The sequence below is a fragment of the Stenotrophomonas sp. YJH_SMC_29 genome, from assembly GCF_059371235.1.
The window spans coordinates 1-56727 of the sequence record NZ_JCAFUK010000003.1 but is presented as its reverse complement, the minus strand read 5'-3'; the positions used below and the strand labels follow the sequence as shown (position 1 = coordinate 56727).

Below are 56727 nucleotides of genomic sequence, written 5' to 3'. Positions count from 1 at the left end.
AGCACGATTGAACGAAGATCGCGCCTATTCACGCGCGCAAGAATCCTGGTGCCAATCAGTCCCCATTTATCGTTAAGGGAAGGGGATCGGTAGTCCGCATACAAGTAGGTGACATGGGGCAACTCCCCATTATCCTTGTTGCCTTTTACGGGCAGGCTTACGATTGTCGAAGCCATATCTGCAGCATCCAGGCCACAGGTTTCCGGCGCAAACGCAAACGCTGACTCTTTGCGATTCGTGAGATACGCTAGCGGCGTCATCTGTCCGAGTGCGGAGTGAGGCGTCGCGTTGTAGTTGGCTATGATGACGTCCAGGAGCTCCTCGAGAAGGTGCATCTGGATGGGATGGGCATCCGGAGAGAAGTTGCTGATCCTGATCTTGTTTTCCCCCAGCCGTTTGGCGGGCTCAAAACCGCCGGGGATCTTACGCAGCGCACCACGTTCCAAGCGCGAGAAGAATTGCTCTACAATGGGTCGTGAGCGCGGTGTGTGCGACTTTCCGAAGATCATCACACCTCCCCGAGCCCTGCAGAATGCTGCTTCGAGTGCATGGGCCGAGTGCGCAAGGAAGTTGTCCAGTGCGACAGCGGCCGAGCGCGTGACTATCGGCGTTGCTGCCTGATAGACGGGCATTCCAGCGCCAGGTGCGTAGAAGAGGTCCGGGATCGTCAGGTCCCTGGGAGCCCAGGGTTCCATTGACTTGGACAAGCAGAGCGCTACATCAAGATTGTCATAGCTCTGGCCGACACAGAGAAGCCATCCCGTTACCGCCCTGGATTCAGTCTCTATTTCGATGAGAAGCCATAGCCGTGACACTTTGCGCGTAACACGCGCGCCATTGGGCATATCGATGGAGATCTTGCATTCAACATCGATTTGGTGCGCGTCAAACTCCGTTCTGGCGAACAGGCCCATCCGTACTGCTTGCTCCAAAGCGACAGGAGCGTTCGATGCCGATTGAGGTTCATAAAGGTCCACGTCGGCTACTGCCGACTGCCGCCGCTTGAGCAAAGCAAGCAGCGAGCGCTTCCCCTTGCCAGGATCGTTCAGGGGGAATTTGTCCTCCAGGTTGTGCTGCTTCAGCTCCGCAAGGACTCGTTGGTGCAATTTTACGAACGCGCTTGGAGGGCGGCCCGGCGGCAGATGGGTTGCAAAGCCATCGATCAAGGCTTTAACACTTGGCACAGCTTCGGAGACTTTGTGCCACGCAAATCTTCCTGGAACCAGCGGCAATTCCGCGGGTTCGAAGGAAAGCTCAGTCGAGTAACTGCCCCATGGAATGCATACGCGAAATCCGTGCGGCATGCCATCGTGGGCTATCGTGGGCGCTTTCATTGCCATGCGCTTCAGGCGTTTGTGGCAGATTCCATATCTCCGGGATATAGCGGTGATGGTGGAACGGCCCAGAAGCAAGGCGGTGAGTGCTTCCTTGGCCACGCGGAACTTGGAGAGATGATCTGGTGCAATATCAACCGGATGTGGGGAGTACCACTCGTCGAGTGTCGCCTGATCATAGATTTCGTACCTAGCCATGACGCACCTCCACGAGGGCATCCGGATCCCCTGGGCGATAGTCCACGAGTTGTACGCGGCCGGTGTAGACGAGGCTTGCCACTGCGCAAGCCACTGCGAACCGGGCCTGGCCCGTCTGCAGTTGTAATGCGCTCATGGTGAGGCGCTCAACGTTCTGGAGCATGTCCTCAATCCTCACTTCCAACTGCCTGGCCCCCGCGATCTTTGCATTGGCCCAGACAAGCGGAAGTAGTTCGTAGGCAACAGCGACCTCGCTGGCGCGAGATGCCAGAGAGTTTTCGTGGACAAGTCGCAATACGAGCCCTTGATTCAAGGCCATGTGGATGAGCTCGTCATCTACGGGAAGCTTGACTAAGCCAACGCTCAGTGAAGCCACCCGTTTTGTAGGGATTACAAACTGGTAGTGCTGGGTGCCATCCCTCCGCCCGACCCAGAAGCTCAACTCAAGGTTGCGCTTCTCGCCTACCGTGATTCGACGCGGCCTCTCAACATACATCTCCACCTGGGGGTCAAATTCGAGCATCAGCGCCTGGCAAAAGTTGACCAGGTCGGCCACCGTTACGGTCCGCCCATTCTTCGGGGACTGAAATACAAAGATTTCGCGGCGGTCGCGCTTGCCGCGTGCTAGCTCGAGAGGGGAATGGGGCAGATGCCCCTCACGGCGGTCTTCGTCCGTCGGTTTGGCGGTCGCGCTTTTTCCTGCGGTCATCATCCTGCTCCTCAGCCGTCGGCTTGCGAACGTCTGCCCGGTCTCGAGATTGGAACAAGGTGCCCATTCAGGTTCGCCTCCGCCATATGAGATGGGGAGGAAATGGGCGCACCCCTCCGCGCGAACGGGAAGTCGCTTGACTTTGTCAAGGAAAAGGGTGAGCCTCAGGGTACAGGCTGAGTTTCACCACCATCTGCTCCAACAGATGTCACTTGCCCCCGCGCCAACGGGGGCAAGTCATTTCCAGGGTTCGGAGATGTTAGTTTCCGGCTCTTGGTACTCTCCTCGGCGCTCGGCGAGCGCATCTTCGGGGACGTCTTGAGTCTGTTCTTGAAACGCTACAAGCCCGGCCCCTTGAGTTTGGGTTGTGGGGCGTCATTCCTGGTTGGGCTTCAGAGCAGCCGCTTCATCTTGCGGGGTGCCAGATATTGCCGGCGGACTGATTGCGGCCCTCAGCCCAACCATCCAGTCGGCGATGTCCATCGCAAAGGCAAATTTGCCGCGGCGGCCGGGCACTTTGAATATCTTCACGGGCAAGGTTCCGCGTGCCTCTGCTTGGCGGAGCGCGTGGCTGGAGCGATAGCCAAGAGCTCGCGGCAAGTTTTCATAGCCGATGAGAGGCCCGAAATGAAAGGTCAATTCTCTTTCGATCTCACGGCGTTCCGGGGCCAGGATTGATTCGTTGGTCCGCTCCGTCATGGCGTGGTCACACCCCGTCGCTTGTGTCCTCCTGATTCTGCCCCTCTAATACGGATGGTGGAAGGAGTAACAAACTCGCGTTTCGTTACCCATCAAAGGTGAATGGGGAGGGGCACGGCCATGGCGCTCAAAGAGATACCCTTTTACGGCGAGGCGCGACTTGCCCGCATGCGTGCAAGCACGAGCATACTTCCCGCCAACCGAGCCGTGCCGTACTGCCTGCGATCACTCAGTGTCGGATTGTGGTTTGAATGCTTGCGAAGCCGAATGGGCCTATCCAGCGCATACGCGCTCGGACAGTCGATATCCCCGGAGCGTCCCGGCTGCCACTCCAATGTGTGGGTGAAATATGCCCATGCGGAACACGTCCCGTCCCAGGCGACGCAGGCAGCAGCCGAGGCGCGCTATCCCGGCTCCCGCATGGTTCTATGTTCACCGGTCTGGGCCGCTCTGAATGTCCACGAGGCACTTGGCGGTTGTGGAGAATCAATACTCATGTCGCTCAGTGCACCTGTGCAACTGGAAGTGTTCAGCGGAGCGAGCTTGCGAGCCGGCATGTTTGTCCGCCGAGACCGTCGGTTACGAGAGATCACCGAGGGCTTGTGCGGGCTGGGCACTCTGGATAGCCTGGCGGCACTAGTGGTGATGTTGAGGGTCGCCCATGAGCAGGGCAGACGGCATGACTGCTTTGCCTTGGGGCGTGCACTGCACGATTGCCTGCTACTGGTGGGGCAGGATAGTCCCATCCAGCTTATTGCCGAAGAGCTGTTCTGGTACTTCAGCCATTTCGTGCTTCCTTTCACAGGGTGCCGGGGTGTTCGGATTGCATCGTCGCGACGCCGCTTGCTCCTGCAGCATGAGGTTCTCTCCCGCCTCGTACTTGAGCTTGAAGACAGCGGGTTCGACTATCTCCCAGGCATGCGTCACCCGCTCTTGCGGGTAGTCCGCAATCAGCAGCATGCTCCGTCTTCGCGCTTCTTCTCGCCCGGCGTCGGACCCTGCAGCGCAACATCGCGGCAGATGGCGCGGTAGCGCTATCAATACAGAGTCTTGTTGAGACGAGGAGGCACCCAGGATGGTGAGCGCAGAGACTAAAGGCTCGACCGATTACGAAATGAGCCGCTTGTGGTGGGCGGCACGGCTGTCGCAGTCGAGTAGAGGCTCAAGATGATTGCCTATCTTGGTTGGGGGTCGCTGGTATGGCAACCCGACGGTCTACCGGTTCGTGGACAGTGGCTGGCAGACGGGCCAACGGTTTGCGTAGAGTTTTTAAGGCAATCCGGCAATGGACGGCTTACGTTGGTCATGCATGCGGCCGCGTCTGCTGTCACCTCCTTCTGGGTTGAGGCTGGTACCGACGACGAGGGCGACGCCAAGCGAGCCTTGCGTGAGCGGGAAGCCATTCCCTCAAAGAACATGGAGCGACACTTGGGGGTCTGGACACATGGCTGTCCAGCACCGGCGAGTATTCCTGGGCTCGCTGACTGGGCCGCTGCTCGCGGGATTACCACTGTGCTATGGACGGCGCTGCCACCGAAGTTCAACGGGGAAAATCAACGCGTCCCATCAGTGGAAGAAGCAGTTGCCTACCTCGCAAGCCTCTCAGGGCAAACTGCGACGCTCGCAGAAGAGTACGTCCGGCGAGCCCCGCCCCAGATTGACACCGTCTATCGTCGTGAGTTTGCTGCACGTCTAGGCTGGCATCCCCTTCCGAAAGGGAGCTAACTGCGACGTGCGTGTGATAGCCGATGGCCAAACTCCGGCAATGGCCAGCACCGTTTCTCACCTTGGGCCGACTTGGGCCGGAAGGCCCGGCCCTGTCAGCGCTGCCCGGGGCTCCGGCTCAACAACTGGATGAGCAGAAGCCACTTGTGTGTCACTTTGCCGGCGGAGGCAGCACAACGATGAGTGCCATCCATGGGGCGATTGCCAGAACAGTGGCAATGTACGCGTACTTCAAACAGCTGAATTTTGACGAGAGAATCTTGGAATTGCGCCAACATTGACCCAGGAGGTCTTCCTCGAACTCCATCAGCGTACGCTCCGCGCACTTCTGCAAGAACTCGTGCTCGGCCATGCTCGACACCCGTTCAAAGAAGATGAGCGAATTTGACCCGCCTCGCAGTTCCGGAAAATATCCGTACCACAGGTGCCAGAAGCTAACAGTAAGCGGTGTAAGGAACAAAACGCCCACAACCGAGATCAGGGCCGTTAGTTCATCAAGTTTCGGCAGCCGCGTCGCGATCATGGCAAGCATGCCCAGGTTGATACCCAGGCCGACCGAGAGTTTTGTGTCTACACGGGAGAAGAAGCCCAAGACCAAATTCAGCTGCTGCCAAGCGGCACTAACGCGGTCGCTTTGATTTGGCGGGTGGCCGCCAGAATTTTGAGGTTCTTGCACGGGGTGAGTTCTCTGTCTTGAGGGATACGGTTTGTGTTCGTTTGATGGCAGATCGAAGACCGCAGATGTCCAGCGTTCCGCAGCAGCGCGCTCCTGCAGCCGCACAATCCTCAAGGAAAGCTGTGTCGGCCAGCGCACATCGGTGCTGTTCCAAGATGAAAGTGACCAGGGCCGCAGCGTGGTCGCCACATGCAGTGATCGCACCGTCAGGATCGCGGCCACATGGGCAGACTGGGGGTCTCCCGACCAAGGTTTCAGTGCGCGTCGACACCCGAGCAAGGAGTAGTTTGCCGTGCCAGAGCTCGAGCCTCCGCTTCTGAGGGCGCGAATCCTTGCGGACCATGAACTGCCCCGCGAGCACATCTGCCTTGAATGCCGGACCCAGTCGTTCGGCTGCCTGCTCAGCATTGGCCTGATGCTGCGCAGCACGACCGTGCGCGCGGCCGTTCTCCGCTCCAGGAAAGACCCGGCGGGCGTTCGCGCCGATCTGGTAGGTCAGGTACTGGTAGACCGTGGCCCACCAATGCCTCGCTGCTGCTTCGTCTTGGATCCGGCTCGGATTGTCTTCTCCCCAGCCGAGGCAGAAGCTACGGTCACCGTTGATATGCCGATCGGGACAGAACCCCGGCAGCATGCCGGGGTCGGCGATCTCGCGCACTGAGACGTGCTCGCCTGCAACGGAGACGAGCAATCTAAATGCGTACTCGGCTCCGCCGGCCCGAACCACTGTGATCCCAACCAGCCCCCCGACAGGGTCTACGATCAACGTGGCACCGTAGTCCGGTGCCACGCGCTGCAGCAGCTCCAAAGGCCTTGGCGTCACGTCGCGGCCACATGAGGACGGATCGGCTGCGCGAGCGCAGGAGCCACTGCGGGTGCCACTTCAGCGTAGTGTGCCTCCAGTGTTGCCTTCGCCACGCGGTCCCCGGATGCGGCGAGTTCCTCCACCGCTGCGGCATAGTCTAGGTTCGCCGCCTTTCGCTTGTCGGTAAAGACGGTCCGTATCCCGGCGCTGGCGGCCTTGTAGGCATTTTCACCAATGGCCGTCTCCACACCGTCGCAGAGTCGTTGTTGGGCTTCAGATTCCAACACCGCTCGCCCCGTGGCACACCGCAGAAGGCTCCCCTTCATGCCCAGGCGGGAAATGGCAAGGGGGCCAAGTTCGAAGCCAATGGCCAATCCCAGCTCTGCCACTTCCGCGCCTTCGGCGCTCAGTTGCTCTAGGGCAGTGGAGAAACTGCTGCGCAATGCACCCGCGCACTGGGCAGCGGTGCTGACCGTGTCCTGCGCATCTGTCGTCTGTGACGTGCCCTCCAGCAGCACCCCATGAAGGCAGTCGCCAATAAAACGGACACGACGCCCTCCAAAATCCTCGTGTACGACCGCATCCAGCTCAGAGCGCAATACGTGCAGTGTTCGAACCAGATGTTCGGGATCCTCCTCTAAGTGCTTGTCCACGAAGTCGGTGAATCCGTCAATGTCGGCATAGATCGAAACGCCATCAAATCGCCTTGAGTTCGCCGCGCTCAGCAGGGAGAAGTCCAGATCAGAAAGCGGAGGCGTCGGTCGACTGAACTTGAATTCGCCGATAGGGAGCTCGGCCTGTTCATCTTTCCAGAGTTCGATGATGCGCGACTTGGAAATGCCGAGTGCAGCGGCCTCGACGCATGCGGAAATCTGAGCATCGGTCAGCGAAGTGGTGCGGTCCTTGTTGCCGGTCAAGGTAGGCAGTTCAAGCACGGCACGTGCGCCGTGCGTCAGGTAGATGCCTTCAGCCCCTCCATGCCCGGCACACTTGGCCGCCTGATTGGCTGGGGAGCCTAAGAAAAGAGGTTCTCGGCTGGCGCGACGACCATTGTTGACGGCCAACGCCATCCCGCTGTCAATGCCGACACGAACCTGGGCATTGGGGATGTGCGCGTCCGAGTCGCCCGTTTCAGCCAGCACATCGATGGCGAGCTGGGCGATCGCAACCGCGCGCTCGATCCGGGCGCGTTCGTTGGCATCGCCGTACGGCTTGGTCACAACCGCATGCAGCCGCTGGTTGTGAAAGTCCACACGGATGGCATCACTTTCAACGAGGATGCGATGGACGGCGCGGTAGTGCTGATTCAGGAATCGAAGGGCCCGCTTGTGGCAGGTTTCGCCTTCGATGTCAGTGCAGCTAAGCATGTCCGCCAGATTGACGATGTCGATGTAGACATGCGCCCCTTGGACGCGATAGGCGCGATTGACTGGAATATCCACCAGCGAGGTTTCCCGCTTGTAATCGCGGATGTCCACGTCGCGGACTTCGGCGTAACGGGTGGCAATGCGCTTCTTGGTGCGATCTTTTTTCCAGCTGTGTCCCATCGTGCTACTCCCTGCGCCCAAGAGGAGGCCAGGCCGGGCGGGTCGCGTCGCCTACGGCGTGGCTGGCAGCCGGATTCATTCCAGCTCCTTTGGGCGTATATTGGGACCCAGTTCACACTTTCAAGGGGGCAGTATGGGGACTGGGATCGTCGAGCGCCTCGCGGCGGATGATGGCAGGCGACTGATCGCCGCCTTGGCTGAGTTCCGCCTGCTGGCCGGCTTGGACGCGGCCGCAGCCCAGCTGGCACAGGCCGGGGAATTGCTCGACGTGGGGACAGGGCAGGCCTTTATCACTCAGGGCGCCCCAGAGACCGACGTTTTCTTCATTGTCTCCGGCTCCGTGGACGTGCTGGTCAACGGCAAAGTGGTTAATACCCGAAGGGCTGGGGACCACGTCGGCGAAATGGCAGCCATCGAACCGGCGCAACTGCGGGCGGCAACTGTTACTGCACGCGAGCCGACCGTAGTGCTAAAGGTGCCGGAAATCGATTTCAGCAGGATTGCGGATTCACACCCCGTCATCTGGCGGCGGCTGGCCGCGACCCTTTCGCGCCGTCTAAAAGAGCGCAATCACATGATTACCCAACCTCGCGGACAGGTCCGGGTCTTTGTGATGTCGTCGGTGGAGGCGCTCCCTGTCACGCGGTTGCTGGTACAGCACTTCGAGCACGACCCGTTCCTGACGGTGGTATGGGACCACGGGGTGTTCCGCGCCGCCAACTACACACTTGACGAGCTCGAGCGCCAGCTGGAACAGGCAGACTTTGCCATTGCCGTGGCCCACGCGGATGACATGGTCATCAGCCGCGGTGACGAGTGGCCTGTCATGCGCGACAACGTCGTCTTTGAACTGGGTATGTTCATTGGATTCCTGGGGCGTCGGCGCGCCTTCTTGATGGAGCCGCGCGAAGACAAGCTGAAGCTTCCCAGTGATCTCACGGGGCTCACGACCGTCCCCTACCGATACACCCCTGGCCCGGACGCCCGGGCTTTGATTGCACCGGCATGCGAACAAATTCGCTCCCGCATTCTCGAAGCTGGGCCGAGGGACTGACGGTGGCACTGCTGGAAGAGATGACGGCCGCCGTGCAGGCGATAGCACAAACCCGATGGTCTACACGGAGAGGTCAAGTTGTACCCGATCCAGAAGATCTGCGATTGGGCAATGACGCAGTGGAGTTTGATCGTGCCACTGTTTTGTACGCGGACCTGAACGGCTCAACGAATATGGTCGACACCGAAGCCTGGCAGTTGAGTGCAGAGATCTACAAAGCGTTCCTGCACTGTGCAGCGACGATCATCAGGAAAGAGGGCGGCAAGATCACCTCCTACGACGGAGATCGTGTCATGGGCATCTGGGTGGGTGACCGGCAAGCCACGCCGGCGGCTAAGGCCGGGTTGAAAATCAACTATGCGGTCAAGATGATCGTCATGCCAGCGTTGAAACAGCAGTACCCCGACTGGACAGGTACCGTGAGGCATGTCGTCGGAATCGACAGCAGCCCAATCCGAGCTGCTCGCACGGGTATTCGAGGCGGCAACGACATCGTCTGGGTTGGACGCGCGGCCAATCATGCGGCCAAGCTCACGGACCTGGACCTTGCCCCGTCAACCTGGATTACCGATGAGGTGTTCATCCGGTTGGCTGATGAGTTGAAGTACGGTGGAACGCCGCCGACTCTGATGTGGGAGGCGTTCCGCTGGAACCGGCAGGGTGGTCGCCGCATTCACGGATCAGACTGGGCTTGGCGCGTCTAAAGCGCCCTCTGCGGACCCGGCATTCGCAGGGCCAGCATGGCAGGGAAAGGGCGCACTGTTAGAGGCCGATTTCATGGCGCGGGAGTCAGGCAGCCGAGTCCTGCCCTCCGATGAGTGCGCGCCGGGAGAGGAACCCGCTGCCATTGCGGAGCTCTGGCAGAGGTTCATCTACGCACCGGCCCCTAGCGCCGCATTGATCTCAGCGAAGGCCTTCTCAAAGCGCTCCAGCGTTTCATTGATGGCCGTAGTTTCCGCGGCCAGCACGTGCTGATTCTGGATGAGCCAGTTGGCGGGAGTGAAATGATCCAGGGGCGGAACGGAAGCCCCCATGACATTAAACAGTGCTTCGGCCTGTTTGACCTGGCGCGTCAGGGCACCGTCTTGGCTGAACTGCCGGGCGGAAATTTGCCCTTTTCCCTTCAGACCGTAGGCACCGTTGAGGATGTCGGCGAAGACGGCGGGTGCGAAGAAGTCCTCAATGTCGCTCTCCGCCTTTCCGGTGAAATCCGTGGCTACCAAGACGCCGGAAGTCTTCATGATCTGAGACTCCCTCAGCCGCTGCACCTTGCCTTTATCGCCATTGCCGTAGTCACACAAGGCGACCATGTGGATGCCCTTGCCAGAGAAGAGCGAGGCGAACGATTGCACTTTGTCTATGCCGCCTGTGGGGCAGATCACCCACCGGCTGTCCAAGCCTTGGCGCTTGCGTTGCTTGAGCGCGTGCGATGCCGCCTGAAGATAGAGCACATCCGAAGGTCCTTCGACCAACAGGGTATGCGCTCCCACAAACAGGCTTTGGGTAACCTCGTAACCGAGATGGGCCTGAAGGGGGAACAGCGTGTCCTGATCGACGCTCAGGACGTCCGCGGAGACCTGTGTGCCCTTAACGGTGGGGCGGCGACGCTGGTCGTAGGTGACAACGTCCTCGACGACGCGAACGTCCGCAAGACGATCGGCCGGCACCATAAAGGGCGAGTGGGTGCTGTAGATGACCTGGTGGTCGGGGAGTAGACGCTCAATGATGTAGCGGAGCAGATCAGCTTGCGCCTTTCCATGTAGCGTCAATCCAGGCTCATCCAGAAGGATGATCGCACCGGGGTTCCTCTTTCGCATCTGCTTGAACTGCGACAGGAAGGAGAAGAACCAGACGAATCCGGCGCTGCGCTCAGACAGGGGCACCGAAACCTTGTGGTTGTCATTCCGAATGCGGATTTTGGCAACAGTCCCGCTATTGAAGGGGGCGGGATCCTCGGAGAGGCCTTGGGCAAGCGCTATCTCTACACTGAGCGCGTCGTTCTGACTCCAAAACTCGAAGATCTCATCGGTAATTTCATTGGAGGCGGCTTGGCAACGTGCGTTGAGCTCTTCCAGGCGTGTGCTGGACTGCAATTCGCTGACCGACGTCCCGGCGTACTCGAGGAAGTCGAGGAAAATCTGGTCACCCGGGGAGATCGTCGCGCCGCTTTGGGTGTCACGAGACAGCTTGTCCAGCGATATCTCCCCGGACATGCGATCAAAGTGAGAGGTATAGAAGAACGCCGGCATCCTTTTCTGCAGGATATCGATGGCCGCCAGCACTGGTTTCCCCTTGCGGAAGCCGCTGATGGACCGCTTGACCGCCTGCAATTGGTCAGACGGCTCGGGGTGCGCATCTATCTCGACCACGAGTCGATCCAGCAATATCTTGGAAAACTTCTCCCGCTCTTCGCCTGCCACACCGTGCTGGTCGAGCAGAAACGCGCGCACCACGTTGGGATCGACGTGAATGCTCCAAGTGCTGTGGCCACTGTAATCTGTCGTTACGTCAACGGTCGTACTACTTAACGCGCCGGCACCCAGGACGTCGGCGACCGCCTTTTGGTCTTCGTGGCTGAGCTCCCAGGTCAGGGTGGCAACCGGTGCGGGTTCGTCGTCGTGGCGTTCCTCATACCGCGTGAGGAAGCGGCGGGGGTAATCGCGCACCGTGTCGTAAGCAAACTGGTCGGCGATGGGACGGGTACCAAACAACGCCGTCAGAATTGCAGTCTTGCCCGCCTCGTTCTTACCGACCAAGCAGGTCAGCTCTCCGACATCGAACGTTCCGGAATCCTCTGCAGAACGGAAGTTTCGGATCCGTGCCTTGACTAGCTTCATGCTGCCCCCTGATTCCTGCCGTGGATGGTGCGCGTCTTGTGCAGGATAGGGCCCGAGCGGGGCACATTCAACGCGCACTGCTGGCCGCTCGGGCCGGAGGCTCAGTCCTCATCCATCAGGCGCGCGGCGGGGTTGCTGCCGACGCCGCCCTGCTGGAAATATCCGATCACGCTGGCCACGGAGCGGTGATCGGTCATCGCCATCAGCGCCGGCAGGGCCACCCCACGCCGCGCACCTTCGGTAACAAAGCCCGAGCGCAGGCTGTGGCCGGCAAAGTCCCCGTCCAGACCGGCCAACCGCGCCCGGTCCTTAACGATGGCGGCGACCGCCTTGCCGCTGAGCGCGCCGCCCAATGACCGTGGCCAGACGCGCCGGAACAGGGGGCCGTCGGTAATCTCGGCCACGTCCAGCCAGTCCTGCAGTGCGGTGGCTGCCTCTCCCAGGATGGGCTTGTCGGGGCTGCTGCCAACCACTGGCCCGGACTGCAAGGTTTTTCCGTGATCCAAGCGATAGGTGTAGCCGCCTTCGGGCAGTCGGGTGAGGTGATTCACCGTCGCCTCGGCGACTTCGCTGCGGCGGCGCCCGCCGCTAGCAAAGGCAAAGTAGAGCAGGGCGCGATCGCGCTTCCCCTTGAGCGAGGTGTCGCAGGTGGCCGCCATTGCGCGCAGATCTGCGGCTGACAGCGCGGTCTTCTTGGCCGGGCGCTCGCCTCGTTTGTGAGAAGCCCTGCGCCCCTTGGACAGTAGGGTCCTCACGGCGCGATCCTCGCAAGGGTTGTCTTGGCGGGCCTGCTTGTGGGCCGCCGACAAGACCGCCACCCGGTGGACCAGGCTGGAGAACGCCAGCGGCCCAGGCTTCTTCTTCAGGCCCGCATGCACCAAGGCACTATCCAAGTCTGCAGGCAGATCCCAACGAAGCCCCAAATCGCCTGAGCGCCCCATGTGATCCACGATGAACTGAACCACTGCCGCCGGGGGGACGGGTAGGGCGATGGGCCTGCCATAGCGCCCTTCGAACCAGCCCGCCCAATAGCGCAGGGCGCCGGCGTAGCTGCGAATGGTGTTAGGCGCTTCGGCCTCCTGCAGGATGTCTCGCACCGCTTCTGCGGCGGAAGTGGCCAGCCGCTCCGGAACCAGCCCCGAAACGAGTTCCCCTGACGCAGCAGTGATATTATTCATATGTACTATGTATTGTGCACTATGATTAGGTTGAGCTACATCTGATAAATATGCCTTATCAGACGTAGCATGCCAATTCCCACCGTTCCGCAGAAGGACACCCCATGGCCAAGGGCATCAGCGAACTGGATGTGAGGGTCGGCAGGGATTCATGTAAAAAACAGCCGTTCGCCTTTTAAGCTCTTGATGTTGCCGTGCTTTTGCTTCTGAGCCTACTGCGTTGCTGAGGCCACGAAGTGGCCTATTAGCCTCAAAAGAGTCGCCAAAATCATAAGCCGGCAGGTCCCCACTTCCGACCTAGCTCGCCAGGATCCGGCTCGAATAATCGAGCGGCGCGATCTTCCGGCTCAAGTCGAGTGTGTAGTCCCCAAAGCGATTGATGTGACTGGTCCGGTACGGGGACAGCCCGGCGAGCACCTCGGCGCTTATACCCATCCCCTCGTCCCGCAGCTCGGCCAGGATTCGGGTCATCCGCTCCACGTTGTGCAGGATGATCATGTTGGCCACGAGCTGGTTGTATTTCACGATCTTGCGCTGCTCGTGCAGGATGTTCTCGGCGATGATCCCTTCCCCGCCGAAGAACGACCACTTGATGAACCCGTTGAACTCCTCGCTCTTGTTGGTGGCGGCATGAATGGTTTTGCGTACATCGACATCATCGATGTAGCGCAGCAGGAACATGGTGCGGATGGCTTTGCCGAGTTCGCGGAAGGCGAAGTACAGCTTGTTCTTGCGGCTATAGGTGCCGAGCCGACGCAGGATCGTGGAGGCAGTGATCTTGCCGAGCTTGATCGAGACGGTCACGCGCAGCATGTCGTGCAGGTGGGTTTCGATCAGGACCCAGTCGATGCTCTCGCCGAATAACGCCTGGATGTTCTTGTAAGAGCGACCCGGCTCGGGTCGGAAGAACGTCAGATCCTTGATGCCGCGGATGCGCGGCATAAGCTGAATGCCCAACAGGTGCGCCAAGCCGAATACCGGATAGCTTTGGGCCTGCGTGTCGCCATGCACGATCTCCGGCTGGATATCGGAGGTATTGGCCAGCAGACCGTCGAGAATGTAGACCGCTTCATGCACGCCGCACGGAATGAAGTGGCTGAACAACGCAATGTACTTGTCCGAAACGTGGTAGTAGCCGATGCCGCCGTAGCCGCCATAGCGGATGTGGTATTCGGACAGCAGGTTCTGCTCGTACACGCTCCATTTCGTACCATCAGCGGAGGCGCTCTTGCCGCTGCCCCAGTATCCGGGCAACTCGAACTTGTTGTAGGTATTGATGACCTCGACGATGGCCTTGTCGAGGGTTTCCTCGGTGACGTATTTCAGGTTGAGCCAGGAGATCTGTCGCCGGCTGAAGCCTTTCACCGAGCGTGCCGTCTGGGTCGGGCCGAGGTTGCAGCCGTAGCAGAACAACGTCGTGACGACGCGGCGCAGCAACTCGTCCACGCGGCTGTCGGTACCGGCGATCGGCCGGAAGTGCTTATGCAGTTGCAGCCAGTGCGCGGCGTCGACCAGCACATCGACGATGCTGGTCGGCGGCAACCGCTCGGTAATCACCCCGTCGAGGGACACGATGGCACGGGACACTTCCGTGCGTTGCAGGCGCTTGAGGATCAGGCGACCGTCGACCAGTTCTGCATGGACGTTCTCCGGAAAGCGCTGGTCGACGGCATCGGCCAAGGCGGCGAGTTCCACCCGCAGTCCGCGCACGAAGACCGCGGCGTCGGTCGGCAACCCGGAGACTTCGCCGTAGGCCTCCAATTCCTGGGCGAAGGTCGCTTCGTCCACCAACTGTTCGCGGTAGTCGTCATAGCGTTCGCCATGCGGGATATACAGGTCGCCGGATTTCAGTTCGTCCTTGATCTGCGCCAGCACGGCCAGCTCGAAGTATTTGCGATGCAGCCAGCCGCGCCCGGCCAGCGTGGCGGACTTGCCGAACACGTGCCGGCGCCAGGCGCTCGACAACCAGGTGAAATCGCCCTCCGGATCCAGACCGAGGGCACTGGCCTCGATCAGCTCACGACGTTGACCGCGCAGCGCCTGCAGCGCCGCGATCATGCGCTCCATCGTGGCATCATGGCTAGTTGAGCGCAGGCCCATGATCTCCAGGCAATTGAGCAGCAACGGGCGCATCGTGGCGTACGGCTGCAACAGGAACGGCAGGTAATTCTTGCCGGCGTACGCCATGTGCTCCTCGCACTCGGCGAGCAGCACCGGCACCTCGGTGACGAGCGCGTTGCCGATCGCATCGACCCGTTGCGTGTCGGTTCCCTCGACCTGATAGGCCTGGAGGATGACCTTGAGCTGGCCGATCAGGAGATCGGCGCGCTTGCTGTGTTCCAGTTGATAGGCCACGAGCCGTTGCTGCGCCGAGCTTTCCAGCTTCTGGATGAGCCGGATGAAGACGTCGGCCGCATCGTCGAGGGTCTTGGCGTATTGAGCGCGAATGAAGATCGCCGCGAGCGCATAGCGCTTGGTCGGTTTGAGTTCGGCCAGTTCGCTGGCATCCAGAGCCCGCGCCATCGCCCGGTACTGCTTGAGCTTGGGGACCGGCACGTCGATCGCAGGCAACTGTTCGGCCAGGTGTTGCAACCGGCGGATGTGCTGCAGGTAGAAGCGGACCTCCTTGTTTGTCGGGCGCTTGGGCTCGCGCTTGAGTGCCTGCCAGCCGCTGAAGGCGTCGTCGGGCGACACCAGCAGGTCATCGATGAGCGCGCGGACCGCGGGCGTCAGCGCATCGGCAATGCGGCCGAAGTAGCGATCGTGTACTCGCTCGCGGGCCTGGATCGCCAGACGTTCCAGGGTGCTGAACGCCGGCAACTCGTAACGGTGATGGACCAGTTCCTCTAGCAGGACATTCACGATGTCGGGAATGATGTGCTTGGTCTCGGCCGCCGTTTCCGCAACCGTCGCCAGCCAGGTGCGGCCGTCGGGATCGAGCACGCGCACCCGCAGGTAGTCGCGCAGCTTCGCGATATGGCCACGCTTCGCGCCAGAGCTGTCGTAGCTGTGCAATTGCTCGATCGGCACCGAACGACGATCGCCGGCCGTCTGCGCGATGTGCTGGATGATGCGCTCGGGCACATCGGCCAAAAGCGTGAAGTAGCCGAGGCGCTGGAACAATTTCAGGTGGACCAGCACCGCCAGTTGGGCCGTGGGTCGCGTTGCGGTGGCCGCAACAAAGGCCAACTCGGCCTCGGTCGGCGTGTAGATGTCCTGCAGTTCCTTGAGGGTCGGGTCCGGTTTCAGGCGCGGATACGCGGTCTCGTGCAGGGTCGTCATCCGTCAACAAGGCTCCTCAACGTAAGAAGGTGGCGTGCCTAGTCCCAATGCCGCCCATCGCCAGCGCGCAACGAGGCCTCCAGGAAACAGCGATGGTTGTCGGCGATGCGATGCATGTCGTCGATCAAGGTCGCCATCGCTTCATCCAAGACGTCTGGCTCGACTGTCGGCACGGTCAACCGGTAACGGGTGCCATCTGCGTCGGAACGCTGGGCGCCGTAAGGCGCCAGGCAGATATCCTCGATCAAACGCCGTGCCCGGTGGGGCCCGCGGCCGCGAGGCGTAAACGGGGTGAGCACGAGACTCAGGTCCACGGAGAGTGTCGGCGGCTCGACTGCCACAGGCGCCGGCAACGCGAGTGGTGCCGGTGCCGGCAAGACCAGGCCTGCTTCGATCCGATCGCGCGCGCACGGATCGGCGCCATCGAGATAGCGCATCGCCGATTTGATGTCTTTCCAGCCGACATACTCCATCAGCGTCTTCACATCCCAGCCATTCGCATCGGCCCAGGCCGCGAAGCCGCGCCGCAGCGAGTGTCCGCTGTAGGCGTCAGATGCCGACAATCCGGCCGCGGCGAAGGCGCGACGCAGCAGCGGGATGAGGCTGTTCGCATGCAAAGCGTCTTCGGACACTTGGGCCCACCGACCAATCGCCCGAAACAGGGGCCCTTCGGTCAGGCCGGCCACGGCGATCCACTCGGCCGTCGCCGATACCGGGCAGCAGCGCGACAGCGCCGGGACCTTGAAGATCCGCCCTTCGTTGCGCCGATCGCTCTTGGTGCGGGGCAAAAAGCAGGTCATGCCTTGGCCGGGAACGATGCGCACGTGCTCGACCTGGAGATGGATCAGCTCGTCGCCGCGAAAGCCACGCCAGAATCCGAGCGAGATCAGCGCGCAATCCCGCAAATGCCGCAGCTGCGCCGCTCGGTCACCGCGACCTTCCGCGGTCGCCGCGGCCGTGTGCAGCCAGGTCATGACCTGCGCGAGCTGGGTCAGTTGCAGCGGTTCGGCCCGCTTCTCAACGGCCGGATGCAACGTCTGGATACCCTTGAGCACCTGGCGCACGCGCGGCGATCGCGTCGGATCGACGAAGCCATGCTCGCCGTGCCATTGCGCCAGTGCCGCCAGGCGCTGCTTGAGCGTATTGATCGCCAACTGCTCGGCGTAATCGGCCAAATACTGGGCCACGCTGTCGGCGGTGGCAGGCAGATGCCCACCCCATTCCACCTCGAAGTGGCGAACCGCCGACTCATAGCTGCGCCGTGTGTTGGCGCGGGTGGCGGCTTCTCGGTAGCGGTCGACGCTGCTCAAGGGATCACCGCGTGGAGAGCGCCTGGGCATAGGCATTGGTGATCGGATAGCGTCGTTCACGTCCAAACGCACGCCGCGAGATCTTCGGACCCGGCGCCGCCTGCTGCCGCTTCCATTCGTGGCGACGCACAAGGTCCAGCACCGGGTCCACCACGGCGGCGGCGAATCCGGCCGCCAGGAGTTCCTCGCGCGATTGTTCCTGGTCGATATGACGGAACAGGATCGCATCGAGCACGTCGTAGGGCGGCAGGGTGTCCTGGTCGGTCTGGTGCTCGCGCAGCTCCGCTGTCGGCGGCCGTGCGATCACCTCGGGCGGGATGACCGGCGCGCCGCCTACGGTATTGCGCCAGCGGGCCAACGCACTCACCTCGGTCTTGTAGACATCCTTGAGCGGGGCGTAACCGCCGCACATGTCGCCGTAGATCGTCGTGTAGCCGACCGCGTACTCGCTCTTGTTGCCGGTGGTCAGGAGCAATCCGCCGAGCTTGTTGCTCAGCGCCATCAGCACCGCACCGCGCGTGCGCGACTGCAGGTTTTCCTCGGTCGCATCAACCGTCGTACCCGCGAACAGCCCGCTCAGCGTGTCGAGAAAGCCCTGGAACGGGGCGTCGATCGGCACCGTCCGCATCGCCACGCCCAAGGTCGCGCACTGCGCCGCCGCCAGGTCGTTGCTCAACGCGCTGGTGAAGCGCGACGGCAACCGCACCGCGGTGACGCGGTCGCTCCCCAGCGCATCCACGGCCATCGCCAGCACCACCGCCGAATCCAGTCCTCCCGACAAGCCGACCCAAACCCGGTCGAAGCCGTTCTTGCGGCAGTAGTCGCGCAACCCGCACACGATCGCGCGCCAGGCCACAGCGTCGCGGCCGACGTCGGTGTCGATTGGCCAGGAGACCTGGGTGAACGTGCGTGAGGCCGGATCGAAATCGGCGACCAGCACATGTTCCTCGAAGGCGATGGCCGCCGGATGCACCTGGCCATCGGCATCGGCCAGCAAGGAGGCTCCGTCGAACACGACCGCATCCTGGCCGCCAACGAGGTTGACGTAAGCGAGTGCGACCTGATTGTCGCGGGCGCGCTCAGACAGCAGCGCGTCCCGCTCCGCGTGTTTATCGCGCTCGAAGGGCGAGGCGTTGGAGACGAGAATCAGCTGCGCGCCGGTTGCGGCGGTTTCAAACGTCGGTTCCAGCCCCCACAGGTCCTGGCAAATCAGCAAGCCCACGGTGACGCCCTGAAGCTCGAACACGCACGCCCCGCTGTCCGGATCGACCGCAAAGTACCGACGCTCATCGAAGACGGCGTAATTGGGTAAGTCGCGCTTGCGGTAAGTGGCCGCCACCGCGCCGTCGCGCAACATGCTGATCGCGTTGTAGACGACAGCGCCTGCCGCTTCCGGCCACCCCACGACCGCGACGATGCCGGTTGTTTCCTGGGCGATGCGCTGCACGGCATCGGCGCATTCGGCCAGGAACTGCCGCCGCAGCAGCAGATCCTCCGGCGGATAGCCGCTCAGCGTGAGTTCCGGAAACAGCACTAGGTCGGCGTGATAGCGATCGCGCGCCTCGGCGATCCGCTCGGCAATGCGCCCTGCGTTGCCGTCGATGTCCCCGACGGGAAAGTCCGCCTGGACCAATGCGATTCGCAGGCTCATGGGCAGTTCCCACCAAGGCATCGCATCACCAGACGGTTCATGCCGACCTCTTCCGACGCACGTCTGTCGTTTTGACCCGCGAGGTCGGCATCGGCTCCCGCAAGGTGGCCAGAATCGAGCACTGGCCCCGGGCGCCTCCGGAGCATGCGTTGATCGTGCGGTCCAATTCCCGGGCAATGCGATTGAGCTCGCGGAGCTTGCTGCGGATATCGGTCAAATGCTCGCGGGCAATCGCATCGATCTCGCCGCAGGAGAGCGTGCGGTCGCTTTCCAGCCGTAGCAGGCTGCGGATCTCATCCAGACTGAAGCCGAGGTCGCGGCTGCGGGTGATGAAACGCAGCAGGTCCACTTCGTCATCGCGGTACTCGCGGTAACCGCTGGCGGTTCGCCGCGGTTTGGGCATCAGCCCCACGCGCTCGTAGTAGCGAATGGTTTCCAGATGGCAGCCGCTGGATTCGGCCGCTTCGCTAATCTTCATCGACGCCTCTTGACCCTATAGCTGCTACGGACTTTACCCTTTGAGGCCTCCGGGGGCTATGGCGCACGGGAGAGGAGGTTGCCCTGTCGTGGAATCCTGCCCTTGACTCCGTAGCAGGTACGGGGTGTACGCTCACCGTTGCAACTGGTTCCCATTGCCGTTTATTGCCCTTCACCTAGGCGCTCTCCGTGACCAACTCCCTCTGTCGTTGCCTGCTGATCGCGTTATTGGCTTGGCTGTCCTTCCCAGCCTTCGCCACCGCGCCGTCCGCGGTCAACCCGCGCCAGACCTGGCAGCTGCTGGACTATGTGGCCGTCGACTATGGCACGGCCGTGAAATCCGGCAGCGTCGCGTCCGAGGCCGAGTACGCGGAGATGCGTGAATTTGCAGGGGCGGTGCGAACCCAATTGGCCGCACTGCCGTCGACGCCCGGCCAGGCCGGTCTGATCGCCCAAGCTGATCAGCTGGTAACCGCTGTCGAGTCTAAGTCCGACGCCAAGCACGTCGCCGATCTAGCGCATCGGCTGGCCGACGGCCTGCTGGCCAACTACCCGGTCGGTGCCGTGCCGGCGACGCCGCCCGATCCGGCCCGGGGGGCGCAGCTCTACGCCGCGCAATGCACTGCCTGCCACGGTCCGGCCGGCCACGGAGATGGGCCGGCTGCGGCGAGCTTGGACCCGCCGCCCATTGCCTTCACCGATGCCACCCGCGCCGCCCAGCGCAGTCCCTTCGCCTTGTACGAAGCGATTTCCCAAGGGATCCAGGGAACGGCCATGACCGGCTTCTCGTCCCTGCCGGAAGCCGATCGCTGGGCGCTGGCGTTCTACGTCGGCAGCTTGTCGCATTCGCCGCAGATGCGGGCCGAGGGCGAAGCGCTGTGGCGCGACGCGCCGGCCTGGCACCAGCGCCTTCCCACGCTGGAAGCGCTGACCCGCACCAGCGAGGCGGATCTGATCGCCGCCGGCAGTCAGGACGCGCAGGCGCGGGCCATCATCGCTTACCTGCGCGGGCAGCCGCAGGCCGTCCAGACCGCAGCTTCGGGCGTGGCAGCAGTCCAATCGCTCGCACTGGCCCGGCAACGGATGGCCGAGAGCCTCCGCGCCTATCAGGCGGGCGATGCCGGGCAGGCCAAGACGGCGGCTTTGTCGGCGTACCTGGATGGCGTCGAACCGGTCGAGCCCACACTCGCCGCGCGGGACAACGCGCTGATGCGTGGGCTCGAAACCACCATGGCGCGCTATCGCGATGCCATCGGCCGCCGCGTTCCTGCCTCCGATGCGACAGCGCAGGCGACGGAGGTGAGCGCGCTGTTCGATCGCGCCGAGGCGGTCTTGCGGGATGCGCACACCGATCGCACCACGGCGTTCCTGGGCAGCTTTACCATCCTGCTCCGCGAAGGGATCGAGGCGTTGTTGATCGTGATCGGCATGATTGCCTTCCTGCGCAAGGCCGAACGTCGCGAGGTCCTGCCGGCGGTGCACGCCGGTTGGGTCGGGGCGTTGCTGGCGGGTGTGGCAACCTGGGCCATCGCGACCCATCTGGTCGATGTGAGCGGCGCCAACCGTGAGGTCACCGAAGGCGTGTCGGCGTTGTTCGCTGCAGTGGTGCTGCTCAGCGTGGGCATCTGGATGCACCAGAAAAGCCTGGCTGGGCGTTGGCAGCAGTACCTGCACGCCAAGGTCTCGGCTGCGCTGACCCGGCGCTCTGCGGTCTTCCTGTTCATGCTGGCCTTCGTCGCGGTCTACCGCGAAGTGTTCGAGACGATCCTGTTCTTCATCGCGATGTGGAACCAGAAAAACAGCACCGCGATTCTGGGTGGGCTGGTCGCCGGTAGCGTCGTGTTGGCCGGGGTGGCGTACTGGATGCTGCGCATGAGCAAGCGCCTGCCGATTGGCCAGTTCTTCTCGATCAGTTCGATCCTGATTGCCGTGCTCGCCGTCGTGCTGGTCGGCAAGGGCATCGCGGCGCTGCAGGAAGCTGGCTGGGTCGGTCAGGCGCTGGTCGCCGCGCCGCGTATCGATTGGCTGGGCGTGTACCCCTCCTGGCAATCCCTGCTGGCGCAGTTGGCCGTGGCGGTGATCGCTATCGGCAGTTTTTATTACAATGCGCGCAACTCTCGCGTGCCCCCGCAAGCCGTCAAGGGAGACCGCGCGCAATGAGCACGTCTTGCAACAGCTGTGGTGACTCGGCGACCATGGCTCAACTTCCGGCGCCTTCACTCCAGGTTATGCGTTATCGCATCGCGAACATGGACTGCCCCGCCGAGGAGGCGCTGATCCGGAACAAGCTCGGCCAAGTGCCCGGCGTGACGGACCTGCAGTTCAACCTGGTGCAGCGCACGCTGACAGTGCTTCACCAGTTGCCTGCGCTGGCCCCCGTGGAAGACGCGCTGGCGGCGATCGGCATGCAGGCGGTGCCATTGGAGACGACGGCGTCTGCCGTTGAAACGGCGCTGCATATCGCGAACATGGATTGCCCCACCGAGGAAAGCCTCATTCGCGGCAAGTTGAGTGGCATGCCGGGGGTGGACGCGCTGGCCTTCAATCTCGTGCAACGCACCCTGACCGTCCGCCACGCGACCGGTGTCTTGTCGGATGTGCTAGCCGCCTTGAAGTCGCTGGGCTTCGAGGCCGAAGCGGTCGCCACGGCCGGCAGCGCAGATTCGACTGCACCGGTGCAGACCCGGACAGCCTGGTGGCCGTTGATCGTTTCCGGCGCGGCGGCACTGCTCGCCGAGGTCATGTCGTGGCTCGGGGCCCCTGCGTGGCTGGTCATAGCACTGGCGCTGGTGGCGATCGGTACGGGCGGCCTGTCGACCTACAAGAAGGGCTGGATTGCGCTGAAGAACCGCAATCTCAACATGAACGCCCTGATGTCGATCGCGGTCACCGGCGCGATGCTGATCGGCCATTGGCCGGAGGCGGCCATGGTGATGGTGCTGTTCGCGCTGGCCGAGGTGATCGAGGCCAGATCGCTGGATCGCGCGCGCAATGCGATCCGGGGCTTGATGGACCTGGCGCCCGAACGGGCCACGGTGCTGCAGGACGGCAACCGATGGGTCGAGGCGGATGCCAAGACGGTCGCGCTCGATAGCCGGGTGCGGGTCAAGCCGGGCGAGCGCATCGCGCTGGACGGCGTGGTGGTCCTTGGCCGCTCCACGATTAACCAGGCGCCGATCACCGGCGAGAGCCTTCCTGTCGAAAAGGCCGAGGGCGATCTGGTGTTCGCCGGCACCGTCAACGAAGCCGGTTCGCTCGAATATCGGGTCACGGCCACGGCCAATGATTCCACCCTCGCGCGCATCATCCACGCGGTGGAGGCGGCGCAGGGCAATCGTGCGCCCACCCAGCGCTTCGTCGACCAGTTTGCGCGCTGGTACACCCCGCTGGTGTTTGCCGTCGCCATCGGCGTCGCGGTAGTGCCGCCCCTGTTGATGGGCGCGGCGTGGCTGGAATGGACCTACCGGGCGCTGGTGCTGCTGGTGATCGCCTGTCCTTGCGCACTGGTGATCTCCACCCCGGTGAGCATCGTCAGCGGACTGGCCGCGGCGGCACGGCACGGCATCCTGATCAAGGGCGGCGTGTACCTGGAGAATGGTCGCAAGCTGCGATGGCTGGCGCTCGACAAAACCGGGACGATCACCCACGGCAAACCCAAGCAGACCGACTTCGTCGCATGGGGCGAGGCGGACCCAGGCCTGACTCGCGCGGTCGCGGTCAGCTTGGCCGCTCGCTCCGACCACCCCGTCTCCAAGGCCATTGCCGTGGCGGGACAGGACGATGCGGTGACCGTGCGTGAAGTCGAGGACTTCGCCGCCTTGCCGGGCCGCGGCGTACGCGGCCAGGTGGCAGGTGTGCTTTACCACTTGGGCAACCATCGGCTGGTGCAGGAGCTGGGTGCCAGCTCGGCAGCGTTGGAAGCGCATTTCAGCAGCTTGGAAACACAAGGCAAGAGCGTCGTGGCGCTGGTGGCAAGCGATGGCGTGCAGGCCCTCTTCGCCGTGGCCGACACGGTCAAGGACAGCAGCCGACAGGCCATTGCCGAACTGCACGCACTCGGCGTCAAGACCCTGATGCTGACTGGCGACAATCCGCACACCGCGCAGGCCATCGCCCGCGAAGTCGGCATCGACCGGGCCCAGGGCAACCTGCTGCCCGAAGACAAGCTGCGGGAAATGGAAGCCCTCGCCGCACAGGGCACCAGCGGCATGGTCGGCGACGGCATCAACGATGCCCCGGCGCTGGCGCGGGCTGATATCGGCTTTGCGATGGGCGCGGCCGGGTCCGACACCGCCATCGAAACCGCCGATGTGGCCTTGATGGACGACGACCTGCGCAAGATTCCCGCCTTCGTCGGGCTGTCGAAGGCCACGGCCCGGGTTTTGGCACAGAACATCGCTCTGGCGCTCGGCATCAAGGCGGTGTTCCTGGTGCTCACCTTAGCTGGTCAGGCTACGATGTGGGCTGCGGTGTTTGCCGACATGGGCGCGAGCCTGCTGGTCGTCGGCAACGGCATGCGCTTGCTGCGGAAGTTATCTTCGGCCCGCAAGTGAGAGGAGGACGCCATGACACGGTCGAAGGAAGTCGCTAAGTTCTTCTCCTGTTTTGAAACCTTCCATGCGCTCGTGCACGGCTATCTTTTGGGGGGCGGGCACGGATCTAAGTGTGTTGGGGATTCAGGTAGCCGTCCACTGAACCCTCACGGGCGTGTTCGTCAACGCCGCCATTGCGGTCGCATTGCGGCTATAGGCTTGGCGAGGCGACAGGCATCCTGAATGATATTTCAAAGCTCACCTGTTGCTGGCCATGCCGGAGGGTTGAAGTCCGCCGCGTCCCGTGCCTTGCTTGCGCGCTTGCGCACTTCCGCGCGGTTGGTTGTGCTGGTGCTGTTGATCTTCGTCATGAAGATTGGCGCTGCCGCCGCGTGTACCCGGCATGATTTCGTTGATCTGGGCCATGGTACGAAGGCCTCGCTCGAGACCGTAGTGAATGTGCCAGCGGACGATGGCGAGGGTGCGTCGAGGAAGGAGCCCGGCGGGTGTTCGCACTGCAGTTGCCACCACGCCGCCGTTATGGCGCCCGAAACCTTCTTCAGCTTCCCCCTCCCACCGCAGGATGTGGCGGTACTGCTCGCCGGCGTGCGGCGCAGCATTACGTCTTGTTTGGAACTTAGGCCACCGATCGCCTAACCGGCCTGTGGTTTGCCCCCTCGGCGCGGAGCGTCGAGGAATGTTGTCGATTCAGAGGATCCTTCCAATGCACCTTGTTCGTTCGACGCGCCGACGCGCTGTCGCCTGGCTGGCCATCGCGCTGTTCGCCTGCTTGCTGGCAGGACAGGCATGGGCCGCCCAAGCGCCCGGGGCCATGGCCCCGGCGCCCCTCCGCGCGGCGCTTCTGGCCGCTTGGCAGCGCCATCCCAGTTACCGTGCCACCGAAGCACAACTCGCTGCCGCTCGCGCACGGCTGGCAGCAGCGGGACAGCCGCTGTACAACCCCGAAGTCGAGCTGACCCGCGAGGAAGAAGGCGACGAACGTACGTCGACTGCTGGACTCAGCCTCACGCTTGATATCAGTGGCAAACGCCGCGTACGCCGTGATGCAGCCGCAGCGCGGGTCGATCAGGCCACGGCGGAAGCGCAAATGCACCGTCGCGATTTCGTCAAACAATGGTTCGCCAGTTGGGCTGATCTGCAATCGGCACAACAGCGGTTCCGTACTGGCGAGCGCCGTTTGGAACTGGTGTCCCGATTTGCAATGCTGGCCGAAAAGCAGTTCGCAGCCGACGACATTTCCGGAATCGAGCGGGATCTCGCTCAACTCGCCCACGACGAAGCGCAAGCCGAGCAATCCCAGCTGATTGCAGAACGCGGGGAAGCCGAAGCGCGCTTTCGGGCTGTGGGCGGCAGCCCCGAATTGGTTGCGAGCGTACTCTTGCCCAGCAAAACCCTGCCACCGCCTGTTACGCCTGCGGAAGGCGTCGAGCAATTGCCGGAGTGGCAGGTCGCACATGCGGCGGCGCTGGCTGCCGAGCGGGATGTCACGGTGGCGCGTCGTGATCGCATAGCAAACCCGACACTGGCCGTTCGCGGCGGACGCAAGGACATCGGCCCGGTGACTGACAACATTGTCGGTTTCTCGATCAGCATTCCGTTGTTCGTCCGCAACTCATATCGTGCCGAAGTAGCGGCGGCCACCGCCGAGGCCGATGTGGCCGCAGCGGTGGCTGAACGCACCACAATGGAACTGACAGCGGATCGTCAGCGCGCCATCGGCAGCTACGGTGCCGCGCAGTCCGCCTGGTCGCGCTGGCAAGGTAGCAGGGGCACCGATGTGGAGCGCCGCGCCAGCTTGCTGGAGAAACTCTGGCAGGAAGGCGAACTGTCCACCGCCGATTACCTGTTGCAGCTCAAGCAGACCCTTGACACCCAGCTCGCTGGTGCCGAACTTGAGGCGCGCCTGTGGCGCAGCTATGCCGACTACCTCGCCGCCACCGGTCAGCTTGAACGCTGGGCCGGTATGGAAGGCACCCCATGAGAGAGATTTCGATGGATCGCATGCGTTTGTTAACCCTGCCGCTGACCGCCGCATTGCTGCTGGCGCTGGCCGCTTGTTCCAAATCCCCCGATGCAGGCGCGGCCAAGCCTGGGGCCGAAACCGCGAATTCCGAACAGGCGGGTGGTGAGGGCCACGCCGAAGGCGGTGAAGAAGAAGCCGCCAGTTCGGTGAAGATGGACGATGCCGCGATGAAAGCCGCCGGCATCCGCTTGCAGACACTGCGGCCGTCGGCGCTCAGCGAGGAACTGCGCGCTCCGGGCGAAGTGGTGGATACGGGCTATGGCACGACCTTGATCACCCCCCAGGTGGAGGCGCTGGTCGTGCGCCGGCACGCCAAGCTCGGCGATGAAGTCCGCGCCGGCGCGCCGCTGGCGACACTGACAAGCGTCGATGTTTCCGACGCGCAAGCCGAGCTGCGCATCGCCGAACAGGAATGGCGCCGGGTTTCAGCACTTGGCCGTGAAGCCGTCGCCGGCCGTCGCATTACCGAAGCAAAGGTCGCGGTCGATCGCGCCCGGGCCAAGGCGCAGGCCTACGGACTGCCTGGCACCGCCAGCGGTGGCGTCAACGGCCAGTTCACGCTGACCGCGCCGCATGCTGGCCGCATCACCGAAGACGACTTCGTCGTCGGTGAGCGTATCGAACCGGGCAAGGCCTTGTTCCGTCTGGTCGATGAGTCCGTCGTATGGGTCGATGCCAAGCTGCAGGCGGGTACCGCACACCGCATCCGCCCTAGCCAGGAAGCGGTGGTGCTCTTTGACGGCGAGCGCTTGGCCGGTACCGTGCAGCAGGCCGCGCACCGCACCTCCGACGCTACGCGCAATGCCGTCGTGCGCATCAAGGTGCCGAACCAGGGCGATCGCCTGCACAGCGGTGACTTCGTCGATGTGTTCTTCGAGGCAACGGGAAGCGCCCAGGCCGACAGCCGTGCCGCCACGGAGGTTGCCGTGCCAAACGACGCACTGGTGCAACTGGCCGGTGACACCGTCGTCTTTCGCCGCAACGCGGAAGGTGCTCTGGAGCCGGTGCCGGTGCGCACGGGCGAGGTGATCGGCGACCGGACCCTGATCCGGGACGGTCTCAAGCCGGGCGACACGGTGGTGGTCGCAGGCGCGTTTGCGCTCAAGTCGCAGATGCTCAAGTCCCAGTTGGGAGAAGAAGAATGAGCCGCGAACTGCGCACAAGGGTGCGAGGTAACGCGCCATGCTGAATCGCCTGGTCGAACTGTCCCTGCGTTACAAGTTCCTGGTCCTGATCGTGTTCGCGGTGGTGGCCTTCCTCGGCATCAGCGCCGTGCGCAACGTGCCGATCGATGCGTTTCCCGACGTCACCCCGGTCCAGGTCAATGTCTACACCGAATCCCCGGGCCTGGCGGCCGAGGATGTCGAGCAGTTGCTGACCACGCCGGTGGAATCGGCGCTGGCCGGCTTGCCCAAGGTGCAGGAAATCCGTTCGGTCAGTCTGTTCGGGCTGTCGTACGTGTCGGTCTATTTCAAGGACGACATGGACATCTACTTCGCCCGTCAGCTGGTCAACGAACGCCTGCAGGAAATCGGCGATCGCCTGCCAGAAGGCTACGGGAAACCAAGCATGGGCCCGAATACGTCCGGGCTGGGGCAGGTGTACTGGTACACGGTCGAGCGCGCCCCGGGTGTCAGCAAGGAACAGGTCACCGACATGGACCTGCGCACCTGGCAGGAGTGGACGGTGCGCCTGATCCTGCGCACCGCGCCTGGCGTGGACGACGTGAGTTCCTGGGGCGGCGGCGAGCGCCAGTTCCAGGTACAGATCGATCCTCAGCGCTTGTATGCACGCCACCTGGGCTTCAGCGATGTCATCAACGCCATCCCCGCCAATAACGGCCAGGTCGGCGGCAATGTCATGGATGTCGGCCGCGAGCAATTCCTCGTCCGTGGCCTGGGCTTGCTGAAGTCGGTCGAGGACATTGGCGCCATCGTGCTGAAGTCCGAAGACGGCGTTCCGGTGTACCTGCGCGACGTGGCCCGCGTAACGGAGGCCCCTGCACCGCGCTTCGGTGCCGTGACCCGTGATGGCCAAGAGGTCGTCATGGGCCAGGCACTGGCCCGCATCGGCGAGAACGCAAAAAACGTCGTCGAAGCCGTCAAGGGCAAGCTGGAGGTCGTTCGGGCGGCGCTGCCCAAGACCATGGTGCTGCGCCCCATCTACGAGCGCACCGACCTGGTCAACAAGGCGGTGGAAACCGCCGTGCGGGCGCTGATCGAAGGCTCCATCCTGGTCGCGATCATCCTGTTCCTGTTCCTGGGCGAGGTGCGCTCGGCGCTGGTGGTGATCGTTACCCTGCCGCTGGCGATGTTGATCGCTTTCATCGGCATGGGCCAAGCCGGACTATCGGCCAACCTGATGTCGCTGGCCGGCTTGGCCATTGGCATCGGCATGATGGTCGATGGCGCGGTGGTGATGGTGGAAAACGCGTTCCGGATCATGGCCGAACGCCTCGAACACGGCGAGAAGGTCGACAGAACTTCGGCAGTGCTGGCGGCGGCGAAGGAAGTCGCCAACCCGATCGCCTTTGCCATCATCATCATTATCGTGGTGTTCCTGCCGCTGTTTGCGCTGGAAGGCCTCGAAGGCAAGATGTTCAAGCCGATGGCGTTCAACATCGCCTTCGCCATGGCCGGCTCGCTGATCCTGAGCCTGACCCTGATTCCGGTGCTGGCGTCGATGATCCTCAAGCCCAAGGAGGAGCGCGACACCTGGCTGGTCGCCCGGATCAAGTGCATCTACCGGCCATTGCTGGACAAGGCCCTGGCCAAAAAGCGGACGGTGGTGATCAGTGCGGTGGCAGCCCTGATCGTGAGCCTGGCGCTGTTCCCGTTCCTGGGCAAGGAGTTCATGCCACAGCTGCAGGAAGGCTCGATCATGTGGCGCGTGACCGGCATTCCATCGACCTCGCTGAACGAATCGATCCGCACCAGCAACACCATCGCCGCAGCCTTCAAGCAATTCCCGGAAGTGGAAACCACCCTCTCCATGATCGGTCGTGCCGAGAAGGGCGACACCGCCGACGTCAACTACATGGAGATCTACACCGCCCTCAAGCCGGAGGACGAGTGGACCACCGGTCGGAATATCAAAGAGCTGGAAGCGGCGATGCAGGAAACGCTGGAGAAGGTGGTGCCCAATGTAGTGCCGAGCTACACCCAACCGATCCAGATGCGCGTGGAAGAGCTCATTTCCGGCGTGCGCGCCACGCTTGCCCTAAAGCTCTACGGTGAGGATCTGCGCGAACTCGACAAGCTTAGCGGGCGCCTCAAGAGCACCCTTGCCACGGTGCCGGGCGTCGCCGACCTTGCCCTTGAAGCCAATCTCGGCAAGCCGCAGATCCGCATCCAGGTCAACCGGGACGAGTTGGCGTTGTATGGGCTGAATGCCGAGGACGTGCTGACGATCGTGCGCAATGGGCTGGGCGGCGAACCGGTCAGCGTACTGTTGGACGGCGTCAAGCGCTTCGATATTGCCGTGCGCCTCGACGACAGCGCCCGCGTGTCCGTTGAATCCGTGCGTCACATTCCCCTGCGAACGGCTTCCGGTGCGCTGGTGCCCCTGTCACGCGTGGCGGAGATCAGCATCGCCGAAGGCTATTCGTTCGTCCGCCGCGAGCAGTTGCAGCGCTACGCGGTGATCCAGATGGACGTGCGCGGTCGCGATGTCGATGGCTTCGTGAAGGACGCCAACGCGGCGATCAAGCAGCAGGTGCACTTGCCTCCCGGCTACTGGATCGAATGGGGCGGCGCCTTCGAGAACCAGCAACGGGCGCTAGCCAAGTTGGCGTTGATCGTGCCGGTCACGATCTTCTTCATCTTCGTGCTGCTCTACACCGCGTTCAACTCGGTCAAGTACGCCACGCTGATCATCGCAAACGTGCCGTTCGCCACCATCGGCGGCCTGATCGCTCTGGCGGTCACCGGACAGTACCTGTCGGTGCCCTCGGCCATCGGTTTCATCGCCGTGTTCGGCGTGGCCATGCTCAACGGCATTGTGCTGGTGAGCTTCCTCAACGAGCTGCGCGACAAGGGCTTGTCGGTCCGCGAAGCGGTGGTACAGGGCACCGCGCTGCGCCTGCGGCCGGTGCTGATGACCGCCAGCGTCGCCATTCTCGGCCTGGTGCCCATGCTGCTGTCCACCGGCGTAGGCGCGGAAACGCAGCGTCCGCTGGCGACCGTGGTGGTGGGTGGCCTGATCAGTTCGACGCTGTTGACGCTTGTGCTGTTGCCGGTGCTGTATGAATGGCTCGAAACCCGCGCCGAACGCAAGGCGGCCGGATCCAACCCGCAGGAGACCGTGTGATGAAACAGATCAAGGCGTTCGTGCACCGCAACCGGGTTTCCGACCTGATCCACGCGCTGGAAGCCGCCGGCTTCCAGCGCCTGAGCCTGTTCGACGTGAAGGGACTGCTGCGCGCCTTGAGTGCGCGCGAGCAGGAGTATTCGGTCGAGTTCGGCGACCAGGTGATCAATGAGGTGCAGATGGAGCTGTTCTGCAAGGATGAGGACGTGGCTCGGGCCGTGGAAATCTTCCGCCGTGTCGGGCGGACGGGGCGACCGGACGCGGGCTGGGTCTATATCAGCCCGGTGGAGCAAGCATTCCCCATCGACGGCACCGCGTAGGACCCAAGGGAGCTGGCACGTCATGCAAACACACAGCGCAGTCCGAGAATTCTTGGTTCCAGTGGGGCTGGCAGCACTGGCCGTCGTGCCCGCGCTGTACCTGCGCGCGTCCGGGAGCAGCGTCGGCGCCCTGGGCGACATGGCGCTGTTCGGCATGGCGATTCTGGCCTCCGGCTTCCTGCTGTCGTGGGGCGCGGAGGCTGCCGAGAAGTACATCGCCACCAGCTTCGTGCTGGCGGTGGTCGCACTTATCACGGTGCTCCCCGAATACGCGGTGGACTTCTACTACGCCTACCGCGCGGGCCAAGATCCGGCGTCCGGGTATGTGGCCTACGCCGCCGCCAACATGACCGGTGCCAATCGGCTGTTGATCGGGCTTGCCTGGCCGCTGCTGGTGGGGTTGCACTGGTGGCGCTCGCGGCAACGCGGGATTGCGTTGCAGGTCGAAAATTCGGTCGAAATCGTCTTCCTTGCGTTGGCGAGCGCGTATGCCTTCGTCATCATCCTGAAGGATCGCATCGGCCTGTTCGATTTCGTCGTGCTGGGTGCCTTGTTCTTCCTGTACCTGTGGCGCACATCAAAGACGGAGAACGAAGAAGAGGAAGAAGACGAAGAACCGGGCCCGGGAGCCGTGATCGCGCGGTTCTCGCCCGGCAAGCGCTGGACGGTGATGGTGCTGATGGGCGTGGTGGCCGCAGGCGTGATCCTGCTGGCGGCCGAACCCTTCGCCGAATCGCTGGTGGCTTCCGGCCGGCGCCTGGGGATGGACGAGTTCCTGTTGATCCAGTGGCTGGCGCCGCTGGCCAGCGAAGCGCCGGCGGTCACCATCGCGATCCTGTTCGTCCTGGACGGCCGTGCCCGTGCGGGCCTGACGACCATGATCAGCGACAAGATCAACCAGTGGACCTTGCTGGTAGGCATGTTGCCGATTGCCATGAGCATTGGCGCCGGCGAGTTGACCTCATTGCCATTGGGCGCACGCCAGCACGAGGAATTCTTCCTGACCGCCGCTCAGTCGATGTTCGCGCTGGCATTGCTGGTGCGCATGCGACTGAGCCTGGTTGGCGCCGTGGCGCTGGCGGTGCTGTTCGTCGGGCAGCTGATGCTGGCGTTCTTCTACCAATCCAACCCCGAGCGGGAAATCTTCGTGCTGACGGCCATCGCCTGGCTCTATCTGGCGTTGGCGAGCATGCTCTTGGCGCGTGACGCCGGGCGCGTTCCCGCGCTGCTGCGAGCGGCGTGGCCGGCCCGAGAGCGCAATCATGCGTGAGATACACACCGCGCAGGGCCGCGCGCCGCGAATGCCGAGCGCACTGCCGTGGCTCGGTGTGTCCGCCATCGTATTGGCGGTCGATCATCTGACCAAGTATTGGGTGCTGACCGCGTTGCCGGAGCACATCGCGGTGCCCGTGGTCGACCCTTGGTGGAACTGGTACCGCTCCTACAACACGGGCGCCGCCTTCAGCTTCCTCAGCTCGGCCGGCGGCTGGCAACGCCATGTCCTGACGTTCCTGGCGCTGGCGGTCGCCGCGCTGTTGACGCGTTGGCTCACCAAGCTGCCACGTCATGCATGGCCGCCGGCGCTTGCCTACGCCCTTGTTATCGGCGGCGCCTTGGGCAATGCGGTGGATCGCATCCTGCGCGGGCACGTGGTGGATTTCATCCAGTGGCATTGGCGCGACTGGTACTGGCCCGCATTCAACCTAGCCGATGTCGCCATCGTCACCGGTGCAGTAATTCTGATGTTGCAAGGCATCTGTCGGCGCGGCTAGAACGGCTTGTCGCGTGGTTCATTCAACGAGAACGAATAGTGGACGCAAGCTTGATGCTCGACCTGGTCACCATCGGTGGCGGGCCGGGCGGCTAACCACGCTACGAAGCCAAAACCAATTCGTTTTCGTAAGGTTCCGGAAAATCGCCCACATCGTTGTTGTCTAGCGCGAGGTGTGATGTGAATTGCGCCGAGATCCTCATCGGCGCCCTGATGTCATCCAGGGAGGTGCGGGAATTCTCGCGACGCACGAGAGGCACGACGTAAGGCCCGTTCGGGCGCAATTTCATAACGCGCGACTAGCCGACCCAACGGCAACGGCCAGTGCGACGCATGGCGATACATGGCCACCATGCGCCGCTGGGATTCAGCTTACTGGGCTGGCATGATCTGGGTGATCGTCGCTTCCATGGCCTGTGCCTGGAACTCGAAATGTACCTTCTGACCCGCCTGTACCGAGGCGATTTGTTCAGGTGTGGCCTTGAAGCCCATCGTCATCGCCGGCCAACCCAGCGCGTCCACCGGGCCGTGGGCGATGGTGATCTTGCCAGCGGCCGCATCGACGGCTTCGACAGTACCCGTAGCCGATGCCGTCTTGGCCGATTGCGCCATGTCGCCAGTGGCCGGTTTTGCCTGGTCGGCCATTGGCGCGTGCTCCGCAGCTGGCATGGGCGTGTTGTCGGTTCCTTGCATAGCGGTGTCACCGCTGGGTGCCTGCGAGCAGGCCGCCAACAGCAGCGTAGTCAATGCGGAAACGAATAGGGTCATTTTCATACGGTTCTCCTTCGGTAGTTGCGTAGTTCGATTGCAGGTTGGTGCGACGGCAGCGCAATCGGACTGCCGTCGTTGGTTCCGGTGGTGCTGCTTCAATGCGGCTTACGGTCGGCCGATAGCGGATATACCTCATCGAAGCGGCGCGCCTTGCCTTCGACCAACGTAGCGGCCACGCAGCGCCCAGCTACGTCGGCATCGATCCGTGCTGTGCCGACGGGGCGTTCGCGGAAGGTCGGCGGGAACTTCGGGTTGCCGAATTGCTGGCGGCGTACCAGTTGAACCTGCTGGCCGGCGACCGGCGGTACTGCCTGTGGATCGAAGCACAACTGCAGGGTGTGGTCGGACACGGTCTTGACCGAGCCCAGACGGTGCGCGGCGGTCGTGGTGGTGCAAGCACTCAACATTCCGAGGGCGGCAGTCAAGATAGCGGTAACGAAATGACGTTTCATGATGAATCTCCTAAAGTTGTCAAGTGAGCGAACCCAATGCGCCGCTCACGTCGCGGTGTCCACCGATACGGCAGACGAAGTTCGAGACAGAGCGCGCCCGCGCAGCAGGCGGAACGCGGCCGGAATGACGAGCATCGACAACAGGGGCGCGGTCACCATGCCGCCGAGCATCGGCGCGGCGATGCGCTGCATGACCTCTGAGCCGGCGCCGGCGCCGATGAACAACGGGAACAGGCCGGCGAAGATCACGGCGACGGTCATGGCTTTGGGGCGCACGCGAAGCACCGCGCCTTCGCGGATTGCGGCTTCCAGCGTGGCGACCGTGGCCGGTTCGCCCGCGGCCAGATGCCGTTCCCAAGCGTGGCGCAGGTACAGCAGCATGATCACGCCGAACTCGGCGGCGACCCCGCCGAGCCCGATGAAACCGATCATCGTTGCGATCGACACGGCATGACCCAGCATCCAGATGAGCCACAGCCCGCCGACCAGCGCCAACGGCAGGGTGAGCAGGATGATCGCGACCTCGCCGAAGCGCCGGAAAACCAGCCAGATGACCAGAAAGATGATGGCCAGTGCGGCCGGTACCACCCACTGCAACCGGGCCAAGGCGCGCTGCAGGTACTCGTACTGACCCGACCAGGCGATGCCGTAACCCGGTGGCAGCTTCACCTGCACGGCAACAGCGCGTTGCAAGTCGGCGACCACCGATCCGAGGTCGCGGCCAGCAACGTCGACATAGATGTACCCGACCAGGCGGCCGTTGTCGCTTTTGAGCATGGGTGGCCCGGGGCTCAACGACACGTCGGCTACCTGGCCCAGGGTGAGCTGCACGCCACCGGGTGCGACCAGTGGCAGCTGTACCAGCGCATCCAGCGAGTCGCGTTGTCCACGCGGGTAACGCAGCACGATCGGGTAACGCTCGCGGCCTTCGATCGTCTCGCCGATCGGATCACCGCCGACCACGGTCGCGATGAGCGTCTGCAATTCGGCTTGGCTCAGGCCGTAGCGTGCTGCAATCCCCGGGCGGATGTGCACGTCGACATAGCGCCCGCCAGTGACGCGCTCGGCCAGCGCGGAACGCACGCCCGGCACGGTCTTGGCCACGCGTTCGACGTCGCTGCTGAGCTGCTCAATCACGCCGATGTCCGGCCCCGATACCTTGATGCCAATCGGGCTCTTGATGCCGGTGGCGAGCATGTCGACGCGATTGCGGATCGGGGGCACCCACAGGTTGGTCAGCCCCGGCACCTTCACTGCAGCATCGAGTTCGGCGCGCAACTTGTCCGGCGTCATCCCCGGCCGCCACTGGTCGCGAGGTTTGAACGTCACCGTGGTCTCGAACATCTCGATCGGTGCCGGATCGGTAGCTGTCTCGGCTCTACCAGCCTTGCCGAACACGTGCGCGACCTCGGGCACGGTCTTGATCATGCGGTCGGACAGTTGCAGCAGTTGCCGGGCCTTGTCCGCCGACAGGCCCGGCAGCGCCGTGGGCATGTACAGCAACGTGCCTTCCTCCAGCGGCGGCATGAACTCGCTGCCCAGGCGCGTGTACGGAATCACGGTCAGTAGCAACAGCGCGCCGCTCAACCCCAAGGTCAGGCGCGGATGCCGCAGTACCCAGTCCAGCACCGGCCGGTAACCGGCGATCAGCACCCGGTTGATGGGGTTCTGCTGCTCCGGGCGGATGCGGCCCCGGATCAAGTAGCCCATCAACACCGGAATCAGCGTCACCGACAGGACGGCAGCGGCGGCCATCGCGTAGGTCTTGGTGTAGGCCAATGGTGAGAACAGCCGACCTTCCTGCGCCTGCAACGCGAACACCGGAATAAACGAGAGCGTGATCACCAGCAGGCTGGCGAACAACGCGGGGCCGACTTCAGCGGCGGACTGCGCCATCAGCCGCCAGCGCGCTTCGCCTTGTGGTTCATCGCCGTGTTCCTCGCGCCAATGCTCCAGGTGCTTGTGCGCGTTCTCGATCATGACGACGGCCGCATCGACCATGGCACCGATGGCGATCGCGATGCCGCCCAGCGACAGCAGGTTGGCGGTGATGCCCTGGTAGCGCATGACGATGAACGCGGCCAGCACACCCAGCGGCAACGTGATCACCGCCACCAGCGCCGAGCGCAGGTGCCAGAGGAACAGTGCACATACCAGAGCCACGACCAGGAACTCCTCACCGAGCTTGTGGGTAAGGTTGCGCACGGCTTCGTGGATCAGTTCGGAGCGGTCGTAAACCGGCACGATCTCCACGCCTTTGGGCAAGTTGGCCTGCAAATCCTTCAATCGTGTCTTGACGTTCTCGATTGCGGTCAGCGCATCCTTGCCGGTGCGCAGCACGATCACGCCACCGGCGACTTCACCTTCGCCGTCCAATTCGGCGATGCCACGGCGGAAGGTCGGGCCGCGAGCGATGGTCGCGACCTCGCCGAGCAGCACCGGCACGCCCTCGGTCGTGCTGACAATCGGCACCTGCTCGAACGCGGCCTGGCTGCGCAGATAACCTTCGCTGCGCACCATCAGCTCGGCTTCGCCCTGTTCGATTACCGAACCCCCGGTGGCGCCATTAGCCGCATCAACGGCGTCGACCAGCTGCGCCACGGTGAGGCCGCGGGCGGCCAACGCCTGCGGATCAGGCGCGATCTGCCAGGCGCGTACCGCGCCGCCGATGCTGGCGACCTCGGCCACGTCGGGGATGGTCTTGAGCTCGTAGCGCAGGAACCAGTCCTGCAGGGCGCGCAGCTGGCCAAGATCATGCTGGCCGGTGCGATCGACCAGCGCGTACTGGTAAATCCAGCCCAGCCCGGTGGCGTCCGGGCCGAGTGCGGGACTCACGCCTTGCGGCAGCCGGTCGCGCACCTGACTCAGGTACTCCAGCACGCGCGAGCGCGCCCAATAAAGGTCGGTGGCGTCATCGAACAGGATGTAGACGAAGGAATCACCAAAGAACGAAAAGCCACGCACCGCCTTGACGCCCGGCACCGACAGCATCGTCGTCGCCAGCGGATAGGTGACCTGGTCCTCGACGATGCGTGGAGTCTGCCCCAGCCACTGCGTGCGGATGATCACCTGCGTGTCGGACAGGTCCGGCAGCGCGTCCAGTGGCGTGTGTCGCACCGACCACACGCCGGCGATGACGAGCAGCACGGCTGCCATCAGCACCAGCACACGGTTGGCGATGCAGGCGTGGATCAGGCGGGCGATCATGGCTGCTTCTCCGGGCTTGCCAACGGCACATCGCGGATGGTGCAGTCGGGCGCCGCACCCGGTCCGAATTTCGGCACCAGTTGCATGTCCATGAAGGGCGATTTGCCGGGCTGGTCGAAGTGCTGGCCCGGCTTCATCGGGTCATACCAGTACTGCACCGGGCACGAGCGCGGCGGTGCGACAGCAGCGGGCTTTGCCGGCGTCGATGTTGGGACGATTTCCGGCGCGCTACTCGGCGATAGTGCTTTCATGGGCACTGCCGGCGACGCGGTTTCCGGTGCCCCCAGACGTTCCAGTGCGCCGGACAGACTGGCCTCGGAATCGATCAGAAATTGACCGGAGACCACGACATGCTCGCCCCCCTTGAGTCCGGTCAGGACTTCGGTGCGACCGTTGCTACTGCGCCCCGTCGAGACGCGCACCGGACGGAAGCCGCCGCTGGCGTCCTGCACGATGACGCGACTGTCGGCACCGGTCGCGATCAGTGCCTCGGTCGGCACCAGCGGAACTGCCGTGCCGGCCTGCGGTTGCAACGTCACTTCGGCGAACATGCCCGGCGCCAACACACCGTCAGGATTGCGCAGCACGATGCGCGCCCGCTGCGTGCGGCTGGCGATATCGACCAGCGGCAACAGCGCTTCGACTTCCCCGGCGAAGGTCTGGCCGGGTATGGCGCTGACGATGGCTTCCACCGATGTGCCGGGGTGCAGGGACGTGGCGCTGGCCTGCGGAATCGCGGCTTCCAGCCACAGGGTGTCGATGCCGTTGACGCGGAACAGCGGTGTGCCTGGCATCACCGTCTGGCCTTCGCGGGCGAGCACTTCGGTGACGACACCATTACTGGGTGCACTCAGCGTCACGCTGCCGTCGCGGGCCATGCCACTCGGCACGCCCAACACGCGCAGGCGTTGCTGGGCGGCAGACTGCAGCTCCCGCGCCGAAGTCGACTGCGCCTGGCGCAGCGCCTGGGCCTCGGCCAGGGCACTGCTCCAACTCGGTGCCAGCAACGCCGCCAGCGGCTGGCCACGCGCGACCTTCGTGTACGGAGCTTTCACCTGCACCCGGCTCACGATCCCTTCGACACGGGCGCTGACTACCGATTCCTGACGCAGGTCCCAGGTCAGTGTGCCCGGCACGCGCACCGTGGACGCCAGGCGACTGACTTCGACGGGCGCGGTGCGAATGCCGACGCTCTGCTGCAGTCCGGCGTCGATGCGCACGCCGCCGCCGGCAACTTCGTCGGCGTACTTGGGCACCAACTGCATGTCCATGAAGGGCGACTTGCCGGCCTTGTCGAAGTGCTGGTCCGGCACCATCGGGTCGTACCAGTACAGCACCTTGCGCTCGCTCTGACTCGCCATCGGCGCGGCAGTCATCGGCTTCATGTCTGGACCGACGCGACGCTGCGCCCACCAATAGCCGGTGCCGAGACCTATGGCCAGCAGTGCAACCGCGGCAGTCGCCAGCATTAAACGGGTCGTCGTGGACGTCATGGTGTGCTCTCCTCGGGCAGCAAATAGGCCAACGCTGCCCAGGCGCGGCCGAGTTCGCCCAAGTGGCGGGCGTGTTCGATATGCAATGCAATTTCGTCGCGACGCGCTTCCAGCCACGGTTGCAGGTCACCGCCACCGGCGTAGGCCGCTAGCGCGCTCTTCGCGCGGTCATGGGCCAGCGGAAGAGATTGGGTTTCCTTGCGGGCCACCTGGCGTTGTAGGCCCTGCCAGTCGGCCAAGGTGCGGCGTACGGCTTCGGTCTGGACGCGGCGGGCATCTTCGCGTTCGGCGGCCACCGCATCCAACTCGGCACGCCGCGCCGCCACGCCGCGGTCCTGCCGATTGCGCGGAAACAGCGGCAGGTCGATGGCGAACTCGACCATCAGCATGTCGCTACGGGAAACACCGTTCGGCATCCGGTCACGTTGCCCATAGGTCACGCCGAGGCTCCAATCGGGCCGCTTCTCGGCGATGGCAGCGTCGACTTCCGCTTCAGCCAGGGCTTCGCGCGAGCGCCATGGCAGCAGCGGCCCTTGGCTGTCGATCGAGGCCAGCAGCGTGGCCGGATCGACAGGCAGTTCCGTCAACTCGGGCGGTGCATCCTCGGCTTCCACATCGACAGGATCCACGCCAAGCCACCGCGCCAAGCCAGCGCGAGCGGCTTCCAACGCGGCCAGCGCGGCATCAATCCGATTCTCCAATTCCAGCGCCGCCGCTTGCGTGGCCAGGGTGTCGGTCACCGTGCCAGTGGCACCCGTCAAACGCCCCTTGGCGGCGTGGACGGCGATGGAGGCCGGTTCCCGCAGGGTCTGCAGCGCAGCAACTTCGCGCTGAGCAGCCCACAGGGCAATCCAGGCCTCGGCCGTGCCTCGCTGAACCGCCAACTGTTCGGCCACCGACAGCGCCTCGGCTTGCTCGATCCCGCGATCGGCTACGGCCTGACGCGCTTGGCGTTTGGCGCGAGCCGGGAACGCCTGCATCACGCCGATCTGCTTCATGGTCATGTCGTCGGCACGAAAATCGAACGCGTCGGCGCCGGTGACCGGCCAGTTGGTGAGGCCCAGCGTCAGCTTGGGATCGGGCAAGGCAGCGGCGCGGACAGCTTCTTCCTGGGTCGCCGCAATTTGTGACTGGCGCGCCTTGAGCAAGGGAGCGCGCTCGGCCGCCAGGCGCTGCGCGTCATTGAAAGAGATGCCAGCCGCGATGGACCAGGCAGGGGTGACCATGAAACCGATGGCCAGCATCCACGCAGGCCAACGACGAGTTCTGCACTGGCGGTGCAGTGAGAATGGAAAGGACATGAAACCTCCGAACGTGCAACGACGAGCGCGCCGCCGAAATCGTCAGCGCGGGAATAGGTCGCGGTCGGGGGCTAGATCTGCAAGCTACAGAAGCGCTGCGCCGGCGGTGGATCGGACTGGCAGGTGGGCACGTCTTCGTAGTACTGGGCCTGCAACGGCGGCAGTAGTGTCTCGGTCAGGGTGAAGTGACGCGCCGGCAATGCCAGCGGCGGGACCTGCGGGGTTTTAAGGTCAGGTTGGGCGACATGATCGCGCTGACAGTGCTGGTCGCACAGCACTGGTGCGGCCGGGTCTGGCATCTCCATGCCTTCGCAGCCGGCCATCATCATCTTCGGCTCCGGCGGCGTCTCGGCGATCGGGCACGCGTAGGCGGCCAGCGCAACCTGCTGGAACAGCAGCGCAAGCAACGCCAGCCAAGCAAAGCGCAGACGGAGTGATCGAGTCCGGAGCGCACGCAGTTTCATGGCCATTTCTCGCAATACAACGCGACCCCGTGGCCAGAGGGCACCACGGACAGACTTCGCGTGAGAGGGGCCGAGGACTGGGGCATCGCCAAGCAAGTGTACTGCGGACTGTTCGCTTGGAAGCGCACCGAATCCCGAAAGTTCCCGGCGCAGGCCATTTCGTACTACTTGGCGGCCACTAAGTACCACTTGCGAGGGGTCAGGCGGGATAATCCGCCATTATCCCGCCTGATTTTTATTGCAATCTAAGGCTAGTTCTGATCTTGAAATAGTATGTAATTACGTGGTATGTAATACATTACGAAATCGTCCGGAGAGGATCATGGCACGTGGCGGCTTGTACAAGAGCGATATCCAGAAGGCCCGTGACGCCCTGCGGGCGCAGGGCAAGCACCCCTCGGTCGACGCCGTGCGGGTGGCACTGGGCAACACGGGCTCCAAAACCACGATCCACCGCCACCTCAAGGAACTGGAAGAAGAAGAGGGCCAAGGCCCGGGGGCCAAGGTCGCGGTCAGCGAGGCGTTGCAGGATCTGGTCGGCCGGCTGGCCGGACGCCTGCAGGAGGAGGCCGATACGGTGGTGACCGAGGCGCGTCAGGGCTTCGAGGCCCAGTTGCAGGAACGCAGCCAGGCCTTAGAACACCAGCGGCAGGAAGGCGCCGCGTTGAGCGCCCAGTTGCAGCGCACCGAGACCGCGTTGCAGGCGGAAAAGAGCGAGCACACGACGACGCAAACGGCACTGGCCGATGCCACCATGACGATCCGCCAACTGGAAGAGCGCATCGCCGGCCTGACCACGCGCCTGGCCGAGCACGAGGCCCACGCCCGATCATTGGAGGAAAAGCACCAGCATGCCCGCGAGGCGCTGGAACACTACCGAACCTCGGTCAAGGAGCAGCGTGACCAGGAACAGCGCCGGCACGAACACCAGGTCCAGGAACTGCAGGTCGCCCTGCGTCAGGCCAATGAGGCCCTGACCGCCAAAAACCACGAGCTGCTGCAACTGAACCGCGACAACAGTCAGTGGCTCGAACGGCACGGCCGCCTGGAACGGGAATTGACGCAAACCCGCCAAGCGGCGCAAGCCCAGCAACAGCAATTGGACGCATTGCGACAGACAGCGGTGGAGCACCAGGCCCTGCAGGCACGGTGGGCGCAAGATCTCCAGGCCTTGGAAGCCGCACACACCGAACTGACCGGCGCCCGCACGGATGCCGCGAAGGAACGGGAGCGCCGCGAGCATGCTGAAGCGGAGGCGCTGCGCGCCGGGGTCCGGTTGGAGACGTTGGAGCAGTTGCTCGCGCAATTGCGCTTACAGGAAGACAAGCCCGAACCGCCGGAACGATCGACAGTCCCATCCCGGCAGACTCGGAAGACCTAGCCTGTGGCCGGCATGATGGAGCGCAAGCTTTCGCTATGAATCAACTGCACGGCTGTTTTTTGCATGAATCCCTGCCGACCCTCTAGCAGGCGTCGCCGCCCGCGACTGAAGACCTTGGTAGTTGCGTGACCCTGCTGGTGGGCGCTCACCCTCCGGGGGCGGGCACGACCGTCACCTCTTTAGCCACCTCTCGAAGTCAGCAATAAGAGTGCCCAACGAGAGTCCGGTCAATCGAGCAATGTCTCGGAGCTCCATCAGGGCGATACGGCCGCACTGTAACAGGTCAATTTGACTGTCACCGAGCCGCGTTACGCTTAAGTGTGTCTGTTACAGTCGCTTGTATGAACGACTTCCACGCCGCTGCCCGCTACCTCCGGGAACTACTACCCGACATGGTTGGTGAGCTCGAGCGCGGGCCCAGTTCCAAGGCATTCACCTTGCCTCACTTCCTCGCCAGCCTGTTCGACTTGGCCGAGATTGACCTGCTGGGACACCGGGTGCTGCTGGCCAACGTCTTGGTGCAAGCGGAGCCGATGCCACCTTCTCGCCTGATTGCGCATGTGCATCGACTAGCCGAGAAGGCCGGCTTGAGGGTCATTCTCGTGCTCTCGGGCGTGTCACCCTACATCCGTTCCAGGCTCATCGAGTATCGAGTGGATTTCATTGTGCCAGGCAGCCAGCTCTTCGCTCCGAGCTTCCTGATGAGCTTGCGCGAGCGCGATAGCTCTCCATCGGTCCCACTGCCCCTTGGGAAGCAGCTGAGCCATCCGGCACAGGCGATTCTGATCGCCGCACTGCTGCGACCGGACTTTGAGGAGGGCGGCATGCCTGGGAGCGTCCAGTGGTCACCGCTCGAGCTGGCACGCGAGGCAGGCTATTCGCGCATGACTGCATCGCGGGTTGCCCGTGAACTGGTGGCGGCTAACCTGGTCAGCGCCGACCGCGAAGGCCGGGAGACGAGCCTGCGGTTTCTGGAAACGCGCCGAACTGCTAGATAGCCTTGATCGCGAGCAAGGCGAGAAACTACCCCCGATCTCTAGCCGCTACCGCCGACTGGGTCTATAGACATCACTCTCTTTCGGCGCGATATTCTCGCCAGCCGAAGGAGCCTGTGTCTTGAGCATTCTCAACGTTCTTCTGCGCCCAGATCAGCTCCTAGTGGCAGTCGACACCTTGGCCGAAGACGCCCAAACAGGCAGGAAGTCGTCTGGCGCCAAGCTGTTGCTTATTCCCCAACATAACGTGGTCCTAGCCGCGCGGGGAAGCTCCCAGTTCTTTCTGCGAATCTACGAGCTATCCCTGCAGGCCAGCTTCAGGGCGGACTTCACCATGGAGCAGCTAAGCAGAGAACTCGGTCTGGTCATAGACAAGCTCTGGCCAGCCTACGAGCGAGCGGCGCTTGAGGCTGGCATTGAGCCAAATGCTTTGGCATCAGAGTTGGTTCTGGGCGGCTGGTCGTCTAAAGCGAGTCGTATCGTTGCAACTGCTTACGCCAAGCAGAGCAGCGCGGCCCCCGCAGTCGTTCAACCGCTCGAGGGCGGCCTGGCTTCCCCTGGGCAGCCGCTGCACGGCAGGGAGGGCAGCTTTGCACCCGAGGCAGTCCTTCAAGCCAGTCGCATCCAGGCGGCGTGCCTCAACAAGACAACGGGCCGGCAGGTGTCGGGTGGGCACGTCTTGGCAGCCGTCTTACGGGAGAGGCAAGCGGTCATATACGATCTCGGTCCGATCTAGGCGAGTCGAGCCTACCTCTAAGGCCGCGTAATGAAGCAGTTTGGCATGTCTACTTCATGGTGACACGTAGCACAAACAGGACTCCGATACACAAAGCAGTTGACAAGGTTGATGCGACCAGGGCGCGCGCAGCATTGCCAAACATCCTTTTCTGCAGCGACCTGCGATTCCGTCGCAGGGCAGGGCGCAACAGCAGCCACAAACATGCCGGGAGCAGGATTAGAGGCGAGGCCAATGCCTTTGGAAGCAATGGCTCAACGGCGGAGCGATGGCTGAGGAACCATGCGAAACCAGCAGCAGGAAGGCCCAAGTACAAGGCGATTGAGCTGATCTGCACGACGTGAAATCGGAAACCAACTTTCGGTCGAGCCCTTACATCCAAGTGCGTGACCATGATTTCCAGCCGATGCATCAGCATGGCAATAGTTGCAGTGAAGAGGATCAAAGCTGCAACAAGCGCCACATAAACGGGGCAAGCGAACTCGAGTGCAGTTTGGAACTGATCAAATGCAACTTGCCCGCTCTCCGCGACCGCTTTAGCCTCACCCATGTCAAGGAGCCACCCCTGGAGCTCGAGACATGCGGTCGCCCAGGGACTTGCCGCCGCACTGACCAGCGCGAGAACACCAAGAATGCGCTGCAAAAGCTTCTGTTCGGGTATCTCAGCAAATGACCGAGGATCACCCCAAAGCGGAAAGGCTAGCAGTAAGGACCGGGGATGCTTCGCGGCCCAGCTGCGCATCTTGCGCCGCCGCCTCCAAGCGATAGCCTTTACGTACCGAAGCTTCTGTAGAGCGCCATCTTCCACATCGGACAGTCGCACCGAAAGGCGATAAGCCCCACGACAAGCCCATCGAAGACATTGAGGAGTGCGCTTGAGCGCCTTACGTAGCTGCTGTGGAGTGGGCCGGAGAAATGTCTTCACATCAAGAACTGTAAAGACGTCGCTTCTCCCGGGTCTACACCACAGCTCACACCTCACGGTTCCACGAAAGAGGCTAAAGTTTCGACCCGACCCGTCAATGCCGATCCGCGTCACGAACTCCCGAAAGGGTCTACCCCCTCGAACCCGTTGACCGCCTGTCACCGGCGCATGCGCCTTTTCACGACCGGCCTGCAAGAAGCGTGCGCCTACCGGCCCGCCCTGAAGAGGCTTTAGTCCTTGATTCGCTTCTCAAAGTTTGTGATCAGCTTGCCCAGCGAAAGGCCTGTCAGGCGGGCGATATCCCTCAGCTCCACCACATCAACCCTCCGCTTGCCTGTCTCGACGTCACTGATGAATGACTGACTGCGGCCCAGCATGCTCGACACTTGAGCTTGGGTGAGACCAGCAGCTAGCCTCGCGTCGCGAACAGCCTCAATCAGGGCGGCGTACTCTTTGCGATGGATGGACTTCGACACGGCCGCGCCTTGGTTGAGCGGGCTAAGAAGCTATATCCAGTTCTCCGATATCTAAAAACCCGATATTCTGTCATCTTCATTGACAGGGGGAACGCATGAGCAAACATCCACGCCGCCTCATCACCGCGGCCGGAAGCAGAGCAACTTTCATCCTGGCAACCGCAGCGCTGCTAGCTGCTTGCGGTGGGCCGACTGACAAGAAGATGGTTACGAATGGAACCCAGCAGCAGTACCGGGAGTCTATCGACGCTATCGACGCGGAACTCAGTGACCACGAAAGAGCGGCCTTCAACTGGGCAGTCGCTGGGATGAACCTTGAAAAACTGAACCAGGCCTACCCAAACGCTTCTGTAAGACAGGTCGTGAGAGGGCAGGTCAAGCACATCAGGGATGCCAATCCAAAGGAGATAGGAGCGCTACGAAAGGAGGTCACTGATCAGCTTCCTACTGTTGCCGAGCTCCAGAAGGTCACTGCGGTTGATACCGTGTTTCTGATGGAAGACAGCTTCTTTGGTCCAAAGCCGGTCATCACCGCCCGAATCGTCAACCGCTCGACACTGCCATTGAGCGAGGCGAGCTGGAATGCGGCGCTTTACATAAATGGCGATGCACAGCCTGTAGCTACGTCGAAGGTGCGCAGCGACTTCCGCTCCATCGAGGGCCTCAAGCCCGACCACCATGTAACGGCTCGCTTCACTGTCGGATTCGTCAAGGGCGACCACGCATGGACCACGCTGGCAATCCGTCAAGCTGCATCCACTCGCGTGGAACTGGAGATGATTCCAGAGACAGCCTTGGACTACGGCGATAAGGCTTATCTGAGCGCCAACAACCAGGAGCGCATTGATTCTCTGGAACGCCAGCTCAAGCAAGCCGACGAGTTCGAAGACATCTAATGTCATCGACCCAGCCGAGGGTTCACGCCCTCGGCTCGGCTTGGTGGCAACGCCTACCTTCGCCCCAATGAAACAGGACCACAAATCAATGCGCCCGACCATCCTCGCCATGGACTTAGAGGGAACGCTGATCTCCAATGCGGTAAGCCAGATCCCGCGCCCGGGCCTCTACCAGTTCTTGGAATCGGCGAAGTGCCTGTTTGATGAGCTAGTCATCTTCACAACAGTCCCGGAACCGAAATTTCGTCAGATTGCCGATCTGCTGACTTGCGAAGGAGCAGTCCCCAGCTGGTTTGGCAACTTGGCTTACACAAGATGGACGGGCCCGACGAAAGATCTAAGCAACGCTTCTGCAGACATCGGCTCGGCGTGGCTGCTGGACGATTACGCACCCTACGTCCACCCAGGACAGGAACAGTATTGGGTACAGATCGAGCTTTTCGGCTCGCCATACCAAGAAGATGACACAGGACTGGACGACGCCATGGCAGCAATCCGGAAGAGACTGCGTGAGTGCTTGTAGGCTGCCGGAGATCCTGAAGAATCTCCGCGCCATCCTTTAGGCAGGGGCACTCTGCTGACACGCCTGATCCCGCCTTGGGCTGGTAAGCAGGTGCACGCCCCGGTCAGATGACCAGACACCGTAGCTGGCCATGTACCTGGCGCACCCCGGGTAGGCCATTGCACACCATCAGATCCAGCGCTCTGCCGCCGGCAAGTTCGCCGTTTGCGTGAGTCCGCCTAAGCCAGGTATCCGCCTGATCGGGATCGGTGAAAATGGCGTGGAGTGCACTGTAGATTCCCAGGAGCAACGAGATGCGCGTGATCGCATCGACTCCCAGCGTCGCCAGATCGCCCTCCTTCCAATGAGAGAAGTCTGCGCCACTGGGGCAACCCAGCAGTAGCAACTGCTCGCTGTCGGTAAGTTTCCATGCTCTCGCAAGCCCCACGAACGCGCGAAAGGCCGGTCCACGGAGCTCCTCCAAGTTCGTCATCAGCTTGATCTACGTCTCGTCATGGACAAACGGCAACCAGGGAGGATCGCTCCGCTGGTCGATTGGGCGCCGGGGCTCAGAGATGCAGGAGGCCCCTTGGAGCGCTACAGCCTCCAATTGCTACTGGGTTCGAGCCAATACCTGATGCCTAATGGCAGGAAAGTCTCCATCGCCACATCCAAGATCAATGGTTGACGCCAGGCTTGGCTAGGCAGGAAGCAAAAATCCTTGGCGCCCAAGATCCCAGCTTGTTCTCGGCCGGCCAACCAGATGCATCTCCGGCCAATCTCGCGGTCCAGCGCTAGGCGCGCCGCCGCCTCATCCAACCCGCTTTGAATGAACTCCGACGCAGCGTTACGCATGCTAGCCCAGAGCACATAGCGCTTGCGTCCCAAGCTGAGTGCGTGCCACTCAGGTGATTCAGTTGACGTAAGCCCGTCGCCAAGACTTGGTTCTAGGCGATGCTTTCGCAGCAGATTTGCCAAGTACGCACGTGACTCGGTAGCGGCGAGCGATACGCCCAGGCTCCGCCTGACACCCGGAGAACAATCAGCCGCCCAGCGACTCAGAGCACTGGTCAACGCCGCTTCTACGTTTACGTCTTGGCGGGACCACGGCGACCGGTAGGACCACGCCAAAGGCTCGTACAGCGACCTTGCTGCATCCCGAGAACGTTCCACCGAAACACGATGCAGGACGCGCAGTGCAGCAAGGGTGTCAAGCGCCTGTGAGGCCAATCCCTCGGCGGCTACCGGCGAGCTAGCCGTTCTTGAGCGCTCTAGCGCGCACCACGCGCACGCGAGAAAGGGGCCTATTGAACGAACGAAATTGTCCAGTTCTGGCCAGGGCGAAATGAGGGTCGGTTGGCTAACGACATAGGCCACACAGCCCTCAAATCGCGATACCAGCTGTGAGGATAGCAACCTGCCAACAGACTGTCTATCTGACTTTCCGATATTGATCCTCGGGCATCATCTCCAGCTCACCGATATCTGAACATCCGATATCCTAGCTGCCCTGCGATTGAGCGGGGAGCGCGCCGACGCGCGACGTAGAACGTTACCGGATGTTGGGAGAGCCGATATGATGCGCACCAGTTTCAGCCACCCGTTACTGATCGCAGAGTTGCCCGTTGGCGCCCATGGAGGCGCCATAGGGGTGACATTTGCGCCAGGCAAGTACCAAGAAATCGCCATGACTGGAGCATGGGCGAGAGACCTAGATGTGGACGTCTTGGCTATTCGCGACTGGGGCGCCACTCACCTAATCACCTTGCTTGAACCTTGGGAGTTCAAGGACCTTCGAATCGAGAGCTTACCGGCGGTAGTGGCGGGGAAGGGCATCTCTTGGCACGGACTGCCAATCACTGATGGAGCGGCACCAGACGACAGACTGCTCAAAGATTGGCTACAGCTAAGTGCTGATCTCGTCGCTGACATGCTGAGTGGTCAAAGGATCGTGGTCCACTGCAAGGGAGGCCTAGGACGCGCGGGAACGGTCGCTGCAATGCTTTTGCTACAGTCTGGAGAGGCCAAGCAGGCATCCGATGCTATCCACATGGTGCGGCATGCCAGGCCCGGCGCAATTGAGACCATTGCTCAAGAGGAGTTCCTCGAGTACTGGGCGAAGAGCCTACACCCGGTGGGAGTTTGACCACTAAGGTGCGCAGTCAGGAACTCAAGGGCGAGTTGGATGTGGATCTAGAAATCGAGGGCGCCTCAGGTGTGGATCCAGAGATCGAGGGCGTCTGCAAACCTAGTTGCCTATGATCTTGTCATCGGAACATTGGATCTTCGCGAGGGGTCAGGGCACATCAAAATGCGCTGGCTCGAAAGCTAAGAAGCTTTCACTCGCACGCATCAGGATCTGGTACTGGCGCCGGACCAGCGAAATTGCTGACTGGTGCAGGGTAGCCTCCAGGGACTGTCATGCCAAGACGCGATGTCGATGTAACGAATGGCGACTCAGCCAATGCGTGCCGCCTTGGGAGTTACGATCTGACTGCACTCCTGACCGAGGCGAAACGCCACCACGTACAGGACCGTGGCGTCCATCGGCACACCTGAGCCCATCCGAATGACGACCGTACGCTGACCGTGAAACAGTGACACTCCCTGCTCCCGCAGTGTCTCAATGTGCTGCTGCAGCTCCTCGTAGATATCTAGCTTGTCGACTTCTGAGTACAGGTCGTGGCAGTCGCGATACTCACGGTAGTAGTCGACCAGTGCAGCAAACTCGCTCGCCGCCTCGCGCGATAGCTCGAAAGCCGGTTCGGACAGATCCATGTCGCACGAAACGATCAGGCGGGCCAGCTCGCGCCCCGCAGTCAGCGGGGACACCGCCAGGGTGATGTAGTCGCGCTCGAACTGCGCTTGCGCCACCTGCAGTTCCTCGTCCGTCGGCAGCGAGAATGGCTTGTTGAGTGCATCGATGTCATTGAAATCGAAGGCGCGAGCCAGTGCGCGACGGGTATCGAAACTGGCCGAGTCGCCCTGCTCAACCCGCTGAACTGTTCGCACGTTCAGGCCCGAGATCTCGGCCAATTGTTCTTGCGACCAATGACGCAACTGGCGGAACTGTCGAATGCAGTCGCCAACCTCAGCAGCGGTAAGCAGGCGAGGCGGGGTCTTGGTGGTCATAAAAGATAACTCCGGAGGGGTAGGGAGCCCAGATTAGGAGCGTGCCGAGCTTGGAAACACGACAGTCCCCCGACAGGGCCCCGACACAGATCAACTGCCAGGCCTTGGCCCAACGAGCGGGGCGCAACTGCCGAGGCACTCACCATAGACCCCACCTTAGACGCGCAGGCGAGCCGGGACTGCTCTGTGGCGAGGGCTGTTGGGTAGAGCCCCCATCAAGTCGAGGAGGGGGGCAATGGCTCCAGCTCTGGCAGAACACCCTCAAATTGACGATGTAGTGCATTCATCCATGCCAGAACTGGTTCACTTGGCCACAGGTGGGCCAGATTCAGAAGGGTTAGCATGGCAAGAGCATTGCTGTTCATGACCACCCCCTCCAGAAGCGAGCCCGGGTAGCCATTCAACTGCCTTGCCAAGGGGTGAATCCCGGCATGGAGATAGGAGTTCAAGCCGACATACAAGCGTTGCCTAGCTCTGCCCAGTAACTGTGATGCTCCTCGGGGCCCAGAGGTCTCAAGCTTTACGAGCATGTCCTGAACGCCAGGGAGCCTCTTTGCCGCTTGCTGACTCTCCAGAGTCAGGGGCGCCAGAAGCTTCTCTATGTCGGCGTCGGTAGCTGCATGACATGCCCAGGTTGCACGCACGAGGGCCTCATACTGCGGCCGGACCAGCGAGATTGCTGACTGGGGCAGGGTAGCGGTCAGGGAGTGTACTGCCACGGCGTGATCAAGGGACATCTGGCAAAGTGCCGCCACCGCCGTCGATCTTCGGTCACGTCCATGCTCTATCTCCATCCAAGCGGCTCGAATTTCACCCAAGAGCTCTAAGGAGCCCTCCAGCACAGACGCCCGATCCTGGTCAGCCGATTGAGGCACAAGTCATCCTAGAATCGTGATCTGCAGGCAAGAGTAACGGCTCGTCCATCGGGCAAAGCCCTCAGTTGGCCGGCTGGGCTGCAGCATCTGTTAGCCGGTAATCTCTGCATTGCATCATCCGTGCATCAGCAATTTCTGCGTTGCGTCAGTCGCAAGTCAAGTTCTTCTGCAATGGACCGTCTTGCACTGAAATTTTATTCCTCAAAAGCTGAAATCTCTGCAATGGCACCCTAAGAATGTCTGCGATGAACAGCGTTCTGGTCCGCGCGCGATTGCTTCCTATATTGCAACCATACGCTCAGCCAGCCAACCGCCGGGATCCATGATCGCGCGAGCGGACGATCCCGGTCGCAAATGGCTGGCTGCCGTCACTCTCGTGGCTTTGAGCGATCAAGGGGAGCAGTCTGGCCCACGTGTCGAACAGAAGCCTTGGATCTTGGTGGATCAGAAGCGAAACCCGCAGCGCATCTTCCATCGCCTTGAGGTAGCCGCGGCGTATCTCAAGTGCGTTCTCGCAAGCATTGGGGCGACCAAGAATTTGTGTGATCGCGGAGGCCATAGCAGTCTGGACAGGAGGGGAGGGGAAGGCGATAGTCTGCAAACGTCTAGACGATCCCGCAATGAGCATCCTCAACGTTCTCCTCACTCGTGACCACCTCGTCGTCGCAGCGGATACCCTGGCAGAGGATGCTCTCACAGGGGCGTATTCCGCGGGGGCAAAGCTGCTGCTGATCCCTCAGCACAACGTAGTGCTTGCTGCGCGCGGGTCTACGCAATTCTTCCTCCGCATCTACGAGCTTGCACTGCAGGCCAGCTTCCGCGCAGATTTCACAATAGAACAGCTATCTGCCGAGCTAGGGCTGGTGGTGGACCAACTCTGGCCGAACTTTGAGAAAGCGGTTAGCGAAGCGGGATTGCCGATCGAGCAACTCGGGACCGAGTTGGTGCTTGGTGGATGGTCGTTGAAGAACGGCCGGATGATGGCCACGGCGTATGCGAAGAGTGACAGCCGGCGCCCTTGCGTTGTCCAGCCGATCGGGGGGCAGATGGCGTCGCCGGGCGAACCGCTCCAGGCCGCGACCCCTAGCATGGCCCAGGTGGATCTGCTGGCCCATGCGCGTCTCCAGGTCAGCTACCTCAATGGGCAATTGGGCCGGAAAGTAGCAGGAGGTCGACTGCTAGTTGGGTTTCTGCAGAAGGGGCAAGCCCTGCTCAAGGATCTAGGAGAGATCTAGGTCGCGGGAGTCAAATACGCTAGGGGCTGAAATCGAAGTTCAGGTCTGGCCCTAAGGCAGAAGGCCAAAGCAGACCAAGGTCGTCCGTGGATTTGGGATGTTTATCGAGGGCAGGGTGGATGTCCGCTTCTGGCCGGAAGCGGACATTGGGCGGCGACCGGCCCGGTGATGGCATCCGCCTTCGACCCAAAGCGGGCATCGTTCTCGACACACCTGAGTTGATCCGTACTCCAAAGCCTGTTTCCGCTACCCCTTGTAGTGCTCGACGTAGAGCCCCAAAGCTGCCAACGACGCATACACGGCGGACCCAGCGTTGGTCGCGTACAAGGCAAAGGGAACCGGAGGATCGCAGGGAACTGTTGCGATGAACCACGGAGCTGAGCTCGTCAAGCTCGTCCTAGGTGATGTGAGGAATCCTAGCTCCCTACGCATACCTAGCGCCTCGCGGACGTACGCCTTGTTCCAGCCGCCAGTCTTGCACGAGACCCCAAGAAGTAACTCCGTAAATGCGGGATAGCGACGGGTCTTAATCGGACGATATACACCGACGTCAATCTCGTGACGGTCAGCCGCTTTGACCACCGTCGTGCCTTTCCAGCTATGGCTTAGTGTGGTGACCTGCACTGAAATCCTAATCTCGAGCTTCTCAGTAGACGTAGATCCACTGATGTAATCGTGATCCGGATGGTTTGCTTTGCATGGAGATCCTCCAAACGTCAGGACGCCTGCCATCTTGGGGGTACACGTGAGCTTGTAGCCCGCACTATCGATGATTCGCAGAAGCCTAAGCAGCACCCGAAGTTCGTAAGCCTTTCCTTGCGCGTAGGGAGACCCGCTCGCCTTAGCACGCGAAATGGCTGCTTTCACAGCGTTGAGGATTGCTAACTTACTGATCGTCACAGTCGCGGTCCTCGTGGCGCGTGTTCCTCGCGAGGGTCGTCCGGTGGCAGATATCGAGCGATATAGGCCTCAAGATCTGCCTGCTCGTGATCCGTCAAACGCTGGGGTGATACAGTTGGTAGATGTGACCGGATTGAGCGAACTCGGCGACCTTCTGGTGTCTCAACAGTGTAATGAACGTCCTCCAGTCCGGTGAGACCTTCGACCAGCTTCCCGATCTCACCCAAGGTTTGCGAGAGGGCGTCTTGGGTCGTCACAGGTCTAAAATCGAGAACCGCCGCAAGTGCGGCTGCAGCTTGTGCATTCGTGTCGTCCTCGTAATCAGACATCGCCTGAACAATCGCGGAGCGAAGCGATCTAACAATTTGTGGATCAAGCTCAGACGCAAGGGCTAGCGCCTTCCCTATCTCCCTAATCACCTCTTCACCACCTTGATCTTCTGCCATTCACAACTCCACAGCTGTAGACATTAACGGGCCGCGCGGGATGAACCGCCCGGATTCTCTAAATTCAATTGCCGAAGGTTGCCGTTGGCAATGTTCCTTAAGAGTAAGGCACAGTGCGGTTTGGTTCCATAAGCGGATCGCGCTGGCTGTATCCCGAAGTGTGCGATGACGCCGAAGCTGGATAGTGTCGCTGAATTGGACCATCAGGCACTTAGGTCTGAGCCCTGATACAGATTGATGATATGACTCCAAGTCGCGTACGGGCTGCGAAGAGCACCGGCTACTTTGGTCCGCTTCTGACCGAAAGCGGACATTCGTTTAACCAAGGGTGAAGGAAACTTTTAGGGCCAGGATGGACTTCAACTCTCTCGTTCGCTCGCTTCTATCCGATGCGAAGATGCGCCGTAACAAGCCTCTGCGAGACTAGTGCGCGAGCCAGGTCGCTGACATTGCTCCATGGCCTATGACGTGCCCCGCACCCGCTGGTCAAATGGAACCGCCCTCGGCACCATGGGCACGACCATCTAAGGAGTTCTTCATGCTCTACCAAGATAAGTACGTCGCCTTCATCGACATGCTCGGGTTCTCCGCACTTGTCCAAGAGTCGGCAGCCGACATGAGCAAGCTTGATGAAATAGCAGAGGCCATCGACAGACTAAAGAACACAGCGTGCTGCAACCCAGCAACAGGACTTTTGTTCACTTACTTCAGCGACTGCATCGTCATATCAAGCAGCCGCTCTCCTGCTGGCCTTGCCGACATCCTGAGCTGCATCAGAATGTTGGCCGAGAACCTGCTAGTGGTTGATATATTGATACGTGGAGGGCTCACAGTTGGAAGCATTCATCATGATTCTCAGATGATCTTCGGACCGGCGATGCTGGACGCCTATCGCATGGAATGTAAGGAAGCACGCAATCCCATGGTGCTCGTGAGCGAAGAGGTGCGATCGGATGCTCGCGCTGCGGGGTTAAGCAACCTGTTGACGTGGGATGACGAAGAGCCAGACCGCCACTATGTCCACTATCTGATCTCGTACAGCGCTTATGACTCTAATCCAAGGGCGGGCGTCGTGATTCTCGATAGCCAGGCCGCTCTCATCCGGCATTTCATCGCCAAGAGGCTGCTAGGCGCTCCGGGTAAGATCCTGGATAAAGCCGAGTGGATGGAACGATATTGGAACGAGAAGGTGGCGACAGGTGGAATTCTCGGACGTGTTGACAGGGTCGCAGACCTTGTTAGGCCCAATGCGCGACCATTTCGCAGCAGACTCGCCGTTCTAGCACCGCAACCGGGCGCCACTAGTGTGGACTAGCGAATCAGGCAAGCAGCTGCCGATTCCTTGCAAAGATTCAATTCAATTGGCCATACGGAAGCACGTGCAATCCCTGATGGCAGTCGGGACCACCATCTCCCCATTGCCAGCCGCGTCTGAACCAGCGCCCGGAACGCTTCAGCGGAAGGGGCTGGTCCCTTCCGCTGGTGCCTGCCCTGGTTGCACCGGCTATGCGCGGCCACCACGTTCCCGGACACGTCTCTGCCCCCGTCCTGTTGGGCCACCAGGTGCTCGGCGGTGCATTGAAAGGCTCGGGCCTTACTGGCCTTCAGCCCGAGCTCTGAGGGTGCAGTGAGCCACATCGGCAGGCCGCAATAGAAGCAACGGCCCGATTGGGCGTAGAAGGCAGAAGTGCGAAGGGATCTGCGGCGTTTGGCGGTCATGGATGGCTCCGGAATCGAAGGATTCCCGTGCCCCCATTGGGTGGACCTCGGGCACCCGGAGCCTATTGGCTATGCGGGCACAACACCGGCGCTTTATAGCGACTGGCTAAGGCGTTATAGCTCAGCGCTTGAGCCGCTACAAGGCCCAGATGCCGACCAGAACGGGAGGGAGTCACCGACGCCCAGTTAAGGTCAAAGCTTGGTCAGGGGGGCGAGCGACGCGCTTGAGCAGGTGGAGCGGGGCGTGGCGCGTCACCCAGGGAAGTCGCGGTGTTGTAGTCCTGCTCAACCCGCTGAACTGTTCGCACGTTCAGGCCCGAGATCTCGTCTAATTGTTCTTGCGACCAATGTCGCGACTGGCGGAACTGGGAAGTGCAGGCGACAAGCTCTGACCGATCAGGTGCGCAGTTGGGAACTCAAGGGCGAGCTGGATGTGGAGCCAGAAATCGAGGGCGTCTTAGGTGCGGATCCAGGAATCAAGGGCATCTTTGGGGGAGATCTGGAAATCGCGGGCGTCCTTGTGGGGAAATACGGGCGGACAGCTGTGGGATCTGGGGCGTTTCCGTTGTGGCAGTCACCGCCCTTGGCTGATGTGGGCTTGCATGGGCCTGGTGTGCGCTTACAACGGCAATGCCTGGGCGCTGCTGGCGCTGCCGGCGTTGCGCCTGGCTCACTTCGACTGGTCTATCCCGAGGTCCGGACGGGCCTTCTATGCCTACTACGTGGGCCACCTGGCACTTTTGGTCGTGCTTGCCGCTATAGTCGCAGCATGAGCAGACACTTTGACCTTCATTACTGGTTCGCTCGGTGGATGGACTGGGCTTTCTCGCGGCGCAGGGCGTGATGCGTCACGCAAATAACTGAAATCAGGTACTATCCCCCCGAATCTGGAGGGGAATATGGATATTCGACTTGGGGCGATTTGCGTATTGCTTGCCGTCACCGGTGCAGTGTCAGCGCAGCAGATTCATTCGGCGAGAGGTCCCGCGCCAAAGCCCATTCCGGCAGCGCCCAAGGCGGCGCACAACTCGATGGCAAAGACCACGACGCCTTTCAACTGCCAAGAATTGGCCTGGCCGAATCACCCGCACCCTGGAATGAAGGCTTATTGCGAGCGCATTGAGGCGCGCACATTGTCAGATGAGGCGCGCCGCGCCGGTCGCCCTGGCCCTTCGGATAGTGTCGTTTCACTTCCTCCGCTCGGTTCCGATGCTGCCAAACGCTCAGGCTTCGCCTGTATCGGTGGGCAGGCATTCCGCAAGCTTCCCAATGGCTGGTCGCAGGTCTCGTCGCCTGCTGGTGGCTGGCAGCGCTGCCGGGAGCAATGATTCGGGGTGTAGGGGCAGCGCCCCTACGGAAGCGCCTCACACGCGCTGGCGAGGCCTCGGCCCCGGTACTGGCAGGACTGCCGCCACCGGATCGGCGTCAGGGCCAGCCATCACCTTGGACAACCGTCGTTGGCGCCGTGCCATCAATGTGGCCACGTCGATCACTCCGGCCGAATCCATTGTGCTGGAAGGCTTTTCGGCGGGCGCCGATCGCAGCTGCGCCATCATCCGTCGCCATTCCTGCGCTTGGCAGGCGGTGAGCGACAGCCAGGCCAGATCTTGCGGCTCCAGTTCGCGGCCTTCGGGCGTGATCAGGCGATCACCGAGGAAAGAAAAACCGGCCCAAGGGCCGGTCAAGTCGATACGGTGGTGCGGGTCGAACTCAATCATGCCGCGATCTCATCCTTGGCCGGGGTTCCAGGGCGCAGGCAAGAGCCGAGCCAGAGGCCCAGCCATTGCCAGGCGGAGCCGACGAAGGAGGACCAGCGCTGACCGAAGCGCCTGATGCCATTTCGCATAATGTATATTATGTTCAGATCGTGTTGGCGTGGCTGGCACGGCTCTTGCCGTCCCCACGGCTCCTACTCTGGCATGGAGCCTGATCGTGCGTGATCGGAAACTGACCGGCCCATGGGCCGGTTTTTCGTTTAAGGCTGGCCGACTGGTCACCCCCGAAGGCCGTGAGCTGCTTCCGGAAGATCTGGCGTGGCTGTCACTCACTGCCGCACAGGCACAGGAATGGCGCCGGATGATGGAGAGCGGCCGAGCGATCGGCAAGCCCCGGAAACCCTTGTCCTTCAACGCCGCCAGCGTAGTCAACCTCTCCGATGCCCTGGCACAGCGCCGGAAAAAGCGGTCATCGGTGGCGATGGCTGGTCCCGACGCCGAGCCACCAGCGGCAGTCCTGCCGGTGCGGGGGCCGAAACGCCGCCAGCGCGTGTGAGGCGCTTTCGTAGGGGCGCTGCCCCTACACCCCGGCTAGAATGCGCACAGGACGCCTTGGGGGCCATATGGAACGCGAACGACCAGACTACCT

50 protein-coding genes and 1 pseudogene (1 of these 51 only partly in view) are annotated in these 56727 nt (G+C 62.3%); 21 read left to right on the top strand and 30 right to left on the bottom strand.

Translation table 11 applies throughout. The features are described 5' to 3' along the window. From AC5P9I_RS04800 to AC5P9I_RS04770, 7 genes are all read right to left on the bottom strand, one after another. On the bottom strand, positions 1 to 1532 hold the 5' portion of the coding sequence (locus AC5P9I_RS04800) for a hypothetical protein (RefSeq protein ID WP_262103264.1). Its footprint begins 319 nt before the window's first position; the window shows 1532 of its 1851 coding nt (coding positions 1-1532); it begins with the start codon at positions 1530 to 1532; its stop codon lies beyond the left edge, outside the window. Next, complete coding sequence (locus AC5P9I_RS04795; protein ID WP_197590996.1) at positions 1525 to 2241, bottom strand: hypothetical protein; 717 nt, start codon at positions 2239 to 2241, stop codon at positions 1525 to 1527. Before AC5P9I_RS04795 ends, AC5P9I_RS04800 begins: the two co-directional genes overlap by 8 nt. Before the next feature lie 375 nt (positions 2242 to 2616). Next, positions 2617 to 2940, bottom strand: coding sequence for a hypothetical protein (locus AC5P9I_RS04790; protein WP_197590995.1), 324 nt, complete (start codon positions 2938 to 2940; stop codon positions 2617 to 2619). 720 nt (positions 2941 to 3660) lie between these two features. Beyond that, positions 3661 to 3900 (bottom strand): hypothetical protein, encoded by a 240-nt coding sequence (locus AC5P9I_RS04785; protein ID WP_126412177.1) that lies wholly within the window; start codon positions 3898 to 3900, stop codon positions 3661 to 3663. 916 nt (positions 3901 to 4816) lie between these two features. After that, positions 4817 to 5341, bottom strand: coding sequence for a Pycsar system effector family protein (locus AC5P9I_RS04780; RefSeq protein ID WP_474752781.1), 525 nt, complete (start codon positions 5339 to 5341; stop codon positions 4817 to 4819). Beyond that, entirely contained in the window at positions 5286 to 6068 is a 783-nt protein-coding gene (locus AC5P9I_RS04775; protein ID WP_369332838.1) for an E2 domain-containing protein, read from the bottom strand. Before AC5P9I_RS04775 ends, AC5P9I_RS04780 begins: the two co-directional genes overlap by 56 nt. A gap of 92 nt (positions 6069 to 6160) precedes the next feature. Then, positions 6161 to 7693: an adenylate/guanylate cyclase domain-containing protein gene (locus AC5P9I_RS04770; protein WP_187756732.1), complete on the bottom strand. Its 1533-nt coding sequence runs from the start codon at positions 7691 to 7693 to the stop codon at positions 6161 to 6163. Between the two features lie 133 nt (positions 7694 to 7826). Here AC5P9I_RS04770 and AC5P9I_RS04765 point away from each other — a divergent pair, with 133 nt between their 5' ends. Together AC5P9I_RS04765 and AC5P9I_RS04760 are read left to right on the top strand one after the other, a co-directional pair. Continuing rightward, complete coding sequence (locus AC5P9I_RS04765) at positions 7827 to 8747, top strand: TIR domain-containing protein (RefSeq protein WP_088428977.1); 921 nt, start codon at positions 7827 to 7829, stop codon at positions 8745 to 8747. A gap of 2 nt (positions 8748 to 8749) precedes the next feature. Beyond that, complete coding sequence (locus tag AC5P9I_RS04760) at positions 8750 to 9451, top strand: adenylate/guanylate cyclase domain-containing protein (RefSeq protein ID WP_024956864.1); 702 nt, start codon at positions 8750 to 8752, stop codon at positions 9449 to 9451. 168 nt (positions 9452 to 9619) lie between these two features. Here the strand turns inward: AC5P9I_RS04760 and AC5P9I_RS04755 are convergent, their stop codons facing one another. From AC5P9I_RS04755 to AC5P9I_RS04730, 6 genes are all read right to left on the bottom strand, one after another. Continuing rightward, complete coding sequence (locus AC5P9I_RS04755; protein ID WP_024956865.1) at positions 9620 to 11584, bottom strand: AAA family ATPase; 1965 nt, start codon at positions 11582 to 11584, stop codon at positions 9620 to 9622. Between the two features lie 101 nt (positions 11585 to 11685). Continuing rightward, on the bottom strand, positions 11686 to 12762 hold the full coding sequence (locus AC5P9I_RS04750) for a site-specific integrase (RefSeq protein ID WP_049453654.1): 1077 nt from the start codon (positions 12760 to 12762) through the stop codon (positions 11686 to 11688). Positions 12763 to 13059: 297 nt separating this feature from the next. Further along, on the bottom strand, positions 13060 to 16044 hold the full coding sequence (locus AC5P9I_RS04745; protein ID WP_049445196.1) for a Tn3 family transposase: 2985 nt from the start codon (positions 16042 to 16044) through the stop codon (positions 13060 to 13062). A 38-nt stretch (positions 16045 to 16082) separates the two neighbouring features. Next, positions 16083 to 17354, bottom strand: coding sequence for a site-specific integrase (locus tag AC5P9I_RS04740; RefSeq protein WP_495217308.1), 1272 nt, complete (start codon positions 17352 to 17354; stop codon positions 16083 to 16085). Between the two features lie 4 nt (positions 17355 to 17358). Continuing rightward, complete coding sequence (locus AC5P9I_RS04735) at positions 17359 to 19005, bottom strand: NAD+ synthase (RefSeq protein ID WP_049445199.1); 1647 nt, start codon at positions 19003 to 19005, stop codon at positions 17359 to 17361. A 37-nt stretch (positions 19006 to 19042) separates the two neighbouring features. Further along, positions 19043 to 19483 carry a MerR family transcriptional regulator gene (locus AC5P9I_RS04730; RefSeq protein ID WP_014647116.1) on the bottom strand — a complete coding sequence of 147 codons (441 nt, stop codon included), beginning with the start codon at positions 19481 to 19483 and terminating at the stop codon, positions 19043 to 19045. Positions 19484 to 19671: 188 nt separating this feature from the next. On the opposite strand from AC5P9I_RS04730, the gene AC5P9I_RS04725 reads away from it, so the two are divergent. Beyond that, the gene (locus AC5P9I_RS04725; RefSeq protein ID WP_041863422.1) at positions 19672 to 21642 is read left to right on the top strand and encodes a cytochrome c/FTR1 family iron permease; all 1971 of its coding nucleotides are present in this window, start codon (positions 19672 to 19674) and stop codon (positions 21640 to 21642) included. A 68-nt stretch (positions 21643 to 21710) separates the two neighbouring features. Next, positions 21711 to 24035, top strand: coding sequence for a heavy metal translocating P-type ATPase (locus AC5P9I_RS04720; protein WP_014647114.1), 2325 nt, complete (start codon positions 21711 to 21713; stop codon positions 24033 to 24035). Between the two features lie 237 nt (positions 24036 to 24272). On the opposite strand, the gene AC5P9I_RS04715 is transcribed toward AC5P9I_RS04720, so the two are convergent. Next, a complete protein-coding gene (locus AC5P9I_RS04715; RefSeq protein ID WP_158454140.1) occupies positions 24273 to 24440 on the bottom strand; it encodes a hypothetical protein in 168 nt (55 codons plus the stop codon). A 298-nt stretch (positions 24441 to 24738) separates the two neighbouring features. Here AC5P9I_RS04715 and AC5P9I_RS04710 point away from each other — a divergent pair, with 298 nt between their 5' ends. From AC5P9I_RS04710 to lspA, 6 genes are read left to right on the top strand one after another with little or no spacing between them, the layout of a single operon-like run. After that, positions 24739 to 26016 carry a TolC family protein gene (locus AC5P9I_RS04710; RefSeq protein WP_158454139.1) on the top strand — a complete coding sequence of 426 codons (1278 nt, stop codon included), beginning with the start codon at positions 24739 to 24741 and terminating at the stop codon, positions 26014 to 26016. Next, complete coding sequence (locus AC5P9I_RS04705) at positions 26013 to 27203, top strand: efflux RND transporter periplasmic adaptor subunit (RefSeq protein ID WP_080052983.1); 1191 nt, start codon at positions 26013 to 26015, stop codon at positions 27201 to 27203. Before AC5P9I_RS04710 ends, AC5P9I_RS04705 begins: the two co-directional genes overlap by 4 nt. A 37-nt stretch (positions 27204 to 27240) precedes the next feature. Next, positions 27241 to 30366 carry an efflux RND transporter permease subunit gene (locus tag AC5P9I_RS04700; protein WP_014647111.1) on the top strand — a complete coding sequence of 1042 codons (3126 nt, stop codon included), beginning with the start codon at positions 27241 to 27243 and terminating at the stop codon, positions 30364 to 30366. Beyond that, positions 30366 to 30686: a P-II family nitrogen regulator gene (locus AC5P9I_RS04695; RefSeq protein ID WP_041863417.1), complete on the top strand. Its 321-nt coding sequence runs from the start codon at positions 30366 to 30368 to the stop codon at positions 30684 to 30686. Before AC5P9I_RS04700 ends, AC5P9I_RS04695 begins: the two co-directional genes overlap by 1 nt. Further along, entirely contained in the window at positions 30601 to 31956 is a 1356-nt protein-coding gene (locus tag AC5P9I_RS04690; RefSeq protein ID WP_235645078.1) for a calcium:cation antiporter family protein, read from the top strand. Before AC5P9I_RS04695 ends, AC5P9I_RS04690 begins: the two co-directional genes overlap by 86 nt. Then, the gene (gene lspA, locus AC5P9I_RS04685) at positions 31949 to 32458 is read left to right on the top strand and encodes a signal peptidase II (RefSeq protein ID WP_232503945.1); all 510 of its coding nucleotides are present in this window, start codon (positions 31949 to 31951) and stop codon (positions 32456 to 32458) included. The genes AC5P9I_RS04690 and lspA overlap by 8 nt, the downstream gene beginning before the upstream one ends. 371 nt (positions 32459 to 32829) lie before the next feature. Here lspA and AC5P9I_RS04680 read toward each other — a convergent pair whose 3' ends face one another. From AC5P9I_RS04680 to AC5P9I_RS04655, 6 genes are all read right to left on the bottom strand, one after another. Then, positions 32830 to 33231, bottom strand: a complete 402-nt coding sequence (locus AC5P9I_RS04680) for a copper-binding protein (protein WP_041863414.1) — start codon at positions 33229 to 33231, stop codon at positions 32830 to 32832. A gap of 92 nt (positions 33232 to 33323) precedes the next feature. After that, positions 33324 to 33680 carry a hypothetical protein gene (locus tag AC5P9I_RS04675; protein ID WP_141098700.1) on the bottom strand — a complete coding sequence of 119 codons (357 nt, stop codon included), beginning with the start codon at positions 33678 to 33680 and terminating at the stop codon, positions 33324 to 33326. A gap of 45 nt (positions 33681 to 33725) precedes the next feature. After that, positions 33726 to 36887 (bottom strand): efflux RND transporter permease subunit, encoded by a 3162-nt coding sequence (locus AC5P9I_RS04670; protein ID WP_014647105.1) that lies wholly within the window; start codon positions 36885 to 36887, stop codon positions 33726 to 33728. Beyond that, a complete protein-coding gene (locus AC5P9I_RS04665) occupies positions 36884 to 38380 on the bottom strand; it encodes an efflux RND transporter periplasmic adaptor subunit (protein WP_041863412.1) in 1497 nt (498 codons plus the stop codon). Before AC5P9I_RS04665 ends, AC5P9I_RS04670 begins: the two co-directional genes overlap by 4 nt. Next, complete coding sequence (locus AC5P9I_RS04660) at positions 38377 to 39681, bottom strand: TolC family protein (RefSeq protein WP_235434913.1); 1305 nt, start codon at positions 39679 to 39681, stop codon at positions 38377 to 38379. The genes AC5P9I_RS04665 and AC5P9I_RS04660 overlap by 4 nt, the downstream gene beginning before the upstream one ends. Positions 39682 to 39752: 71 nt before the next feature. Then, positions 39753 to 40145, bottom strand: a complete 393-nt coding sequence (locus AC5P9I_RS04655) for a hypothetical protein (protein WP_080053033.1) — start codon at positions 40143 to 40145, stop codon at positions 39753 to 39755. Positions 40146 to 40467: 322 nt separating this feature from the next. Here AC5P9I_RS04655 and AC5P9I_RS04650 point away from each other — a divergent pair, with 322 nt between their 5' ends. From AC5P9I_RS04650 to AC5P9I_RS04640, 3 genes are all read left to right on the top strand, one after another. Then, entirely contained in the window at positions 40468 to 41526 is a 1059-nt protein-coding gene (locus tag AC5P9I_RS04650) for a DNA-binding protein (protein WP_014647101.1), read from the top strand. A gap of 341 nt (positions 41527 to 41867) precedes the next feature. Then, positions 41868 to 42524, top strand: coding sequence for a hypothetical protein (locus AC5P9I_RS04645; RefSeq protein WP_187756736.1), 657 nt, complete (start codon positions 41868 to 41870; stop codon positions 42522 to 42524). Between the two features lie 118 nt (positions 42525 to 42642). Beyond that, complete coding sequence (locus AC5P9I_RS04640) at positions 42643 to 43257, top strand: hypothetical protein (RefSeq protein ID WP_235645437.1); 615 nt, start codon at positions 42643 to 42645, stop codon at positions 43255 to 43257. Positions 43258 to 43306: 49 nt separating this feature from the next. Here the strand turns inward: AC5P9I_RS04640 and AC5P9I_RS04635 are convergent, their stop codons facing one another. Together AC5P9I_RS04635 and AC5P9I_RS04630 are read right to left on the bottom strand one after the other, a co-directional pair. Then, a complete protein-coding gene (locus tag AC5P9I_RS04635) occupies positions 43307 to 43999 on the bottom strand; it encodes a hypothetical protein (protein ID WP_187756738.1) in 693 nt (230 codons plus the stop codon). A gap of 413 nt (positions 44000 to 44412) precedes the next feature. Further along, positions 44413 to 44658 carry a helix-turn-helix domain-containing protein gene (locus tag AC5P9I_RS04630; protein ID WP_187756739.1) on the bottom strand — a complete coding sequence of 82 codons (246 nt, stop codon included), beginning with the start codon at positions 44656 to 44658 and terminating at the stop codon, positions 44413 to 44415. Between the two features lie 95 nt (positions 44659 to 44753). Between AC5P9I_RS04630 and AC5P9I_RS04625 the strand changes: the two genes are divergently transcribed. Next, the gene (locus AC5P9I_RS04625; RefSeq protein WP_187756740.1) at positions 44754 to 45554 is read left to right on the top strand and encodes a hypothetical protein; all 801 of its coding nucleotides are present in this window, start codon (positions 44754 to 44756) and stop codon (positions 45552 to 45554) included. 88 nt (positions 45555 to 45642) lie between these two features. After that, positions 45643 to 46077 carry an NIF family HAD-type phosphatase gene (locus tag AC5P9I_RS04620; protein ID WP_187756741.1) on the top strand — a complete coding sequence of 145 codons (435 nt, stop codon included), beginning with the start codon at positions 45643 to 45645 and terminating at the stop codon, positions 46075 to 46077. Positions 46078 to 46180: 103 nt separating this feature from the next. Here the strand turns inward: AC5P9I_RS04620 and AC5P9I_RS04615 are convergent, their stop codons facing one another. Beyond that, complete coding sequence (locus AC5P9I_RS04615) at positions 46181 to 46549, bottom strand: antitoxin Xre/MbcA/ParS toxin-binding domain-containing protein (RefSeq protein WP_187756742.1); 369 nt, start codon at positions 46547 to 46549, stop codon at positions 46181 to 46183. A 1083-nt stretch (positions 46550 to 47632) separates the two neighbouring features. Between AC5P9I_RS04615 and AC5P9I_RS04610 the strand changes: the two genes are divergently transcribed. Further along, the gene (locus tag AC5P9I_RS04610) at positions 47633 to 48202 is read left to right on the top strand and encodes a cyclin-dependent kinase inhibitor 3 family protein (protein ID WP_049445212.1); all 570 of its coding nucleotides are present in this window, start codon (positions 47633 to 47635) and stop codon (positions 48200 to 48202) included. A 311-nt stretch (positions 48203 to 48513) separates the two neighbouring features. On the opposite strand, the gene AC5P9I_RS04605 is transcribed toward AC5P9I_RS04610, so the two are convergent. From AC5P9I_RS04605 to AC5P9I_RS04595, 3 genes are all read right to left on the bottom strand, one after another. Further along, on the bottom strand, positions 48514 to 49188 hold the full coding sequence (locus tag AC5P9I_RS04605; RefSeq protein ID WP_049445214.1) for a helix-turn-helix domain-containing protein: 675 nt from the start codon (positions 49186 to 49188) through the stop codon (positions 48514 to 48516). A gap of 215 nt (positions 49189 to 49403) precedes the next feature. Beyond that, positions 49404 to 49925, bottom strand: coding sequence for a DUF6988 family protein (locus tag AC5P9I_RS04600; RefSeq protein WP_414608567.1), 522 nt, complete (start codon positions 49923 to 49925; stop codon positions 49404 to 49406). A 436-nt stretch (positions 49926 to 50361) separates the two neighbouring features. Next, positions 50362 to 50622 carry a hypothetical protein gene (locus AC5P9I_RS04595; protein WP_049401600.1) on the bottom strand — a complete coding sequence of 87 codons (261 nt, stop codon included), beginning with the start codon at positions 50620 to 50622 and terminating at the stop codon, positions 50362 to 50364. A 61-nt stretch (positions 50623 to 50683) separates the two neighbouring features. On the opposite strand from AC5P9I_RS04595, the gene AC5P9I_RS04590 reads away from it, so the two are divergent. Then, positions 50684 to 51298 carry a hypothetical protein gene (locus AC5P9I_RS04590; RefSeq protein WP_033835133.1) on the top strand — a complete coding sequence of 205 codons (615 nt, stop codon included), beginning with the start codon at positions 50684 to 50686 and terminating at the stop codon, positions 51296 to 51298. A gap of 896 nt (positions 51299 to 52194) precedes the next feature. Here the strand turns inward: AC5P9I_RS04590 and AC5P9I_RS04585 are convergent. Further along, positions 52195 to 52644: a hypothetical protein gene (locus AC5P9I_RS04585; protein WP_141653545.1), complete on the bottom strand. Its 450-nt coding sequence runs from the start codon at positions 52642 to 52644 to the stop codon at positions 52195 to 52197. A 538-nt stretch (positions 52645 to 53182) separates the two neighbouring features. Here AC5P9I_RS04585 and AC5P9I_RS04580 point away from each other — a divergent pair. Continuing rightward, a complete protein-coding gene (locus tag AC5P9I_RS04580) occupies positions 53183 to 53959 on the top strand; it encodes a hypothetical protein (protein ID WP_032966761.1) in 777 nt (258 codons plus the stop codon). On the opposite strand, the gene AC5P9I_RS04575 is transcribed toward AC5P9I_RS04580, so the two are convergent. After that, positions 53956 to 54282 (bottom strand): HNH endonuclease, encoded by a 327-nt coding sequence (locus AC5P9I_RS04575; protein WP_323162603.1) that lies wholly within the window; start codon positions 54280 to 54282, stop codon positions 53956 to 53958. The two genes, AC5P9I_RS04580 and AC5P9I_RS04575, sit on opposite strands and share 4 nt — an antisense overlap. A 284-nt stretch (positions 54283 to 54566) precedes the next feature. After that, positions 54567 to 54719, bottom strand: a pseudogene (locus AC5P9I_RS04570) (hypothetical protein); the annotation flags it as partial. A 246-nt stretch (positions 54720 to 54965) separates the two neighbouring features. On the opposite strand from AC5P9I_RS04570, the gene AC5P9I_RS04565 reads away from it, so the two are divergent. After that, positions 54966 to 55136, top strand: a complete 171-nt coding sequence (locus AC5P9I_RS04565) for a TraX family protein (protein ID WP_495217313.1) — start codon at positions 54966 to 54968, stop codon at positions 55134 to 55136. Between the two features lie 126 nt (positions 55137 to 55262). After that, on the top strand, positions 55263 to 55691 hold the full coding sequence (locus tag AC5P9I_RS04560) for a hypothetical protein (RefSeq protein WP_130768074.1): 429 nt from the start codon (positions 55263 to 55265) through the stop codon (positions 55689 to 55691). 36 nt (positions 55692 to 55727) lie between these two features. Here AC5P9I_RS04560 and AC5P9I_RS04555 read toward each other — a convergent pair whose 3' ends face one another. Continuing rightward, positions 55728 to 56081, bottom strand: a complete 354-nt coding sequence (locus AC5P9I_RS04555) for a DUF3653 domain-containing protein (protein WP_197585561.1) — start codon at positions 56079 to 56081, stop codon at positions 55728 to 55730. Positions 56082 to 56295: 214 nt separating this feature from the next. On the opposite strand from AC5P9I_RS04555, the gene AC5P9I_RS04550 reads away from it, so the two are divergent. Next, a complete protein-coding gene (locus tag AC5P9I_RS04550) occupies positions 56296 to 56634 on the top strand; it encodes a DUF3653 domain-containing protein (protein ID WP_235645421.1) in 339 nt (112 codons plus the stop codon). Positions 56635 to 56727: the final 93 nt, after the last annotated feature.

What these genes read in the sequence shown, in the direction of transcription:
- AC5P9I_RS04765 (WP_088428977.1), top strand. Translation starts at nt 7,827, where the DNA reads ATGGGGACTGGGATCGTCGAGCGCCTCGCGGCGGATGATGGCAGGCGA.
- AC5P9I_RS04710 (WP_158454139.1), top strand. Translation starts at nt 24,739, where the DNA reads ATGCACCTTGTTCGTTCGACGCGCCGACGCGCTGTCGCCTGGCTGGCC.
- AC5P9I_RS04700 (WP_014647111.1), top strand. Translation starts at nt 27,241, where the DNA reads ATGCTGAATCGCCTGGTCGAACTGTCCCTGCGTTACAAGTTCCTGGTC.
- AC5P9I_RS04585 (WP_141653545.1), bottom strand. Translation starts at nt 52,644, where the DNA reads ATGGCAGAAGATCAAGGTGGTGAAGAGGTGATTAGGGAGATAGGGAAG.
- AC5P9I_RS04665 (WP_041863412.1), bottom strand. Translation starts at nt 38,380, where the DNA reads ATGACGTCCACGACGACCCGTTTAATGCTGGCGACTGCCGCGGTTGCA.
- AC5P9I_RS04615 (WP_187756742.1), bottom strand. Translation starts at nt 46,549, where the DNA reads ATGACGAACTTGGAGGAGCTCCGTGGACCGGCCTTTCGCGCGTTCGTG.
- AC5P9I_RS04565 (WP_495217313.1), top strand. Translation starts at nt 54,966, where the DNA reads ATGGGCCTGGTGTGCGCTTACAACGGCAATGCCTGGGCGCTGCTGGCG.
- lspA (WP_232503945.1), top strand. Translation starts at nt 31,949, where the DNA reads ATGCGTGAGATACACACCGCGCAGGGCCGCGCGCCGCGAATGCCGAGC.
- AC5P9I_RS04635 (WP_187756738.1), bottom strand. Translation starts at nt 43,999, where the DNA reads ATGCGCAGCTGGGCCGCGAAGCATCCCCGGTCCTTACTGCTAGCCTTT.
- AC5P9I_RS04715 (WP_158454140.1), bottom strand. Translation starts at nt 24,440, where the DNA reads ATGGCCCAGATCAACGAAATCATGCCGGGTACACGCGGCGGCAGCGCC.
- AC5P9I_RS04660 (WP_235434913.1), bottom strand. Translation starts at nt 39,681, where the DNA reads ATGTCCTTTCCATTCTCACTGCACCGCCAGTGCAGAACTCGTCGTTGG.
- AC5P9I_RS04705 (WP_080052983.1), top strand. Translation starts at nt 26,013, where the DNA reads ATGAGAGAGATTTCGATGGATCGCATGCGTTTGTTAACCCTGCCGCTG.
- AC5P9I_RS04625 (WP_187756740.1), top strand. Translation starts at nt 44,754, where the DNA reads ATGAGCAAACATCCACGCCGCCTCATCACCGCGGCCGGAAGCAGAGCA.
- AC5P9I_RS04620 (WP_187756741.1), top strand. Translation starts at nt 45,643, where the DNA reads ATGCGCCCGACCATCCTCGCCATGGACTTAGAGGGAACGCTGATCTCC.
- AC5P9I_RS04580 (WP_032966761.1), top strand. Translation starts at nt 53,183, where the DNA reads ATGCTCTACCAAGATAAGTACGTCGCCTTCATCGACATGCTCGGGTTC.
- AC5P9I_RS04745 (WP_049445196.1), bottom strand. Translation starts at nt 16,044, where the DNA reads ATGACGACCCTGCACGAGACCGCGTATCCGCGCCTGAAACCGGACCCG.
- AC5P9I_RS04720 (WP_014647114.1), top strand. Translation starts at nt 21,711, where the DNA reads ATGCGTTATCGCATCGCGAACATGGACTGCCCCGCCGAGGAGGCGCTG.
- AC5P9I_RS04790 (WP_197590995.1), bottom strand. Translation starts at nt 2,940, where the DNA reads ATGACGGAGCGGACCAACGAATCAATCCTGGCCCCGGAACGCCGTGAG.
- AC5P9I_RS04795 (WP_197590996.1), bottom strand. Translation starts at nt 2,241, where the DNA reads ATGACCGCAGGAAAAAGCGCGACCGCCAAACCGACGGACGAAGACCGC.
- AC5P9I_RS04595 (WP_049401600.1), bottom strand. Translation starts at nt 50,622, where the DNA reads ATGGCCTCCGCGATCACACAAATTCTTGGTCGCCCCAATGCTTGCGAG.
- AC5P9I_RS04735 (WP_049445199.1), bottom strand. Translation starts at nt 19,005, where the DNA reads ATGAGCCTGCGAATCGCATTGGTCCAGGCGGACTTTCCCGTCGGGGAC.
- AC5P9I_RS04755 (WP_024956865.1), bottom strand. Translation starts at nt 11,584, where the DNA reads ATGAAGCTAGTCAAGGCACGGATCCGAAACTTCCGTTCTGCAGAGGAT.
- AC5P9I_RS04610 (WP_049445212.1), top strand. Translation starts at nt 47,633, where the DNA reads ATGATGCGCACCAGTTTCAGCCACCCGTTACTGATCGCAGAGTTGCCC.
- AC5P9I_RS04750 (WP_049453654.1), bottom strand. Translation starts at nt 12,762, where the DNA reads ATGAATAATATCACTGCTGCGTCAGGGGAACTCGTTTCGGGGCTGGTT.
- AC5P9I_RS04770 (WP_187756732.1), bottom strand. Translation starts at nt 7,693, where the DNA reads ATGGGACACAGCTGGAAAAAAGATCGCACCAAGAAGCGCATTGCCACC.
- AC5P9I_RS04730 (WP_014647116.1), bottom strand. Translation starts at nt 19,483, where the DNA reads ATGAAGATTAGCGAAGCGGCCGAATCCAGCGGCTGCCATCTGGAAACC.
- AC5P9I_RS04680 (WP_041863414.1), bottom strand. Translation starts at nt 33,231, where the DNA reads ATGAAAATGACCCTATTCGTTTCCGCATTGACTACGCTGCTGTTGGCG.
- AC5P9I_RS04590 (WP_033835133.1), top strand. Translation starts at nt 50,684, where the DNA reads ATGAGCATCCTCAACGTTCTCCTCACTCGTGACCACCTCGTCGTCGCA.
- AC5P9I_RS04675 (WP_141098700.1), bottom strand. Translation starts at nt 33,680, where the DNA reads ATGAAACGTCATTTCGTTACCGCTATCTTGACTGCCGCCCTCGGAATG.
- AC5P9I_RS04695 (WP_041863417.1), top strand. Translation starts at nt 30,366, where the DNA reads ATGAAACAGATCAAGGCGTTCGTGCACCGCAACCGGGTTTCCGACCTG.
- AC5P9I_RS04575 (WP_323162603.1), bottom strand. Translation starts at nt 54,282, where the DNA reads ATGTGGCTCACTGCACCCTCAGAGCTCGGGCTGAAGGCCAGTAAGGCC.
- AC5P9I_RS04650 (WP_014647101.1), top strand. Translation starts at nt 40,468, where the DNA reads ATGGCACGTGGCGGCTTGTACAAGAGCGATATCCAGAAGGCCCGTGAC.
- AC5P9I_RS04655 (WP_080053033.1), bottom strand. Translation starts at nt 40,145, where the DNA reads ATGAAACTGCGTGCGCTCCGGACTCGATCACTCCGTCTGCGCTTTGCT.
- AC5P9I_RS04670 (WP_014647105.1), bottom strand. Translation starts at nt 36,887, where the DNA reads ATGATCGCCCGCCTGATCCACGCCTGCATCGCCAACCGTGTGCTGGTG.
- AC5P9I_RS04645 (WP_187756736.1), top strand. Translation starts at nt 41,868, where the DNA reads ATGAACGACTTCCACGCCGCTGCCCGCTACCTCCGGGAACTACTACCC.
- AC5P9I_RS04555 (WP_197585561.1), bottom strand. Translation starts at nt 56,081, where the DNA reads ATGATTGAGTTCGACCCGCACCACCGTATCGACTTGACCGGCCCTTGG.
- AC5P9I_RS04785 (WP_126412177.1), bottom strand. Translation starts at nt 3,900, where the DNA reads ATGCTGCTGATTGCGGACTACCCGCAAGAGCGGGTGACGCATGCCTGG.
- AC5P9I_RS04605 (WP_049445214.1), bottom strand. Translation starts at nt 49,188, where the DNA reads ATGACCACCAAGACCCCGCCTCGCCTGCTTACCGCTGCTGAGGTTGGC.
- AC5P9I_RS04560 (WP_130768074.1), top strand. Translation starts at nt 55,263, where the DNA reads ATGGATATTCGACTTGGGGCGATTTGCGTATTGCTTGCCGTCACCGGT.
- AC5P9I_RS04600 (WP_414608567.1), bottom strand. Translation starts at nt 49,925, where the DNA reads ATGTCCCTTGATCACGCCGTGGCAGTACACTCCCTGACCGCTACCCTG.